Raw genomic sequence first — 57,671 nt, 5'->3', positions numbered from 1 at the left:
TATGTGTATAAAGTTGGTTTTCATCAAACGAAACATTCCTTGCTATGACACAAGCATTAAAGATCATCAGTAATACCTGGAAAACAGCTGTATTGTTGTCGGTTCTTTTATCGCTGGTCATCCTCAACAGTGAAAATGCTAACGCGAAGGATGGCAAGGAGCTTCATTTCGCCTCCGAAGAAGTACGGAAAACCGTTTCCTGGGTTAAAAAGAACAAGGATAACCGGAAACTGCCCTACGCAATCATCGATAAGAAAAACGCCCATATCTTTGTTTTTGATGCAAAAAGCAAGATTGTGGACCATGGACCCGTTCTGCTTGGCATTGCAAAATCAGACAGAATCGACCCTAAAACCCTCAATGCCCGGCTTTCATCCATAGGCAAAAACGACCGCGTTACTCCTTCCGGACGTTACGTATCGGTGTTTGGACCCGACCATCGGGGTAAGGATGTTTTATGGGTCGACACAAAATACGCTGTCGGACTGCACCCGGTCGCCAACGTCCCTGGTCAGAGAAGGAAAACCCGCCTCAATTCCACCACATCAGCGGACAACAGAATCACATGGGGCTGCATCAATGTTTCCAAACCGTTATTCACAAACGTACTCACCCCTCTCTTCAAGCCTAAAGCAGGCATAGTCTATATCCTTCCCGAAGCTGCTCCGATTGAACAGCTTCTCGCAAACAAGGATAAGGACTGAGGCTTCTCCGGAAAAATCTGGTCTTGCCGAAAATACCTCAGCGAATTATCCCTTGATGCTAACACCATAGAGGTTTCTTCATAGGAAACCTCTTCTTCTCTTTCTTTCAAACTGTCAACCTGTGTTGACATGAAGAGCCCCAAAACTCAGTGAAGATCAAAAAACCAGGTCGCCTTGCCGCTTCATATCGTTGAGGAAGCCGATTTAAAACCGAATGACATACGAAATCACCTGTATGAGCGAAGTGGTAACGTTAGCCCCCGACGTTTTCGACATTGTCAGGCCGTTCATTCAGGCAATCGATTCCGGGCGAATCTTCAGCATCATAGGAAATACCGCTATCGCAGAAACGGAGCATACTTATCCCGTAGCACTCCACCTTTCTGAACCTGCTTTTTCAAAGTTTTTTACAGGACTAATATCGGAGTATCCCCCATTTTCAGGAAGTAATTATTTCAAGGCAACTTTTTATCTTAACAAACAACGCCCCCTTTTTAAAAACAAAAAAGCTTACAGATTTCCACCTGTAAGCCTCTATTTTTGGTGCGTTCGGAAGGAGTCGAACCCTCAACCCACTGATTAAGAGTCAGTTGCTCTACCACTTGAGCTACGAACGCATACCATAAATTCTTTTGCCGTTGACTTATTCAGCCGTTTTTTCCGGAACTGCTTCAGGCACGGCATTTTCTGCCGGAGCCGGGGCCGGAATTGCTGGCAGCTCTTTCTGCAAGATGCTTTCCCTGGTATCTATAGATGCTTGCCTGGAAGGCAGTGTGAACTGAACGACAAAGCTGAGCACCATAACCGTACCGGCAAGAATTGCCGTTGTCTTGCTCAGAAAATCGCCTGTCCTCCTGACCCCGAGATTCTGGACAGTACCCAGGCTCGCCATTCCACTGGTTAAACCACTTCCCCCTTTAGGGTTTTGCAAAAGGACAACCCCAATGAGCAGGATGGACGATAACAGAATCAGAACAACAAGAAAAACGTGCATAATCCCTCAGGATGTTGTTAATTTAAAAAGGTATTCACCCAAAAATGTACCTTCTTTTTAAATCACGAAGGGCTTAATTTAGCAACTTTCGGAAAAAATCCAAGCCGTGTTTACCGAACTCGGAAAACTACTTGTCGTCATCGGAATCATTGCTGTTGTTTTCGGAGTACTTCTCATGACATTTCAAAAGACCGGAACTCCGGATTACATGCGCTGGTTTGGCAATCTCCCTCTTGACTTCAAAATAGTCAGGGACAATTTCAAACTTTATTTCCCTATCGGCACATCAATCGTTCTTTCGGTTATTTTAAGCTTTTTACTTTATCTTGCCAATAAAATTTTCAGATAGCCCATTTTATGTCCGAAAACGCAAACGAGAACATCCGCTCTGCAAAAGTTAAGCGTAAAACATTCGAAACCGATATCCAGGTTGAACTGAACCTTGACGGCTCAGGACAGCACTCCATTGATTCAGGCGTGGTTTTCCTCGATCACATGCTGGCAAACTTCAGCAAACACTCCGGCATCGATCTCACACTGCACTGCAAAGGAGATACGGAAGTCGACGACCATCACTCAGTTGAGGACATCGCCCTCGTCATGGGCTCGGCAATGCTGGAAGCGTTGGGAGACAAAAAAGGCGTTCAACGATACGGCTGGTCGATGATACCGATGGATGAAGCTCTTGCGCGTTGTGCCCTGGATCTTGGAGGAAGAAGTTACTGTGTTTTCAAATGCGACTTCAACCGACCCGATATCAACGGCTTTTCAACCGAAATGATCGAGCATTTTTTCCTTTCACTTTCCCGAACGCTACAGGCAAACATTCACCTGACCGTTCTCGAAGGGAGCAATACGCACCACAAGATCGAAGCTCTTTTCAAGGCGTTCGCATACGCACTCAAGCAGGCCGTTTCAATTACAGGGACATCTGTCCCCTCCACAAAAGGAACACTGTAAATGAATGCTGAGTGCTTCAACTAAGAACTTAGAACTAAAAAGGGCCGGCACGCCGGCCAGCCCTTTGTCGATTTTTCTGAACTTGTTACTCGCCTCTCGTCACTATTCCCTCACTTTGCGAATGCAACCGAGCGTTTCTCCCTGATGATGGAAATCTTGATCTGACCGGGATAATCGGCCTCTTCCTCTATCTTGTGAGCTATATCGTGAGCGAGGACATCTGCCTGTGAGTCGTTGACATTTTCTCCCTCGACAATAACCCGGATCTCTCTTCCGGCCTGGAGAGCATAGGTCTTGATGACTCCCGGAAAACCTTTAGCAATTTCTTCCAGATTTTCGAGACGCTTCACGTGACCTTCAGGCGTCACAGCACCCCTGCCACCCGGCCGTGAAGAAGAGATTATATTGGCAGCTTCGATAAGAGCTGCAATAGGGCTCTCTTTTTCGATGTCCCCATGATGAGCGGCAATGGCATTGAGTACAATCTTTGATTCCCTGAATTTCTGAAGATATTTCATTCCTGCAATAGCATGAGGCTCTTCGCTCTCCGGAAGAACAAGCCCGATATCATGCAGTAATCCTGCACGTTTGGCCTGTTTTGCATCGAGCTTGATTTCAGCGGCCATGAGACCTGCAAGCATGGCCACTTCACGTGAATGCTGCAAGAGATTCTGACCGTAAACCGTATGGAATTTCATTTTTCCTATGTGAGAAACAAGCTCGGAAGGCATATCGGGAATTTGCAGTGATGACAGAGTTTCCTCTCCCGTGCTCATGATAACGTCATCGATCTCTTTTTTCGCATCCTCATAGGCCTTCTCGATCGCGACCGGATGAATAACTCCATCGATGAGTAGTTTTTGAAGAGTCAGTTTGGCAAGCTCACGGCGTAAAGGATCGAAACAGGAAAGGATAACGACTTCAGGAGTATCGTCAACAATGATATCGACCCCGGTTGCATTTTCGAAGGCTTTGATGTTTCTGCCTTCACGTCCAATAATACGGCCCTTGAGTTCGTCACTCTGAATGTGAACAACCGAGAGAGCACTTTCAGTCGCCTGTTCGAAAGAAACACGCTGTATCGCAGTCAGCAATGTTTTTTCAGCGATCTTGTTCGCCTCCTGCTCCGCTTCTTCATGAATTTTGTGTATCGTTTCCGTCGCTTCTTCCCTTGCAACCGCAACCATATTCTCTATCAGCTTCTGCTTCGCCTCTTCAGCCTGAAGGTTACCAATCGCTTCAAGTTTCTGGTTCTGCTCGGCAATAATCCGCTCCAGATCACTGTTTTTACTTGCAACCATCTCCCTGTCATGCTCAAGCCCCTTGAGTTTTTCGGAAACCTTTTTTTCGCTTTCCTTAAGGTCCTGACTCTGCCGCTTCACATTATTTTCTTTCTGGCGGATCTGTTTCTGAAGCTGATTGAACTTGTTGTTCTTTACCGTAACATCTGCATCGAATTCTCGTCTTCGTTTTTTCCATTCCTGATTCACTTCGGCGACTTTCAGATCTTTGTATTCATTCGCTTCTTTCTGGGCCTCCTGTACGATCTGAACTGCCCGCTCTTCTGCTTCAAGCACTTTTGTCGTTCCGATCTTCTCAAGCAGAAAACGACCGATAAAAAACCCTACGCAAAAAAACAGAAGTGACGCAATAACTATTAAAACAAGATTAACGACAATCCCCATTAAATTCTACCTCCTTTGTGCGCCCGTTGTCCGATAAAAAGGGCACTTTTTAATGCAAAAAAAAATCCGCACCTGCAGGGATGTGTAAGATTTAAGAACCCGTATTCAGTACGGTGGGCGCCTCCTTCAGATTTTTTGCTTCCTATGGGATCCCGTCTCCGGAATCCTCTGAACCCTTGAGTTCAGCAAGGCCTGCAATCCAAAAGAAGAGTACAGCTCCCAGTTCTTAAGTGTTGGTTCTTTTACTTACAAAACACCCCTGTAATCGGTGCGGATATTTCTTCTACTTCTAATGTAAACGATTAGAACGAATTTTGCTCAAGAAAAAGATTAAGCTGGTCGATTTTTTTTTCCATCGATGACAGCTTCGCCATAAGTTCGTTTTTCTTCTCTGCAAAATGAATTGCAGCGAGTACCGCAAACTTTTTAACCTCCAGGTCCGGAGCTTTCCCGGCGAACTGTTGCATAACCTCATCAACCTCAAATGCAGCCTGTTCCGTCGATTCGCGACTCTCGACCCTTAACGGATAGTTATCACCAAAGATGTTGACATTTATTTTTTCCATCAACCTCTTAACCCGGCATCTCGTTTCTTAGCTCAATTTCTATTCTTTGCAGGATCATAACCAGTTTCTGTCTCACCTGTACTTTTTCCTCGTAGGAAAAACCATCGACCGCTCCTCCTTGCCCGCTTCCCGAAACAGAAAGCTTGCATGATCGCAATATCGACTGAAGACTCGTAATTTCAGCCTGCAACATTTCATTTTGTTTCCGGCAATCAGTCAGCTGTTCAACAATCTGCTCAACCCGTCGTTCAAGCAGATCAAGACCAGAACTTTCGCTGCCTTCTATGCGTTTCTCCATACCTTTACGCATCAAACTTGCCGAATTACCGCACCAAGCCTGCTTTCTGCATTTTCCATGACTTTCTGGAGAATCTTTTTGACTTTTTCTTCTTTAAGAGTTCCAGAGTGATCTGTAATATTCAGAGATAACGCAATACTTCTTTCTACCTTCCCGCCACTGTTTTCCAGCTCCCTTTCGAAAAGATCGAATACCCGAACGCTACTGATCAGAACGTCACTGGTTTTCACACAATCGACCAGCTTCTGAACCTCCAACCCTTCAGGAAGTATAAATGAAAGATCTCTTTCAACAACCGGGTACCTGGAAGGGGGCTCGTAACAAACATTCAAGGTAAAACTGCGCTCGAGAACCTCCGTATCGATTTCAGCAACGAAAACCGGCTGATCTATATCAAATGCCTCAAGCAACTCAGGCGCTATCTGCTGAACTTTCCCGGCATGCAATTTCAGGGTTTTATCTTCTCCCTTCCAGTCACATGTAATGGAAAGCGTGCTTTCATTATAAATATTCAATGATGATTTATCAAGCAAATTCAATTTACCCAACAGCATCTCCACTGAACCTTTCATATCGAAAAAATCAACCTGTTCTTTTTTCCGAGCCCAGTTTACCGGATAACGACTTCCGGTGATGGCAAAAACAAGCTGTTCTTTTTCTGTCATGCTTTTCGCGGCATCGTCCTCTTCATTCAAAGTGAAAAACGAGTGAGCCACCTCGAAAAGCCGCATATTCCTTATCCCATGTTTGATATTATGGGATATTACCTTAAGCATTGTCGGTACGAGAGAAGGACGGAGAACTTCAAGACCTTCGCTGATGGGATTCAACACCGGAACCGCCTGCTGTTCGAACTGCAAAGCATCACGCTTTGTAATCAAAGGATTTGTAAGAATTTCCCTGAACTGCAGGCCGATCATAACAGAGCGAAGATAGTCAGGGAAATATTCGGGATTTTCCCTTGACTGGGGATAGCTTGCCACCATCCTTTCTGAAGCGGCAATATTGTTATACCCTTCCAATCTGGCAATCTCCTCGATAAGATCGATTTCCTGCTCAACGTCGACTCTAAAGGATGGAACCGTAAATATCAGGTTTTCGTCTTTTTCATTGGCTGTCATGAAAAAGCCGATATACTCCAGCATGGAAACCATTTTTTCCATGGGTATCGAACAACCAAGAATTTCATTGGCTCTTTCAGGACGTAATGCAACCGTTATGCTGCCGGGAGGAACCGAACCGGCCTCTTCCGCTTCGGTGATCTCTCCCCCTGCAAGCTCAAGAATGAGCTTGACCGCACATTGCGCCGCAAAACGTACATTTCCCGGGTCGATCCCCCGCTCAAAGCGATAAGCCGAGTCACTTGTCAATCCAAGAATTTTCGAGGCTTTTCTTACCACGCCTGGAGAAAAATATGCCGATTCAAGCAATATATCGGTTGTTGCTTCGCTCACAGCCGAGTCATAACCACCCATGATACCTGCTATGGCTACCGGCTTTTCCTGGTCACAGATAACCGGCATACCCGGTTGCAGTTCATAGGCTTCCTGATTGATAGCAACGATTGATCCGCTCACATCGGTTCTCACCTGTACGCTTTCTCCTTGCAGTTTCAACAGGTCAAAAGCATGAAGAGGCTGACCGAGAGCATGCAAAACGTAGTTGGTAATATCGACAATATTGTTTTTGGGGCGAAGCCCTATACTTTCAATTTTCTGTTTTAACCATGAAGGAGACTCCTTCACCGCTGCATTGCGGATAACGATACCGGTATAATAGGGACAGGCGTCGGAGTTTTTTATCGTTACAAGATTTTCTGAACCTGAAAAGTCTACATTACAGGCTTCCGGCAATGCCACCTGCGCAGTTCCTACCATCTCTCTGGCAACCCCAAGATGTGAAAGGACATCCGGACGATTCGGCGTAACCGCAATATCAAGTATGGTATCGGCATCGAGATACGACGCGACAGGCCGGCCTATTTCGCAATGCTCCTCGAGCACCATAATCCCGGAGTGGTCGTCAGACAAACCAAGCTCATCTGCGGCGCATATCATTCCGAACGAACGTTCACCGCGTATCTTGGATTTTTTTATGGTAAAGCTGTCGCCTTCGGGTGTTTCAAGCTTTGCGCCGATCATTGCGACCGGAACAAGTTGACCTTCGGCTACGTTGGATGCTCCGCAAACAATTTGCAGCGGCTCGACCTCGCCTGCATCGACCTGGCATATCTTCAGACGATCGGCATTCGGATGCGGTTTGACCTCTTGAACCTTTCCAACAACAACAAGAGAATCGGGCAATTTCTTCGTAATGACATCCTCGACTTCAAGTCCGAGAAAGGTAAGTTGATCGACAAGGGAAGAAATATCTGAAGTTATGGAGGGAACGAAATCCTTGAGCCAGTTTACGGAGATTTTCATGAGAAACCCGTTTCTGTATTAATAACAAAAAAGCTCTGATCGAAAATCGAACAGAGCTGTACAGAAAAAAAGCTATCGTCTCCGATAATCCGGCAAACCGAAATCATACAACACCGATCCTTTCTCATAAAATCAAGCCGGATCTCGTGAGAGATAGTATGTGACCCCAACGGGATTTGAACCCGTGCTACCACCTTGAAAGGGTGGTGACCTAACCACTAGTCCATGGGGCCATCAAGGAGACACCTCTATTTATTTGTTGCGCACCATGATTACTTCGTTGGTCGGTGCTCGAACTCCTCATGTACTCTGTGTACACTCCGGATTCTGCGCTCCGTCCGCCTTGTACTCAAGGCGCTCACGACAATAAATAAATAGAGGCACCCAAGAGGGTGAATGAGGGGACTCGAACCCCCGACCTCCAGGGCCACAACCTGGCGCTCTAACCAACTGAGCTACAATCACCATTAAAAATGGTATACATCATTGCATGCCCGACTGGACTCGAACCAGTAACCCTCAGCTTAGAAGGCTGATGCTCTATCCAATTGAGCTACGGGCACAACTAAGCTCTTACCAATGAACACTCCATATCTGTCGGGGCACCGAGACTCGAACTCGGGACCTCCTGCTCCCAAAGCAGGCACGCTACCAGCTGCGCCATGCCCCGCTCTGCTGGAAGGCTCTTAATATAGCACTCTGACGTTTAGAAACAAACTCTTTTTGCTCTCCCGGGCAAAAAACTTTCAGCTTTTCCAACGCCACAGGCAATTCAAGAATTCCACAATGTAACAAAAACAAAAAATCCCAAAACAGCACAACAATCAGGGCTCGTCTTAACGCAACCGCTCAACGCGAATCGCTCCCGACTGCATCTTCTTCGGTAACCAGCTTTCCTGCAAAGCGTTTCAGCCTCAGTTCAAGTATTTTGGCATCATACCCTGCCGAAGCGATGCTTTTTCTTGCATCGATAAGGTTGAGTTGGGCTTCCCTGAACGCTGTTGTCGTCAACTGTCCGAGAACATACAACTCTTTCGAACGCCGGAAATTCAGTTCAGCCGTTTCAAGGTTTTTTTTCTGAAATTCCAGAATATCGAGGTTGTTCAAGTACTCCTGCCAGGTATCTGCAACCTGCTTTTCAAGCTCACTGAGAGCTTTCTGCTCGAGCAACTTCTTGTTTTGCAGTTCTATACGGGCATTTTGACTATTGATACTCGATTGAAAACCGTTGAACAAATTGAAGTCCAGTGTCAAAGCCGCCGAAAAGTCCCCTGACAGATCATCCGTTCCCGCATCGAATCCTGTTTCGGTATTGCTGAAACCGTAACCAACCTGAACACCCACCTCAGGAAAAAAGTCGGCCCTTTTTATACCAAGCTCATATTCCGCCTGTTTTACCGACTCCCGAGCGATCAGATATGCTGAAAAAGACTGTTTTGCACCCTGCAATACCTCTTCTCTCCTGAGGTTCTTATCGAAAGAAACATCTTTCTTGACACTCAAGGATGTATCAACGGGACGATTCAGTAAAAGATTCAATGCGCGATTAGCATTGTGCATGTCAAGCATCGCATCTTTCCACGACACACTGTCTGCATTGACATCTACCGATGCCGACAGCACTTCAAGAGTGTTTGCCTGTCCATACTCCGCCCTGAGACGTGCGCGTTCAAGACGGTCCCTGGATATGGCAAGAGCTTCTTCAGCAACAACAACCTGCTCGGTTGCGTTTGCAAACTTATAAAATGCCTCACTCACTTCCAGAATAACACCTTCAATGGTATTGCGCGCCTGAAACCTGCCAATTTTTCCTGCACTTTTGAGCTTTCTGAACGTATAAATGTTACCCAACCCGTCAAACAAGGTATAGTTTGCCTGCAAGGTTACACTTGTCGTGGTAAACTCATTGAACCCGGGTGATGAGGTCTTCTCATTATCCTGGTAGTTCATCGATCCGACAAGATCGATTTTCGGCAGCAAGCCTGCATTTCCGATGTTGACATTGTTGCTGCTGATCTCTCGCTCTCCCCTGGCCACCTGGATATCCTGATTGTTGGCAAGAGCCTCGACAACGGCATCCTCAAGGCTCAACCGTTCCGTAGCCGACAATGATGAAACCAGAAAAACACCGAGAAACAACAACACCCCGGCAAACACCAGACTTACACAGGAAATAGCACGTCCGATTCTTCTTGCCATAGCCTCTTCTTTTTTTACTTCCTGAAACCCTCTTTTCCTGTTACGATCATTATTCTTCTTTTTCCGTCCCTCTTTCCCCGGCATGCTTTGTTCCAACTACAGTGACAATTCATTATCGCCATGCATCTACCGCTGTATGCTGTGCCTGACAGTCTACTTTTCCGACTCTTCATTATCGAACGGTTCCCGATGCATTATTGCAGGTTCAACTGCTTCGGGCAATGGCTTTTCTCCTTGTAAAAGTCCTATGACCAGCACTTTCGCGCGATTGAGCAAAACCAGGAGGGCTGGCAGCATTACAAGCGTCAAGAGTGTACCGAACAACAACCCGTATGCAACCGAAATAGCCATTGGACTCAGGAACTGTGCCTGACGGCTTTTTTCGAAAATCAGCGGGCCGAGACCAGCTATGGTCGTCAGTGATGTAAGAACAATCGGCCTGAAGCGGCTGAGCCCCACTTCATAAATCGCGTCGGAAAACTTCTTCCCTTCCTGCAAACGGCTGTTGAACGTGTTGACAAAAACCAGGGAATCGTTGATAACGATACCGATCAAAGCGATAACGCCGAAAAGTGAAAGAATGCTCATCAGATACCCTTGTATGAAATGCCCCCATACAACCCCGACAAGACTGAATGGAATCATGAGAAAAACAACAAAGGCCTGTAGAAAAGAACGGAAAGAAAACACCACCACAAGAAACATCATCCCGAGAACAACCGGAAAAACACTCTTCATTGAATTGGTTGTCTTGTCACTTTCCCGGCTTTGTCCCTCAAAGTCATAGCTTACATCCGGAAACGCTTCCAGGAGACCAGGCATGATCTGTAAATCGATGCGTTCGAGCAGGTTGGGAACCGACTCTTTCGAACTGACAATATCCGCTTCGATTTTCACCACTCTCTGAGCGTCGATATGGTTTACCGAAGATACCCCCCGCTGTATCCTGACATCAGCAAGTGCACCGAGAGGAAACGCTCTGCCGTCATGTAGCCGAATGTCCATCCGTTCCATATTCGCGACCGATTCGCGATCGGTCTCGGAAAACCTCACCCAGACTTTCACCTCATCGATCCCCCGCAAGATTCTCTGAACCTCGTAACCGAAAAAACCGCTCCTGACCTGATTCATAACGTCAGACTCACTGAGACCGAGCGACCTTGCCCTATCGTTAAGCGTGATGCGAACTTCTCGCAAACCGGGCGGATCGTCATCGATGATATCCTTCAGTTCCGGCATTTTTCTCAGTTCTCCTTCAAGATACTCCTTGGCACCTCTCAACTGTGACAAGTTATCGCTTTTAAGCGCTATCGAAACCGGCATTCCCCAAAAGCCACCTGTTCCGACCTGCAGTTTTTCAGCACCGGGAATTATGCCTATTTTTTCCCGTATGGCATTGGATACCTGCATGCTCGACCACTCACGGTACCGCCCCTCGAGCAATGTAATCCTGAGGCCTCCCTTATGTGCATCCGGTCCGACGCTGCGCCCTATGGCTTCGACGAGATCAAGCCCGTACTCTTGCTTGTATTCCTCACTTACCTCCCGCACATTCATTTCCATACGAGCAAGCAGGCTGTCGGTTACTGTTTGGCGTGTTCCCGCAGGCATTTCAAACGTCAGTTCCACATTATCGAACTCGAGATTTGGGAAAAAAGTCAGCTTGACAATCCCCCCCTGCAGTGCACCGATAGTGACAAGCATCAGAGCAACGGGTATGACAGCTGTAACGATGGGATTATTGATACTGAAACGCAGGACAGGCGCATAAAACCTGTCCCGTTGAAAGCGTATGAATGCTTCCGATTTTCGTAAAAGCCATGTCTTTTTTTCAGCTCCCCCCCGCAGAGCCTTGGAATGGGCAATATGGCCGGGCAGAATGAAAATCCCCTCGACAAGGGAGATAAGAAGTGTGGCTATAACGACAAACCCAATGTCCCTGAAACGTTCTCCGAAAGCTCCTTCAAGGAACAGAAAGAGCATAAAAAACACAATGGTAGTCAGCACCGCCGCTATAACCGATGGAAGCACATCCATGGTACCCTTAACTGCTGCATCGAGCGGTTTCAAACCTTTTTCATGCTGCTGATAAATGCTTTCCGCAATAACGATACCGTCATCGACCAGAATACCGACAACGAGGATCATGGCAAGCAGGGACACAACATTGATGGTCAGCCCGTAAAAGGTACCGAGCATGAACATGCCTGCAAATGAAAGGGGAATTGAAAGTGCAACCCAGAAAGCCATTCTCGGGTTCAGTGAAAAAGAAAGGAACAGAATAACGAGAATACTACCGATCAATCCGTTGTTCGTCAGAATATTTGCACGTTCCTGAACAATGCCCGACCCATCTCGCAACAGGCTGACCGATATATCATCATGTTCCCTGTCGAACGTTTCCATGTAAGCCGCAACCCGACCGGCAATACTGAACATGTCCTCGTCGCTGGTCTTTTCAATATCGATTGTCACCGATGGCTTCCCATCGAAGTAGGTCCTGTTCGGATCTTCCGACCAGCGATCTTTGATCACAGCAATATCTCTCAAAAGAACGACACCCCCTGCAGCTGTAGTCCGGACCACTATATTTTCAACATCGATGGCATAATAACCCTGATTATCCAAGCGGATCAGGAGCTCTTCCTCCAACCCCTTGATAGTCCCGCCGGTAATCCTCAAATTGGCCTCACCTACAGCAGAAGCCACTTCATCGAATGTCAAACCATAGGATTTCAGCACATCCTCGCGGACACTTACCTCAATTTCTTCTTCAGGAAACCCGCTTAACGTAATCTTCGAAATACCTTCATTGTTGCGCAACTCGCGCTCAATCCTTCGGGCGTAGGTTTTCAGGACCTGCAGTTCCACATCACCGTGAATGGAATATGCCACGACGAAGTCGGTCATCTCCCTTTTGTATATCCTGATTTTTTCCAGTCCTACAGGAAAGGAGCTGATCTGGTCGACGGCATTACTCACCTCTTGAAGCAACACATTCGCATCGTAGTTCTGAAGCAGCTCAACGGTAATCGTAGCGGTGTTTTCAGCGGAAACGGAAGTCACCCTTTCTATTCCGGTTACGCCTTTGAGTTCATCTTCTATTTTGAGAGTGATGCCTTCTTCAATCTCTTCGGGTGAAGCACCAGGGAAAGAAGCAACGACAAAGATGGTGTGAGACGGGACTTGAGGGAAAAACGTCGTTTTCATCCCATTGAAAGCAAGAAACCCGAAAAGGAAAATCGCCAGAAAAACCGCATTGCCGAGAACCGGATACCTGATAAATTGCCTGATAATTCCTTTCACAATCCAGAATCAGCTTTGAGGCACCTTGCAAAAACAGCTTTCCCAGACGAACCGGAATGCGTGGCAACATGCCCTTTTGTTATAGAATATAATATCATATCCCTTTTCACTTCGAACCGGACGGGTCCTCTTCCTGCACTGTCGCTATCGACCCAGATATAACCATACCACTGAACAGCCCTTCCACAGGTTCAGCAACGATCTCAGTGCCATCCGGAATACCGCGGACAATCGCCATTCGTCCGTCAACCGAAACAACGTCCACCGGAAGCAACAGTACAACAGAATCTCTCAATGCAAACACACGGTTCTCATTATCGAGCAGTTCACGGGCTATAACCGATGCATCCTCTACCGGCACGTTCAGAGATGCGGAAAGATACATACCATCTTTCAAACGGGAATCATCGAGAAGCACATAAACCCCAACGCTCTGCGTATTTGGATCGATCGCATCGTTAACGCGGGCAACCCTTGCCTCTATCGAGCCGTTAAAGTCATCGGATGAAAGTGTTATGCGGTCCCCCTTCCGAATGAACGCCGCCTCTCGAACCGGTGCTGACAGTTCCAGCTCGTATGCAGTTGTAGCCGCAAACTCCCCAAGCTTTTGCCCATTGCGAACCAGAATACCAGGATTTGCTTCCGAAACAGTAACGACACCATCAAACGGCGCAAGGATGCTGTACTTGGCCAGAGTCTCTTCCATGCTGCGGACAGCATAAAATTTAGTGTAGATATTCCTTGCCGCCACATAATTTCTCAACCTGTCATTTGGTGCCGGAGGCAAAGGACGCAGGGGCTTGACGATACTGAAATTATCCAGGTATTTTTTCCATGGCCCGGCATACCCTGGAAAATCAATCAAAAGATCCGGCATGAGTAACGTAAGCTCATTGAGCAATGAACTTTTTTCTGCCAGAACCGTATTGCGGTAAACACTATCCTCGATCCTGAGCAAGACGTCTCCCTTTGCAAACCTGCGTCCTTCTCTGAACGGTTTTGCCCCATCGACAAACACACCGGTCACTTCGGCGTATATCTCGATTTTTTTAAGAGCGTCAACCTTTCCGTTCATTTTGATGACCCTCTGCACCTGTTGGTTCGTTATCTCTACAACAGGAACCTGACTGTCCCTTTTTGGAACAATCCGTTCCGTTTGCTGTTGTTTTCCGGATCCGAGCAACCGCCCTATAAGGATACCGGCCACAACGATAATCGCAGCATAAGCGTAGGGCTTGAACTTCAAAAGAATCGGGTGTTTTTGTTTCATAACTGACTGCTGTAGCTTCTGCGGATTACCTTTTTAGATTTTCACAGCGTTTTCCCTCAGCTTCGCAAGAACCTCAAAGACAACCCTGATATGCTCTTTTTCGATCCCTTCAAGCAGATGCTCGTTGAGAAGCTTAGCTTTTGGAAAAACTTTTTTTACGAGTGTTTTTCCTTGAGGCGTAAGATATGCAAGATTTGAACGACGGTCATGCTCGGCTTTTTTTCTAACCGCAAGTTTCTTTTTTTCAAGACTGTCGAGAATGCGTGTTATCGTTGCATCATCCTTCAGAACACTCTCGGCAATAACACTTTGACTCAATCCGTTTTTGGAATGCAGACGAGCAAGCACGGCAAACTGTTCAGGCGAAATGTTTTCTGCATATTTTGTAATCCTGGCAGCAAAAACCCTCCGAAGAATATTTGAAGTAATCCCTACCTGATAGCCGATAAGTTTTTTAATTGCATCTTTTTCTTCAACCATATCAATTTATTTGATACTTAAATATTTGAGATTGCAATTATAAAATAACCCGGCAATTAAAAAATCAAACACCTATAGAGTTCTGACGAAGGTTTTTCAACATGCGGATCCTCCCTACTCTTTTTCCAGACGGTTGAAAAAAGTTTGTAGTATCTCTGCGAGCGCATCGTTATCAATCATCTCAATGGCTTTGCTCAGAGAGACAATTCTGCGTTTCCTGACATGCATCTCTTCCCACCTGTCAAGCAATTCCTCAACATAGAATGGATAAACACGAACGGTACAAGTTCCTCCCCATTTTGGATAATCATAACGGCCAAGCTCTTTTTTCCTGACATTGCCGACAACACCAGCCTCTTCGTAAGCCTCTTTTGCAGCCGAATCATGAGGAGACATATCTTTTTCGACAATTCCTTTCGGGATGGTCCACCGCTTGGATTTCCTGGCGGTAATCAGTACCACCCTTCCATTCAGAACAGGCACGACCCCCGATTGGTTATAAAACCACTCCGGCTTTGACGACATGACATTATGCTCTTTTACGTTCATATTATTCCCTTTTCTCAAGAACCGGGTAAACCGGATAAGCACGAGCAACAATACAAAAAAACCTTATTAGAGTCGACCCTTAGGGTGAAAAGAGATTTTATTTTTTTATCCTTTAGTAAACTGGTATTTGTACAACGTCCAACAACCCCTTTTAACAAACCCGTTACATGCCATGAAAGCGATAATACCTGTTGCAGGAGTCGGTTCGAGATTACGTCCGCATACCCTTTCTCAGCCAAAAGTTCTTCTGAATGTTGCCGGAAAACCGATCATCGGCCATATCATGGATAAACTCATCGCTTCAGGTATCGATGAAGCAATTGTCATCGTCGGCTACCTCGGCGAGATGATAGAGTCCTATCTCAGTGAAAACTACAATATTCGTTTAACGTTTGTCAATCAGCAGAAACGCCTGGGGCTCGCTCATGCGATCGGAATGTGCAAGGAGCATGTCAATAATGACGAACCGGTGTTCATAATTCTCGGAGACACCATTTTTGATGTTGAGCTCTCGGGAATACTGAACAGTCCCTCTTCCAGCCTGGGAGTCAGGGAGGTGGAAGACCCCAGCAGGTTCGGCATAGCCATAACCAATAACGGCCGCATTGTAAAGCTTGTTGAAAAACCGAATGAACCGGTAGGCAACCTCGCAATCGTGGGACTCTACTATATCAGGAACTCGGATTCGCTTTTTGCCTGTATCGACAGTCTGATCAGGGAAAACATAAAAACAAAGGGAGAGTATCAACTGACCGATGCCTTACAGATGATGCTGGAAAAAGGTGAGTCTTTGACGACATTTCCGGTCAACAACTGGTATGATTGTGGTAAACCCGAAACGCTTCTCTCGACAAACGAAATTCTTCTGAAAAGCCATAGTACCGAATCGTCTTTTCCCGGCTGCATTATCAACAAGCCGGTGTTCATCGCGAAAAGTGCGCAAATCGACAATGCCATCATCGGCCCGAATGCGACAATAGGAGAAAACACCGTTATCAAGGATGCCTTCATTAAAAACTCTATCGTTGGTAACGACTCGAATGTACAGCACGTTTTTCTCGACAAATCAATCATCGGCAACAATGCATCTCTGTCCGGCCACGCTCATGAGGCAAACATAGGAGATTTTTCAGACATCAAACTCCGATGAGTCGACGATCGAAACAACATATCGCATTTATACCCTCGTCTTCCGTTTGGAATACAAACCTGACAGTGTGAACGACACCTTTCGCACCGCCAGAGGATATCGCGAGGGACACAATAAATTAACGGAGGCCCCCTTGCATGAGTAGTTCCGAATGATTACATTGTGCACTTATCCGGCATCCCCATTACCTATGGACACGGTGCCGAAAGCTTCCGCCAAGATTTTGCCGGAATGCTTGTACCCAGGGTTTTCCGTGTCCAGTCTGCTTCTTAAATCCAACGTACACGCCAAACCCCTTGTAAGACAAGCAAGAGCTTTTCTTGTAGTTCTTGTTGTTACGGTAAACAATAAATATCAACGAAAATGACACAGTCAAGATACTTCTTTACTTCAGAGTCTGTATCAGAAGGGCATCCGGATAAGGTTTCAGACCAGATCTCCGATGCAGTATTGGATGAATTTCTTCGTCAAGACCCGAATTCCCGTGTCGCATGCGAAACATTTGTAACCACCGGTCAGGTCATTGTCGGTGGAGAAGTAACGACAAAAGGTATTGTAGATATACAGAAGCTTTCAAGAAAAGTCGTCGAACAAATCGGGTACAACAAAGGCGAATACATGTTTGAAGCCAATTCCTGCGGTGTACTCTCAGCGCTTCACAGTCAGTCACCCGATATTAACAGAGGAGTTGACCGCAAAGAAGAAATTGAAGACGAACTCGACAGAGTCGGTGCCGGCGACCAGGGAATGATGTTCGGTTACGCTTGTACCGAAACCCCGGAACTGATGCCTGCCGCCATACAGTACGCTCATGCACTGGTTAAAAAGCTTGCCGATATCCGCAAAGCCGGCGAAACAATGACATACCTTCGTCCGGACTCGAAAAGCCAGGTAACTCTTGAATATATTGACGGAGTCGCAAAAAGAGTCGATGCAGTTGTTGTTTCGACCCAGCATGACCCTGAACCGGAAGGCTGCAGCGAACAGGAATGGCAGGACATCATCAAAAAGGATATTATCGAAAACGTTGTCAAAGAAGTCATTCCTGCAGAAATGCTCGACGAGAACACCAAATTTCATATCAATCCGACAGGGCGCTTCGAAATCGGCGGACCTCATGGTGATACCGGTCTGACAGGACGCAAAATCATTGTCGATACTTACGGTGGTGCCGCTCCTCACGGTGGTGGCGCATTCAGCGGCAAAGATCCATCAAAAGTAGACCGTAGTGCAGCCTATGCATCACGCCATGTTGCCAAGAATATCGTAGCGGCAGGCCTTGCTGAAAAGTGTACCGTTCAGGTTTCCTATGCAATTGGTGTTGCCCGTCCCGTTTCAGTATACATCGATACACACGGTACAGCGGTAAACGGCCTCGGTGATGCTGAAATCCAGGAAAAAGCCGAACAGATTTTCGATCTCAGACCCGCCGCAATCATTAGCCACTTCAGCCTGGACAACCCTCAAGGTTGGTGTTACCAGGATACGGCTGCTTACGGTCATTTCGGTCGTTCTGTTTTCCCATGGGAAAAAACCGATAAGGTTGAAGAATTGAAGCAAGCATTTAGTCTGTGATTCTATATTTCAAAGCAAAAAACACACTATCACTATGATGACAACTGACACTGAAGTACTCAACTACAAAGTGGCAGACATCTCTTTAGCCGACTGGGGGCGAAAAGAAATTGAAATCGCAGAAAAAGAGATGCCGGGCCTGATGGCTACCCGTCGGAAATACGCGGGCAAAAAGCCATTGAAAGGAGCCCGTATTATGGGTTCATTGCACATGACGATCCAGACCGCGGTCCTGATCGAGACCCTGGTTGATCTTGGTGCCGAAGTTCGCTGGGCAAGCTGTAACATCTTTTCGACTCAGGACCATGCCGCAGCTGCAATCGCGGCTGCAGGAATTCCGGTTTTTGCCTGGAAAGGGGAAACGCTCGAAGACTACTGGTGGTGCACCCGTCAGGCATTGTCTTTCGCAGACGGAAAAGGCCCGAATGTCATAGTCGACGACGGAGGCGATGCAACCTTGATGATACATCTCGGTTACAAGATCGAGAATGAACCCGCGATGCTTGATAAAACACCTGGCAATGCCGAAGAACAAGCATTGTACGGTCAGCTCAGAGAAGTTTTCGAGGCCGATAACCAGCATTGGCACAAGATTGCTCCTGAAGTCAGGGGCGTCTCCGAAGAAACGACAACAGGTGTCAACAGGCTCTACCAGATGATGGAGAAAGGGGAGCTCCTCTTCCCCGCCATCAACGTCAACGACTCGGTCACCAAATCAAAGTTCGACAACCTTTACGGATGCCGTGAATCACTTGCCGACGGCATCAAACGCGCCACGGATGTTATGCTTGCCGGCAAGGTAGTTGTCGTTCTCGGTTACGGGGATGTCGGTAAAGGCTGTGCCCATTCAATGCGCTCTTACGGAGCAAGAGTTGTTGTTACCGAAATCGACCCTATCTGCGCTCTTCAGGCAGCCATGGAAGGCTTTCAAGTTTCCACCATGGAAGACGCCATCAAGGAAGGCAACGTTTTTGTTACCACAACCGGCAATAAAGACGTTATCACGCTCGAACATATGACGCAGATGAAAGATGAAGCCATTGTCTGCAACATCGGGCATTTCGATAACGAAATTCAGGTAGACAAGCTCAACAGCTATGCCGGTGCGAAAAAAACAAACATCAAGCCGCAGTTCGACAAGTATACCTTTGACGACGGACACTCGATCTATCTGCTTGCTGAAGGTCGCCTGGTCAATCTCGGCTGTGCAACCGGCCACCCATCGTTTGTTATGAGTAACTCTTTTACCAATCAGACCCTGGCACAGATCGAGCTCTGGACGAAAGAGTACGCGACAGGGGTATATTGTCTTCCGAAAAAACTCGATGAAGAGGTTGCACGACTACACCTCGAACAGCTGGGAGTCAATCTTACCCGACTTTCACAGGAACAGGCCGATTACATCGGAGTTCCCGTAGACGGACCATACAAGCCCGAGCACTATCGATACTGATTCAGGCTCTTGCTTTTACCGTAAAAAAAGCTGTACCGGCAGAACCGGTACAGCTTTTTTATTTAGCGTCGCAACACATTCATGCAAACGTCCAGGTCTACCGTTTCGTAACGAACCTGATCCGGCACCCATACGAAATCACGAAATACCAGGCTTGCCTATCGTTTACCTTGTAAGCAAGGAGATACAGGACAACGAAGAGACTCCCAGGGTCGAGCTTCGCTTGCCCGAGGATGACAGGTTGAGAGAAGTTACCGTTGTATTGCACCTTACAAGGAAGCCTAAAAGGACGATAACATTGGAAAAAGCGGAATGATGAATGACTGCTTGTTATAAAATACGAGAGGCTGCCTTTTCGAGGCAGCCTCTTTTTTGCTGGGGCGGCAGGATTCGAACCTGCGAATGTCGCCTCCAAAGGGCGATGCCTTACCACTTGGCCACACCCCAGTATTGTATCACTAATGTCACTGACGCCAAGCGGAGGAAAGTATAAAAAGAATAAGTTAAAACTAAAAATCCCTTTTGTTCAAAGCTACCTATTTTTGCGCTTTTGCTATACTTTTTTAATTTAATTTTTTGCTGTTTTTACATTTCATCTTTGACCACCTCCTACCCGGCCGCTCTATGACAAGAATTAAGATTTGCGGAATAACGAACCTCGATGATGCCCTTGCCGCAAGTATGGCAGGAATCCATGCTCTCGGGTTCAATTTCAGCAAATCAAGCCCGCGCTATATTCACCCAAAAGACGCACGAAAAATCATCGATGGACTCCCTCCCTTTGTTTCCTGTGTCGGAGTATTCGTCGAGCAGGAACCGGCTGAAATCAATGCCATATGCAAAAACTGTAACCTCGACCTGGCTCAGCTCCACTCCGAACGCTATACTCCGGAAACAGCCCTCGCGATTACAAGCGCAAAGGTCATACGGGTATTTCGAGCCGGGCCGGACTTCTCGATGAAAGAAGTCATAATGTTTGCCGAAAAAACCGGATTCAGGTCATTTCTTTTCGACGCCTATCGTCCAGATCAGGCTGGAGGAACAGGAACCACTATAGCAAAACAGACAGCGCAAAAGATCTTCACGAAGATGGAAAGTATCGGCCATGGTATACTCGCCGGCGGGCTCAACCCTCTGAATGTTACAGAAGCAATTCGGACAGTCAAACCTTATGCAGTCGATACCGCAAGCGGAGTGGAAGAATCACCTGGGAAAAAAGATCATCAAAAAATCATTGATTTCGTCCACGCTGTCAAAAAAGCCGAAAAAGCACCCTCGATATCCTAAAAAGATACATTTTCAGGCATACAATGTTTGATGTGCTCGAAAATCAAACCACCTGCAGTCTCAGGAAGTTCAAGCGTGATAAGATGTCCGCAAGCCGGCACATTGACAAAAATGCCTTTCCGGCAATACCCAGCAAGTTTTTTGGTGTTCTCAGGGGTCATGATGCTGTCTCCGTCACCGGCCGCAAACAGTACCGGAACCTGCAAAGCCTCGACAAAACCAACGAGACTTTCCGTAACCTCCATGGAGGTTATCTGGCTTGTTGACTGTTCAATGGCTTCAGGAGCACAAAGAGCGAGACTTTCAAAACCAATCTGAACATCATGGAACAAGACGGTATTGCGGGAAAGTACGAGACGGGCAAATACATACGCAGGCAACCACCAAGTGATTTTCCGTAAAAGATTATTGAATGTGAAATTCAATGTTGCCGGCGCCATCTTTTCTACAAAGCGGTTGTTCTCAAGATAACCGAAATTGAAAAACGCCATCGAAAGAATCTTTTCAGGGCGTTGCTTTGCGTAATGAAGCGCGATAAAAGGGCCGAATGAAAATGCCGCAATATGAAATTTTTCAAGCTTGAGCTTGTCTACAAGTGCCTCAAGGTTTTCGGCAAAAGAATCTATCGAATAATCATTTCGGGGATCATTATCCGACCAGCCATGCCCTTTGAGATCATACGCAATGGTTCTTATACCTCTTTCATTAAGAAAGCGGATAATATGATGCCACCACATCCACCAGCAATCCCAACCATGAACAAGAAGAACAGTCTCACCGGTAGAGCCCGGTCCCGAATCATGATAGTGGTGAACGACTCCGTTCAACTCGATAAAACAGCTTTTTGCGATTAAACCCTTCTCGTACTCTACATTCAGGGAATCTTCCCGTTTCCCGGCAGCCTCACGTTTGTTGAGCTTTTCACGATAAGCCAGAAATTTCTCCGTAGGCTGCGTTATTTGTTCTTCTGTCACAATTACCACGTTACTTACAAAATGTTTAAGAGTGAAATATATGGTCTTTATCGTAAAACCGAGCCTTTTTTATACGCCTTAAATTTGTTACGGAGTTGAAAACTTTACTATTACCATGCAACACCCGCACCATTCTTTTGTATCATGTTAGGCGGCATTTTCTCGTCATAACAGCTTTTTCATCGACTTATGCATAAAATCAGGATTCTTTTTCTTTGCACCGGCAATTCCTGCAGAAGTCAAATGGCCGAAGGCTGGGCACGATATTTGCATGGGGATATTTTCGAGCCCTATTCTGCGGGAACCGAAATACACGGCATGAATCAGAATGCAATCCGTGTCATGACCGAAGCAGGGATAGACATATCCTCACACCACTCAAAAAACGTTGAAGAAGTGCAGAATATTCCGTTCGATGTGATCATTACGGTATGTGACCATGCACATGAAAATTGCCCGTTTTTCCCCGGATCGGCAAAGCGCATCCATGCCGGATTCGACGATCCGCCACGTCTTGCCCAATCGATAAACGATCCGGAGAAAAAACTCGACTGCTACCGGAAAGTTCGTGATGAAATCCGGGATTTCATCGCACAGCTACCCGATGCCCTCCAAACCGTTTTTCAAACCCAGGGCTAAATTCTTGACATTATCGCAAATGCAGCCTCAGAGTAAAAGCCATACCTTTCATCATATCATTCCTTGGGAAGAATGATGCCGAATCCGGACAATACCGTTTACTTATCGATATAACCTTATTACGTTCTATCAATTGAAGTATGTTCAGTTCAAGAAAAAATACCTGCATAGCCGAAACGATCGGTACTTTTGCGCTGGTCTTTGCCGGTTGTGGCGCGATCATCGTCAATGACCTGTTTGGAGCACAGCTTGGCCATACTGGAATCAGCATGGTTTTCGGTCTCACTGTCATGGCAATGATCTACTCGATCGGAAACATTTCCGGAGCCCATATCAACCCTGCTGTCACTTTGGGTTTCTATTTTGCCGGGAGAATACAAAAGCAGGAGATTCTACCCTATATCACCTGCCAGTTTATCGGCGCTCTTCTTGCTGCAGGGTTGTTAAAACTGCTTTTCAGCTCCCATGAATCACTGGGGGCGACACTTCCTTCAGGGGGACTAATCAATGCCTTCGTTCTTGAGGTTGTTCTCTCGTTTTTTTTGATGTTCGTCATTCTGAACGTGTCAACCGGTCATATGGAAAAAGGTATTATGGCTGGCGTGGCTATCGGCGGCACTGTTGCCTTTGAAGCCCTTATGGGTGGTCCTGTGAGCGGTGCTTCGATGAACCCAGCCCGCTCTCTCGGACCAGCGCTTGTTTCAGGAAACCTCTCCACCCTCTGGATATACCTCACTGCACCGATCATAGGTACCTGGCTTGCACGTCCGACTTGCCGCATGATACAAGGCAATGAATGCTGCCACGTAAAAGACGAAACAACAGGTAAGGAATAACGATAGCCTGTATTTTTTTGTTTTTATTTTTTTCATATATTTGATGTATCAAATATTGATATATCAAACAAAGAGCCCGGTTCATTAAGTTTATTCAGCTAACATGCTTGTGAGCAATACATGGATATGAACACCTCGCTTGAAAACGACAGACAAATAAAGCGCTCGATGAAAAAAATGACAGCGTCCCAGCAAAAGCTTCTGAAAGTTTTTCACTTGATAACAGCATCCATTTGGTTATCAAGTGTCATTGCTCTTGCACTTTTACCGATTATTTCATCCCCAACAGCTACCGGTGATGAAGTTTATATGTACAATCTCGCCTACCATTTTATCGACATGTTTATCCTCACACCAGCTGCTGTTTTGACACTGATAACAGGGCTGATTTACTCGCTGTTCACAAAGTGGGGTTTTTTTCAACACGGGTGGCTTATATACAAATGGATCGTTTCATTGCTCATCGTTATCACCGGAACATTGTATTTCGGCCCTCTGGTGACAGAGCTTCTGGAAATTGCAGATCTAAAAAGAGTCGCCGCGCTAGAAGACCGTTACTATATGCAGGGCCACACCATCGGGCTCTTTGCCGCGATAGTAAACTCATCGCTGCTTATTGTCGCAGTAGTTGTATCCGTGTATAAACCCTGGAAAAACGTGAGGAAATGAGAGAGAGCTGTCTAGCAGCCAGCGATACGTAAATCATGAGCAACAGACTTGATCTGAAAGACCTGGGAGAAGCTGAACATGCGTCAACAACAAAGACATCTGGAAAGCAAGATATACTTTCCAGTCATCATTGGTTTTCCTTTGGCTATATGGGCTATTGCCCTGTTTTTTTATTCCGGCCCACTAATCCTGAGTTTCGAAGAAGTTCCTGTTCAGCGGGTCCTTGGAGAAGTAACAGCATCACTGGTTCTAACCCTTCTTGGTTTCAATCTCCTGATGACCACACGAGCACGCTGGATAGAAAAGATCGTAGGCGGTCTCGACAAAATGTATCTTATTCACCGCCAAAGCGCACTGCTTGCCTTGGTGCTGCTCTTTCTGCATGTTGTAGTTTCCCCCCGGTATCCTGAAATCAATCCCGGGAAACCGTTAGGAGTCCTTACCCTCTTGCTGATATTCACTGGCATAGCGGTCTCTGCTATCCCTTTTCTAAAACGGCACCTTCCTTATCACAAATGGTTGACGATACACCGTTTCATGGGGGCGTTTTTCCTTCTCGGGGTCTTCCATGCACTTCTGGTTCCGACACTGTTCAGCAAGCTCCCGCTCGTGCGAAGCTATATTCTCGGAATAGCTTTCTTGGGTACTGGATCCTGGGTCTATCGTGCCCTTCTTTACCGATGGATCCGTCCACACCGCTCTTATAGAGTGACAGACGTAAAGCGCTTGGGCAACGCAGTGCTTGCTCTCGAAATGGCTCCAACAGGAGCACCGTTATTATCGCTACCCGGACAGTTCGCGTTTTTCAAGTTTCCGGGCATCGATCCCGGTGAATCTCACCCTTTCACCATAGCAAGCGCTCCGGACCAGAACCGCCTGCGCATTGCGATCAAAAATCTAGGCGATTTCACCAGGTCTCTTCAAAAACAGATCAAGGTCGGCTGCACGGTAAAAGTCGAGGGTCCTTTCGGGGTTTTCACGCAAAACAGAAGTTCTGCAAAACACCAGATATGGATTGCCGGAGGAATTGGCGTTACTCCCTTTCTCGCCATGGCAAATAACTTTGACAATTCAGAAATGAATGTAACGCTGTACTGGTCTGTATGTAGAAAAGAAGATGCTTTCTTCGACAATGAATTACAGGATCTGGCTGAACACAATGCCGGTCTCAGTTACAAGCTCTGGGTATCGGATGAAAATGGCCCCCTGACGGCAGAAAAAATGCCGGAAACAAGGAATCCCGAAAAAATTGACGTGTTCATTTGTGGCCCGGAAACATTACGCAGGTCGATGAAAGCCCAACTTCTGGCAGCCGGAATTCCTAAACGGAACATTCATAGTGAAGAATTCTCATTTCGGTAAAAAAACCATACGACAACCAGGGAGGTTCACCATGAAAAAGAAAGTACATTCGATAGCAAGTATGCTTGCGACAATGACCATCGCCACTTTTTTTCTTTCTACAATTTTTGTCGAATTGTTTGGAACACATGAGGCCGTGGCGTATGTGAAAAATCTTATTGTCATTCCGGGATTGTTCATCCTTGTACCCGCAATAGCTGCAGCAGGAGGAAGCGGCCAGGCTCTCTCGAAATCCCGTCAGGGTAAACTTGTCGATGCGAAGAAAAAGCGTATGCCTTTCATTGCCGCCAACGGCCTTCTGATCCTTATCCCGTGCGCTATCGTGCTAGACGGCTGGGCATCCGAAGGAAAATTCGACGAGATGTTTTATCTGGTACAGAGCATTGAGCTACTGGCAGGAGCCACAAATTTAACGCTTATGAGTTTGAATATCCGTGACGGACTGAAGCTCAACGGGAAGTTGCGCACATCAAACGCAAGGGTGTCATGAAAGCATTGTAAAACACAAGGCACATGGCTGAAAAAAACCCTTAAAACCGTTCATCGATCACAATGCTTTAGCTCCAACAAAGTCATGCCGCCCCGTGAAGTAGATGTTCAGATTTCACAGGGATACGGCATCCAATCCTCCCGAGGTCATGCCGCACTTGATGCGGCATCCCTTGGAGTTTTCACAAAAGGATGAATCCCAGGGTCGAGCCGAAGGATGGCAAAAGTGAGAGGGCGATTGGGTGGCAGGTAATGGGAAATAGGGAATGGAGGCTGGCCGTTGGAGGGAAATCATGCCGTTGCGTGAAACAGTCGTTTTGGATTTCACGGGTCAGGCCCGAGGATGACCGCCTTGAGTGAAACTGAACCAGAAACGGACGGACTGCTCAAAATACGAGAAGCTGCCTTTTTACGGCAGCCTCTTTAGAAAAAAAGCGATTTTCTTCATGAAAAATCAGGCTATCTGAACATACACTGATGCTTTGGCACTACAGATAGGACAGTTTTCAGGAGGTGTTCCCAGCTCGATATGGCCGCAGATCGGACAAAGCCAGATTTCAGTTTCGCCAAGATCTTCTCCATTGTTCACAGCTTCAAGAGCTTTCCTGTACAAAGCTGCATGGACTTTTTCGGCCTCAACTGCATAACCGAACATGCGTTTGGCTTTGTGCCCCTCGGCAACAGCCTGCTCGTACATTGGCGGATACATCTCATTGTGCTCGTAGGTTTCACCCGCTATAGCTGTTTTGAGATTATCAGCCGTCGATTCAATACCATCTGATGCTCCCAAATGCCCCTCAGCGTGAATACGCTCTGCTTCAGCCGTTGTTCTGAACAGCTTTGCAACATTTTTGAATCCATCTTTTTCAGCTTTTTTCGCGAAAGCCGAATATTTCTGGAACGCCAGGCTCTCCCCTGCAAATGCGTTTTTCAAATTCTCCTGTGTTGTCGGCATTGTACTGAATTCTCCTTTGTTTTACTGTTACCATAACCGTTATTTCCTCTTGAGCCAAGGCCTTAACTATCACCCTTCCCTGCCTCAACTCTTTCTGTAAAACCACAATTACCCTGACTTAGTTTCCCGTCGAGCACTCCCCCTTTAATGCAATACATTCCCTTCAAAACCAGGTACAGCAGCCATCCTTTCTGTTTTCCAACCCATTACCAATCGCAGTTGTTTTGAAAAAGAAACGTCAAGAAACTTTCGATATCTACCTGTATAGACCAATCAGTAACGCTTCATCGAGCACATGCCCTTCCATTGCACGCAGGAGTTCAGCTTTGGAGAAACCTCGTTTTACATCAGGCACCGCATCAAGCGCGAAAAGTCTGAACACATATCGGTGTGTTCCGTCAGGAGGACAAGGACCGCCGTACTCAGACCGCCCCCAACTGTTTTTCCCCAAAACAGCATTTGCAGGCATCCCGTTTTCCACAATCCCCTGGCCTACAGGCATCACAAGCAGCCAGTGATCCCATGTGCCCAGGGGGGCATCGGGATCATCCATAATCAGAGCAAGGCATTTTGCATCCTCGGGAATCGCATGAAAAGCCAAAGGAGGACTAACATTCCCCCCGTCACAGGTGAACATCGAAGGTATTTTCTCATTATGACCGAATTCAGGAGATGTCATACTAAAATCATCGCCTGCACCAGCCCCCGAAAAAGAGTTTTCTGCAAAAACCGACTCAGAGAAAAAAGACCCCATTCCAACACAAAGCGCAATGAAAACCCCTATAGAAAAGGCTATTCTCCACCACATGGTATACCTTGTTTTTTTCGAGCGTCAATTATCAAAAACAGAATCAATGAAAAAGAGTTCCGCTTTTTCCCGTAAAAGAAATGTGTGAGAAGTCTTTTTTACGTAGATTTTCAGAAACCATCGAAAACCACCATCGTTTCCGAAGAACTGGTATGAATCCTGCAGAATTCCTTCTTACCCTTGGAGCGATCCTTTTAGCAGGACTTGCGATAGATCTTCTGGGAAAAAAGACTTTTCTGCCCAGGGTAACCCTCTTGCTTATTTTCGGGATGATTATTGGCCGTGAAATGCTCGACGTCATACCGGATTTTTTAACGGAGCGGTTCGAACTGATATCGAACATGGCACTCCTGATGATCGGCTTTCTTCTCGGCGGAAAACTCACGAAGGATACGCTTAAAAAATCCGGAAAAACGATAGTTATCGTTTCGATTTTCGCAGCGGTCGTAACCACACTCATAGTAACGGCAGGTTTGCTGGTTGCCGGAACAGCCCTTGCAATTGCCATTATAATCGGTTGTATTGCGTCAGCTACCGCCCCGGCCGCAACGGCAGACACTGTTTTGTCATCCGGCAAGGAAACTCCGTTTACCCGGGTTCTGATTTCAATTGTAGCCCTTGACGACGCCTGGGCTCTGATACTTTTCAGCACAGGAATCGCCATAGTTAGCGCGATAACAACCGGAAATTCAGCTGAAATGCCACTGATTATTGCCGCAAAGGATATTGGTGGAGCAATCCTGCTCGGCCTGCTCCTCGGCTTTCCCGCCTCGTTGTTGACAGGAAGGATAAAACCAGGCCAGCCAATGCTGACAGAGGCTCTTGGCCTTGTCTTTCTTTGTGGTGGTCTTGCCCTGCATTTCGGTGTGTCGTTTCTGATAGCATCGATGGTTATGGGGGCAGTCATCGCCAATTTCGCATCACATCATGAATATCCGTTCGATGCAATCGAAGGTATTGAATGGCCGTTCATCGTTGTATTCTTCATTTTGGCAGGGGCTTCGCTTGAATTCAATTCACTGCAGCACATCGGGCTTATAGGCAGCATATATATTGTGACCAGAATAGCGGGTAAAATAATCGGCTCGGCTCTCGGCGGCTTCCTCGCAAAAGCAGATGCGAAAGAAAAAAAATGGCTGGGCATAGCACTTCTCCCGCAGGCAGGAGCGGCAATGGGCATGGCTCTCGCGGCAGCAAATCACTTTCCCGAATATCGCCAGACCATCCTCTCCATCACCATCAGCACAACCGTTTTTTTCGAACTTATCGGGCCACTCTTTACACGTATCGCCGTCAGGAAAGCGAGCGATTAATCATCAGTAAACAACGTGTACTGCTTGTCATGCCTTACACTAACCGTACCGGATCTGAAGAAAAAATTCCAGGTAATCATGGACATTGTGTAAGCATAAACAGCTATCGTCACTTCAAAAGTGCCGCTTATATTTGCACCTTTTTCATATCCGATACGCCGTATAACTTTACGTTTGGCGGATCAAGCGCAATATTACTATATTAATACAGTGGCTTTTACAAAAAGCAAAACAAAGGGAGGCCCTCATGCCAGCAAAAAAATCCCGTGCATATCAGAATCGGCAAAAAGCGTTGATCCTTCAAGCTCTAACCGATGCAAAATTCAGAAAACTGCTTCAGGAAAATCCCAAAAAAGCTCTTGGCACTGCGAAGCTGACCGTTGAAATGAAAAAAGAAGTGCAGCTTGTTCTTGCTGCCGTCAAGGGCATCAATTCCCAGATATCTGCCCTCGCCGACGAGTTACTCTGTGCAAATGGTGGCGGATGCGGTATTGCAGCAGGCTGATACCAGAGGTGGACATGCAGAGGTTCTGGTAGCAACGACATGGCAGTGTAACTTGCGTTGTTCCTATTGTTTTGTTGAAAACAGGACAGCACCTGCTGCCGCCCAACAGCCAATGTCTTCCCTTCTTGCTCAGCAAACGGTGGATGCGTTGCACGACGGATTCTCCGATGTGGAACAAGTTAGCATCCATCTTTATGGCGGTGAACCTCTGACAAATCTTTCGGCATTGAATGCGATGGTCCGTCGTGCAGCCACCTACCCTTCAGGTCGCTTCAGCTTTGCGATCACAACCAATGGAACCCTTTGCTCCTCTGAAGCAGTTGAACTGCTGCACGAAGGCAGGTTTCAGGTGATCCTCAGCATTGACGGCCCTGCAAGAATTCACGATGCTGTACGCCGGACCGCCACGAATACCCCGACGCACAACAAAGTCATGGAGTTTCTCAGAACCCTTCGTCGAGACACCTGCTGTTCGGTAAGAGGATCATCTGTCGTAAGATCCGGCTGGAGTCTTTCCGAAGCATCTGCATATCTGAGAACTCTTCCGGTCGACACCATCAAAGCACAGGCTGTACGGTCTTCGGCAAATGCCGCCCATACGCTTTCTGAAACTGAATTCCGAGCCTATCTGAACGATCTCGACAAGATCGGCGACCAGGTCATCGAAGATATTGCATCGGGCACCATGCCCCTTGACGACCGGTTTTCCGCAAGAGTGTTGCAGCTTCTTGCCGGTATCGAACGAGAATCATTTTGCGGTGCGGGTCACACCATGCTTGGCGTCAACCCTGACGGAACAATTGTTCCCTGTGTTTTGATGGGAAAGAATGCCCCGGTTCTCGGTCATGTCCAGGATGATCCGTCAACATGGCGACGCAATGGTCTGGAGTGGTGCAACACAGCAGCCCTGCCCGCAACATGCGAGGAGTGCAGCGCACGGTCCCTTTGCAAAGGGGGATGTCCTGCCGTCATGGCGGTATGTGCCGAAAGCGAGTGTGAAATAACACGTAAAAACTGCGATATCGCCCTGCGGATTTTCCGGCACTTTCGAAATGACCCGTTAAAACTGCTCATACTTGCAGGCATATCATGAGTGCAAAAAATACAGACTATATACATGATATCCTCCGTGCCGTTTCCGTTCCTCCTGAAGGGTACGAGCGAACATACCTGATGCCCCAACCATTACCGGAAAGTCTCTTCAGGATACATTCTTTCGCTCTCGATATTTCAGGCCGCTGTAATCTCGCATGCCGTTACTGCGCCGAATCTGCAACGCAACCGAACAAGAGAATGCCAATGTCTTCAAATACTTTGCTGGACATCTGGTCGTTCGTGCGGAAACAGGGCAAAGGACCGGTATCCTTCAGGTTAGGCAGCGGCGAACCCATGCTCAACAAACCCCGCCTTCATGAGCTTCAGGATTTGATCGAAAATACGTTTTCCGAAACGGACAGGTTTCGGCCTGAAGTCTTTATCACAACAAACGGCACACTGTTCGATAATGACGACATCGATTGGTTCGCCGATTCCGGTTGGCATGTAAAAATCAGCATCGACGGCCCACCGCAGATACATGACCGCTGGCGAGTCACACCGGATGAATATGGCACCTATAACATGGTTTCAACCCATGTCAGGGATCTGGCCCGAAGAATACCTGAAAAGTTCAGCGTAACCGCAGTGCTTGCTGTGGATAGTGACCCGGAAACCGTATTCAACACCCTCGCTTCACTTGGAGTACGCAGGATCGAACTGGTACCGGCTGTTCACAAAACCTTGGATATCGTTCCGAACCGTCAAGACATCCTGCGCTACCAGTCATTTATCGAGAACCTTGTCGACCGGCTGATCGCATGTGAAAGCGGCCATCCTCAACTGGTTCGTTTTTCAAACCGGGTGGCGAGAGTTATGGGCTACGATATCAACTATGTACAATGCGGAGCCGGGAGAAATTTTGTTGGAATTGATTCTTCGGGAAACCTCTATCCCTGTTTCCGGTTTATCGGAGTGGATAGCTACAAGATGGGGAATGTCCGCAATGGTGTGGCTCACACATCGGGGAAATCATTCAGAAACGGTCCCGGGCGGCCATGGAATGAACGCAGTGCCTGCAAACAATGTTGGGCAGCACCTTTGTGCGGAGGCCCCTGTTTTGCTGTATCCGAAATGTTCGGTTCGGGTAATGGCGCACCATTGCCGCTGCAGTGCGCCTATACCCTTATCGAGTCTCACGGAGCGTGGAGACTGGTCGATACCTTGCGCAAAAACGATCCCGAAAGACTGCTCGCTTATCTGCCGTCAACCATTCAAGGCTATGAAAAAACGCTTAGTGCTGATAAAACCACCTGAAATATCGCGATTCAATTTCGGTACATTCAGCCTTGCAGTACTGGCCGCTGCTGTCAGGCACATTGCGGACGTTACACTTATCGATGCAACGAGCCTGACTTGCGATGAGGCCATTAAGAAGGTGCTTGACGAAAGCCCTGACATCGTCGGAATAACCGTTATGAGTCAGGAGTCCGTTAAATCGGCCTGCAGTTTTGTCAGCTCTTTAAAAACAGACACTGAAAACACGCCCGCTCAACCAACCATCATCGCCGGAGGCCACGGAGCATCGATGAATCCAGAACCCCTTCTTGCTGCTGGTGCAAGCGCAATTGTTTACGGCGAAGGGGAAAAAACACTGCTCCAAGTAATTGAGAATGGTATTGTGCCCGGAACAAAAGGCATTATCTGTTACGGCAACAGCGGTACAATCAAGGGGAAACCCCAGCAACCTGTTCTCCCACTCGATTGCCTTGAAAAACCGGCAAGAGACTTGATGCCGGATCCGGAGGGGGTTTTTCTCCTGGAAACAAGCCGAGGCTGTCCACACTCCTGCAAATTTTGTGAAACAACAAGGTTCAGCGGAAAAAGATGGAGGCCTTTTTCTCCATCGAGAGTTGTCGGGGAAATACGTGAACTGGTAGAAGAATATGGAGCATGGATCATTCACCTTGCCGACGACAATTTCGCTGCAGACCCGGAAAGAGTTTTAAACATCTGTAAAGAGCTGCAGAAAGGTCCGCTCCCGGCAATCATCCTTGCTTCGGCCAGAGCTGACGATCTTCTTGCCCATCCTTCACTTCTGAAAGAGATGTCCGATGCTCGTATCAGAAGAATCACGGTCGGTATCGAAACTTTGGATCCATCTGCCGCAAAAAAAGCAGGCAAGGCCATTTCTTTGGACACTTACAGGGAAGTTTTCAGAAAAATGAGAGCATATGACATCTTTTCGATTGCCTCTTTTATCGTAGGACTTCCCGGTGAAACACCTGTAGCCAGACAAAAAAACATAGCTTTCGCACTTTTCGCCGCGCCCGATACAGCGCATTTTCTTCCGTTCCTCCCCCTGCCGGGCACTCCATATGCCAAGGGACGCACAATAGGGTTACCCGATCCGGAAGATGTCAGGGACAGTGCCGTTTTCAACAACACTTTCAGAAAACATCACACGACCGTTACCCGGTTGAAAAGAGCGGTTGGCAAAGGAGGAATACGGGGACTTTTTGCAGAAAAAGTTCTTCAAAAAAGTAAGGAGCATATACCTTATCCATGAAAATTCCACATCGCGCGCTCGGCATTGTCCGCGAAATAGTCACAGAACTCCGCCATGACATCACCTATGCCTACGAAGATCTGGTATTCATCGATCATAACGCGTACCTTCTGCAGTTCACCGACTCTCCTGATATGGTGCACCTTTATTTCAACATCGAGTTTCCGGAGGAGGATGCCGAAGTCATGACCCGCAATCTGGTCGAGTCTGCTGAAAAACGAAATATAGGCGTTTTACGCAAGGGACATTATGAGCTTACCCAAACGACCGATGACACCATCGAGGTGAAGTTTTACAACCGCAAGGAAGGCATAGACTAAAATAAACCAGCTATAATGCTTCACGAACAACCTTTTCAGGTCTCATGAACGAGAAGAAAAAGAGCACAAGCAAAAAGGTTATAAACTCGGCAATGGAAAAAGAGACGAATATCCCGTTATCACCGAAAAAGATCGGCAAAACCGCCACAAAGAGAAGAGGAAAAACAAGAGTTCTTGAAAAAGCGACAAAAGCCGAGGGAAGCGGTTTGTGAATTGCAGTAAAATAGGCACTGAACACCACATTGAAGCCATTCCATAAAAACGCCGGCCAGCTTAGGGAAATGAATGCAAGAGTAATGCTCAACGTAGCTTTCGTACCGTTATCGAGAAACAAACCAGCCAACTGTTCCGGTATGAGGAGAAGTAACGCTATGAGTGAGACCCCGACGACCATCACACAAATCGATGCGAGCCACAGAAAACCTTTGATCCTTTCTGGCTTTCTCGCGCCATAGTTCGTGCTGACAATCGGTTGAAGAGCATCCGAAAAACCATACACGATGATTTGCTCCGAAAAGAAGAGATAGTGCATGATGGTAAATGCCGCAACACCCTCGACACCGAAGCGGCTTATCATTACCCAGTTGAAGACAAGAATGACAATAGCTGCCGACAACTGGTTGGCAAACTCCGATATACCATTGTAAGCTACCTTTGTCATTTCCCCCCAATCTTTCTGCTTCAGGGAAAACTTCAATGCCGATTTACCGGAGAAAAAGTGCAACAGAAGCACGAGAAAACTGGCAATGTTTGCAAGACCGGTCGCGAGTGCTGCTCCTTGCAATCCCATACCCCATTCCGCAACGAACAACCAATCGAAAAACACATTGACAAATGCTGCAGATACAATGGCAACCGCTGCAAGGAGGGGCTGGCCGTCGACACGAACAAAAAATGAAAGAGTGAGACTGACAGGCAAAAAAAACAGCAACAGTAACAAAACAAAGAGATACTCGCTCACCAGAGGAGCGAGAGTCTTGTCGGCCCCCAGCAGAGCGACAACCTGATCAAGCGCCAAAATCCCCAGAGCGGACAGCACAAGAGTCAAAAGAGACACCGTTATCAGAGTTTTGGAAAAAACAGCATTCGCCGCTTCCCTTTTCGACTCTCCAATATATTTACCACAACGAACCGTTCCTCCAACGGCAAACATTATGGCAACCCCCATAAGAAGGCTGAAAACCGGCATAATTATATTTATTGAGGCAAGTGCGTTATCCCCAATATAGTTTCCAACGAAAATCCCATCGACGATACCGGCTGACGAAATAGCGAGCATTCCCAGAACATTGGGAATCGCATGATAAAAAAACACTGCTACAATATTGCCTTGCAGCATATCGGCAAACCGATCATTACCCATTCAATCGCTCCTTTACGGGTATTGCAAACTTCCTGTCAATATTTTGAAAAATAACAGGGTCAGAATATAGCGCAATCGGGCGCATTAAACAATTCTTGTGCTTTTCAAATTTAATCACTTGACATATTTTAATCATTTGATTAAATTATCGCCACGAAACACAACGTCAATTGCAAGTCTGTTTTTCCTTGCTTCCTTCGACAAACAGAAAAAAAAGAGTATGAAAAAGTATGCGAGCAGTGAGCAAACAAGACTGACCCTCATTAACGCAGCAGGAGAACTTGCAGCCGAAATGGGTTTTCCGAATGTATCAACGAGGGCAATTGCAGTGCGGGCAAATGAAAATATCGGCAGCATTCATTACCACTTTGGCGGCAAAGAACAGTTGTTTGAAGCTGTGGTACAAGAAGTGGTCAAACGGTGCAACGCATGCCCTGTAAGTCAGGCAGTTGAACCGTTCTACAACGTTCTCGATACTCCTGCAGGCCAATCGGGAGCTTTACGAGCGATTGTAAAAAGGGAAATAACGCTGCTTTTCGATCCGGATTTCCCGCCTTGGCATAGCAGGGTTGTCTATCAGCTTATGCAGCAGAAAGGACGGTTGCAAGATATCATGACCAGGGATCTTTTCACCCCTATTGTCGAAACCATTGAATCGCTGCTCAAGCGCATCGATTCGAGTTTGGACAGAGAGGAAACCTTCCTTATCATTACCCAGATGATTTCCCCAATCGCCTCCCATGCCGATTATATGTCATATTGCCTGGATCATCTGGGAACGGATCATTACAGCGCTGGATATCTACAGAAAATGGAGGATATGATTGTACGCAAGATAGAACTCCTTCTGGGCTTGACTTCCCAAAAATTCAAATCAACTCTCGAAGAGTAGCATTCATGAGAAGAAATCCTTGCAAAGTTCTTGCCTGGTGCCTCGGCACCTTCATAACCATGGCTCTGCTGAGCTGCGGCGGAGGGGAAAACACCTCCGATTCGGATGTCGAGAAACGGCGCAAAGTCCCTGTAGAATATCCTCAGGTGATCGACGCTCAAACGGCATACAACTATCCCGGAGAAATAAAGGCTTGGAAAGAAACCAGCCTTTCCTTCAGAGTGGATGGGCCGCTTGTTGATATTGCGAAAAAACCTGGTGAAAGAGTTTTTCAGGAAGAACTCCTCATGCAGCTTGATCCAAGAGACTACCGCGACCGGATAAGAATTCTCGAGGCCGAACTCGACGGTGCCCTTGCCAGAGCAAACAAGGCATCCCAGGATTTCGCGAGAGCAAAGCAGCTTTTTGCCAAAAATGTTATCGCAAAGGCGGACTATGACCTGGCCCGGAGCAACGCTGCGTCCCAGAATGCCTCGGTAAAAAACATTCAAGCTCAGCTTTCGGTTGCACAACACCAACTCAAAGACACCTCACTACGCGCTCCCTATGATGGGATCGTCACAGCTCAACTGGTAGAAAATCACGAAATGATACGTGCCGGGCAGATTGTAATGCGGATGCACGACATCTCGACACTTGAAATCAATACCAATATCCCCGAAAACGATATCGGGCACCTGCTGCTACAGAAAGGAAGTAAAGCGGTTCTGACAGTTCCATCCCTCAGTGGCCGCCTGTTCACTGCAGCACTGAAAGAATGGAGCACAGAAGCGGATAAAACAACCAGAACATACAAAGTCACATTTTCCCTGCCAGCTCCTCAAGACAGAAGCCTTCTTCCGGGTATGACGGCGGAAATAACTCTCAGGAACCTCAAGGCTCGTAAACCGGTCATGACCGTACCGCTCGATGCCGTTACAGCTGATAGCGAAGGAAACTCCATAATCTGGATCTATGATGAAAAGTCCGGTATGGTAGGCTCGAAAACGATCGCCACTGCGGAAATGCATGATGACAGCAGAATTATCGTCAACGGAGGACTTGATGGAAATGAGCTCATCATCACCGGCGGCGTTCATTTCCTTGTTGAAGGAATGCAGGTCGAACCATTGAAACCCTCAACAGTGGACACACTGAACCCCGAACATCGGAAAGGACAGGAAAGCACATTATGAACCCTGCAATTTTTGCTCTGGAAAAAAGAACGATCATGATCATGCTGACCACACTTGTGGTCGGAGCAGGTATTCTTTCCTATCAAAAACTCGGTCGCCTTGAAGATCCGGGGTTCACGATCAAAACAGCATTGATCGTAACAAAGTATCCCGGAGCTAGCCCTGCTGAAGTGGAAGAGGAAGTAACGGACGTTATTGAAGAGCATATCCAGTCGATGGGAGAAGTAAAGGAGATCTATTCGACGTCCGAAGAAGGTATCTCCTACGTCTACGTCGACATGAAGGATCATTATACTTCAGGAAAATTGCCGCAGATCTGGGATGAACTCCGGAAAAAAGTCAGCCAGGCGGAATTATCACTGCCTGAAGGAGCGATGAAACCTTTTGTGAATGATGATTTCGGCGATGTTTACGGCGTCTACTTCGCCATCACCGGCAAAGGATATTCTTACGCAGATCTTAAAGAATACGCAGACTTCTTGAAAAAAGAGCTGCTACTGTGCCATGATGTTGCGAAAATAGACTTCTGGGGAACACGCCAGGAGATAATCTTTGTCGAAACAGACCGGGCGAAGATGGCTGAACTGGGTATAACTCCTGATTCGATCACTCGAACGCTTCAGACACAGCTCTTTGTCCGGCAAAGCGGCAAAGTCGAAGCAGGCAACAACTACCTCCGTATTACACCCACCGGTGAAATTTCCAGCGAAAAAGCGATCGCGTCCCTGCTTGTCGGTCCTCCGGAAAAAACCATCCGTCTTGGGGATATTGGCCGGATTTACCGCGGCTACGAAGACCCTCCGCGTAACGGTCTCTGGTTCAACGGAGAACCTGGTATTGCACTGGGTATCTCGACAATCGAAGGAGGTAATGTTATTTCGATGGGTGAATCTGTCAGCGAAAAACTTCACCAACTCGAATCACGCAAGCCCGAAGGAATCAACCTACATAAAATTTATTACCAAAGCGATCTCGTCGAGAGCTCCGTCAACACTTTCGTCAACAATCTCGTCCAGGCAGTTGTCATTGTCGTTGTCCTGCTGATGCTGTTCATGGGTTGGCAAAGCGGCCTCATGATCGGCAGCATCCTGCTCCTGACCATACTGGGAACGTTCATCACCATGGCACTGTTCGACATCGACCTCCAGAAAATGTCGCTCGGTGCCCTGATCCTGGCTCTCGGCATGCTTGTCGACAACGCGATTGTCATTGCCGACGGTATTCTAGTCCGGGTTGAGCGAGGGGACAAGCGTGAACACGCTGCTGTCGAGGTAGTAAAGGAAAACATATGGCCGCTTTTCGGGGCGACCCTTATTGCGATCCTTGCTTTTGCAGCTATCGGTTTTGCGCCCGGGGAGGTAGGAGAATACTGCCGATCTCTGTTCGATGTTCTGGCTCTGTCTCTTTTCATAAGCTGGATTCTTGCCGTAACCATCACTCCCCTTTTCTGTGTCTGGTTCTTGAAAATTCCCGACCTGCATAACAAGGATCCTTTCGACAAACCGTTCTACAACCTCTACCGCCGAATGCTTCATCTGGGCCTCACCCATCGATGGAGCACAATTGGGATAACCAGCGTCTTGCTGATTCTGGCAATCATTGGTTTTGGAACTCTGCCACAGGCTTTCTTTCCTGATTCAACCCAGCCATATTTCTTCGTCAACTACTGGAAACCACAGGGCACACACCTCGATAAAACACGTCAGGACATGGCCATTGCCGAAGAACAGATCAGACAGATAGATGGCGTCAAAAACGTCTCTGCATTTCTCGGGGAAGGTGGTATGCGATTCATTCTGCCATATAAATATGTTACTCCAAACTCAAGTTTTTTTCAGCTTCTCATCGAGACCGACAACCACGCTTCCATTGGACGTATCAGCAGTGAGGTAGACAGGTATCTGTCAGAAAACTTCAGGGATGCCGAACCTTATCTGACAAGAATCACCAACGGCCCGCCTGTGGACTTCAAAGTCGAGGCCCGGTTCAGGGGGCCGGACACAGCCGTACTGCATCGCCTTGCAGCCCAAGCAACAGAAATCATGCAGAGCACCCCCAATACCCGCGACATTCGAACAGACTGGCGTCAGCAAGTCAGAGTGGTTCGGCCGGTATACAATGAAAGTCAGGGCAGAAATGCAGGGATCACAAAACTCGACCTCGAAGCATCGTTGCAACGTAACTTCAACGGAGTTACTGCCGGAACCGTCAGAGAAGGCGACGAACTGGTGCCCATCATTTTCAGGATGCCTCGCAAAGAACGTGCAACTGTTAACGAGTTAAAAAACGTTCAGGTATGGAGTTCAGGACGCCAGAGCTTTCTACCCCTCGGCCAGGTTGTTTCTGCCATAGAAACCGAGTGGGAATGGCCGATCGTCCAGCGGAGAGACAGAATGCAAGCCGTTACCGTACAGTGCAATGCTGTTTCAGGCCTTGCTGAACCTTTACGCCAAGCGATGGTTAAAGAAATGGAATCAATAGAACTGCCGGATGGATATACGATGCAATGGGCTGGAGAGTACCTGGAATCGAACAAGGGAACCGGGCCACTTGCCCAGATATTTCCGCTCTGTGTTCTCGGAATGTTTTTCATACTTGTCTGGCAGTTCAATTCCGTGAAAAAAGCAACGGCGATATTTCTTACCGTTCCGCTATCCCTTATCGGAGTCACAGCTGGCTTGCTCATAACCGGTCAGGCATTCGGCTTCATGGCGATCCTCGGCTTTCTCGGACTATCGGGAATGTTGATTAAAAATGCCATTGTGCTTATAGAACAATTGGAACTCGACCTGAGGAAAGGCAAGGAACCCTACAGGGCGGTTCTCGATTCTGCAGTCAGCAGACTCAGGCCGGTAGTCATGGCTGCATCAACAACCATTCTCGGTATGTTGCCGCTGATTACCGACCCTCTCTATGCCGCCATGGCCACAACCATCATGGGAGGCCTGTTTGCAGCGACTTTTCTTACCCTTGGAATAGTACCGGTACTCTATACTCTTTTTTACAGGATACAACCCGATGACAAATATGTATAACTACAGCAACCAGGCAAGGAAAATTGTCACCTTGCTCTTTTTACTGCTTGTTCCGGCACAAGCTCTGAAAGCTTCGGAACCCTCACAGACGGCTTTTGAAAAGAACCTGACCATAGAAACAGCGAAGCAGACCGCTCTTGAAAACAATCCCGGAATTCGACAAACTCTTGCGAGGATACGTTCTGCAAAGGCAATTCTCGGACAGGCATACGCCTCCTGGCTCCCCACCATTTCCGCTAACGGTGGCTATATTTATCGTCATATCGACATACAGCCCGACTACGATCCTTTCAACCGTGTCAAAGGGGATATCACAGAAACAACGGGTAGCCTCCAACTCAACTGGCTCCTTTTCAACGGATTGGCAAGAAGAGCCGAAACACTTGCAGCGAAGTATGGCGTCGAGCAGGCAAAACAAACATATGCCGATACACAAAGACTTCTTATGGAATCGGTAGCAACAGCGTACTACCAGGCTCAGCTTGCAAGAGAAAACATACGTATAGCCGAAAAAAATGCGGCTTTCAACCGGGAACTTGAAAAAAACGCACAGATACAGCGCAAAGTTGGAACTGCTCCCCGGTCGGAAATGCTCAACTTTTCCATCAGGGCCATTCAGGCTGAAAGTGACTCCATTCGTGCTGACAGAGATTATACCGTTGCACGTACGGTTCTCGCTGAACTCATGGGAATCGATAAAACCGAGCTTTCCGCTGAGCTTGGACCTGCACCAGAAAACACTGAAATCACCGATGTAATCCCTTCATATGAGCAAATTATTACCCTTGCATTGGAAAACCGGCCCGACCTCTCGGCTGTAGAGGCCGGGATCAACGCGGCGGTTCAGCGCAAAGATGCCGCAAAAGGCTCCTGGCTGCCGACAGTCAACCTCACTGCCGGTTTGAATTATGACAAACAAACAGGGATCGACCCTGACCAGGAAGAACGTAACCGTTATGCAGGTATAACGGCACGTTGGGATCTGTTCACAGGAGGCAAAAGAAGCTCGGTTTTTCAGCAGAAAAAAGCGGAGGTTTTCGCTCTTGAAGCAGAAAAACAACAGACGATACTTTCGATTCAGTCGGGCATACGACAAGCTATTGCCAACGCCGAAGCTGCAAGAAAACAGTGGAAGCGCCAAGAAAGTGCTCTAAAGATGACACAACAGGTACGCGACGATATCGAATTGCTTTATAAAACAGGGTCCGCTACCCTGACAAGACTCAACGAAGCCCAAACAGATCTTGTACGAGCGCAGGTGCTTGCTGCAAGCAGTAAAGTAGAATATCTTCTTGCCCTTGAGGAATTATCGTCTGAAACCGGGAACATTCCAACGTTATCGACGCCGGAAGAAAACATTGCTCCCGTAGAGTAGAATCGGAAGAATCAAGCCTATGAAAAACAAATCTCGAAGAATCGTTGAAAAACTTATTTCTTCCTGAAATCCAAGCCATCCGTCGAGCAGCTCAAAGCATCCGCAATCATGAATAATACCCCTGAGGAGATTGTTTGTAACACCAATGGTAAAGATGACAAGCACAACCATCATTATTAAAGCATTGCTTTGAGCAAACACATTCAGAATAAGCATCACTCCGCACATCAATTCTATCCAGGGTAAAATTATTGCTGCAAACGGGATAAGACTTTCAGGCAACAGCTGATACTCAGCCACAACTGCACTGAAATGGACCGGGTTGATGATTTTGGGATAACTGGCAAGAATAAACAATGCCCCTGTGACAAATCTCAACACAGTTATGGTTATCGAACTCGACATTATTTTACCGATACTCATGAGTCAACTTTAAAACCTTGAACGGGATATCTTGCTTGCAACCACTCGACCCACCCTCCAGCAAAAACTTTGATGTTCGTATACCCAAGCCCTCTTAGCTTCCTGGCAACAATATCGCTGTAAGGACAGGTAATGCTGTGACAGTAAATGATAAGCAACGCATCTTTTGCAATAACATCACTGAAATCTTCATACCGGGAGTCGAATTTACTTGCCGACAATGACAATGCACCTGATATATGCAGCTCATAATACTTGTACTCAGATCTCGCATCGACAAAAAAACCCTCACCCCTCTCGAAGAAAGCCTTGGCTTCCAACAAAGTAATCACCTCTATTTCTCTTGCTGCAGGCACGTCACCTGACGAACCTTCCCGGACTTTATCTTGTTTGGCCTCGGCAATCTCTACAAGGGGCGGACTTGAAGAATTCACAAGTGTAATTCCATTGGGGTTTATCATATTGAACACCAAACCAATCCCACTCACGGCGAGCGTGATTATTATGCTTGTAAGGACTATACTTCCTGCCGCTTGTTTTTCCTTCATTGTTACCAGCTTTTTTTCAAGGCCCGACAGATTGTTTGTCCACCGACACTTACTCTTCCAGGTCCCGATCGGATATCAAGCTTGTTCTAACTTTCAAAGTTATATAACCTCCCGAAACAGCACAACTAAACATGACTGATTTTCACAAGATAGTTTACAGAAGATGGCTGAAGCATTATTTTTTCTTAAAATCTTTATCTTTAATCAACGAAGTCAATGTAAACCGTAGAATAATTCAATGCTGTATTCCGAGGCAAAGCAGGGAAGAACATTCATCATACGACTGGAAGATGAAGAAATCGTTCATCAAACACTTGAAAAATTCGCGGTGGACCATGACATCAAATCCGCAGCTCTTATTATACTCGGAGGAGCGGATAAGGGAAGTAATTTGGTAGTAGGCCCGCAGCAAGGGCGCACATTACCTGTCATGCCTATGCAGCACGAGCTTTATGAAGCTCACGAGGTCACCGGTACCGGAACGATCTTCCCGGATGAAAAAAATAATCCGGTGCTCCACCTTCATATGGCATGCGGCCGTGAAGAAAATACCGTTACAGGCTGTATTCGTGAAGGTGTAAAAGTATGGCACGTCATGGAGGTCGTCATGTTCGAAATAACTGCAACAACGGCAACTCGCAAGCCTGATCCCGAGATCGGCTTCAAGCTGCTTGTCCCGTGAGTGACAAATAATGGGTGATTAGTAACAAGCTTTCAAGACATCAAGCATTTTTACCTTTTAACTTTTGCCTTTTGACTTGGACTTCAAATGGAGTTTTTCTTGGATTTGACATGGTGGGGACTGCTTTTCTGCGCACTCGCCACAGCGATTGTCCCTGCATTTTTTCAAAAGATCCGTATCGGGATTCTGGCAGCCTCAGCCCTTTTTTGTCTTGCAATGATTACAACCATGTACTTCATCACAGGCATGGTATCGGCAATCGCCGGCTCAGCCCTGACATTGTTTGCAGGCCTGACGACCCTGCTTGTCACACTTGTCATTTCCGGCATAAATACTATGCTCAAAAAACGGTACCGATAAAACCAACCGTCTCCGCTGTTAATCATCCATATCCAAAGAGCTTCCGCCATATTCAATACCCAGTGAGGCGGAAACCGCTTTATTGGTTATTCGATTTTTATGAACATTCAGACCTCCACGCAAGCCGGAAACCGAACGCACCGCTTCTTCGACCCCCGTATCTGCAATTGCTCTGACATACGGCAGGGTGTTGCCGGTAAGCGCCTCGGTAGAAGTTCTGGCATAAGCTCCTGGCATGTTGGTCACACAATAATGCAAAACACCCTCCTCGACAAAGACAGGGTTTTCATGTGAGGTTGGTTTCGAAGTTATCGAACATCCCCCTTGATCGATCGATATGTCAACAAAAACCGAACCTTTTTTCATGGAGCGCAGCATGTCACGATCGAGTAGTTTAGGAGCGGTTGCCCCGGGAATAAGCACCGCCCCGACAAGAAGATCGGTATCTTTGAGTTCTTCAATAATGTGCTGGCCTGTTGAAAAAATCGTCTGGACCTGCGCACCGAGCACGTTGCTTAGATAACGCATTCTTTCCTGATTCAGATCCAGTACAGTAACCCTTGCGCCCATCCCTTTTGCAATGATAGCGGCATTCATTCCCGCCGTACCACCTCCCAGAATGGTAACCTTGCCGGGTAAAACTCCCGGAACACCGCCCAATAACATGCCGTTGCCGCCAAAATGATTTGCAAGGTAAACCCCCCCTGCCATAACACTCATTTTACCGGCAATTTCACTCATCGGAGCCAAAAGAGGCAAGCGCCCGTTTGTATAAACTGTTTCATAAGCTACAGCACTCACTCCTTTCTCGACAAGACAACAAGCCAGTTTAGGATTTGCCGCAAGATGCAGAAAAGCAAACAAGACCTGACCGTTGCGGAGAAAACCATATTCAGCTTCAACAGGCTCTTTTACCTTGACAACCATATCGGCCAACCAGACTTCCGCAGGATCGTCCAATATTTCCGCACCTGATTTCCTGAACGCAGCATCGCTGAAACCACTCCCTTCCCCTGCTTCGCTCTGAACCAGAACCGTGTGCCCTGCGTCCGAAAGATACCGTATACCTGCGGGAGTACAGGCTACGCGATTTTCCCTTACTTTAACCTCTTTCGGTATACCTATGATCATGAAACCTCCTCTTTCCATGCTTCGAACAACATTACCATGGCAAGCGTATCGAGCTCGCAATACTGAAGCAATGCACGCATCATGGCATTTCGTTCAACATCTTTCATCTCCTCATATTGCAGCCTTGCATACGCAGTCATTGCCGCCCCGCCGTGACGAATCGCATTTTCCTCTTCTCCGCTCATCAAATGTTCCATCTCCTCCGGCGCAATGTCAATAAACATCTTCGGCAAAAGCAGATATGGATCTTTGACTCTACCGTTTTCCTTTTCAATCCACCGCTTGTCCTTGAAGTTCAAACTGGAAATTTCTCCTTCGGCACCGTAAACATTCCCTGCGTATTTACGTTGCAAAAAAGCTGAACTTTCCAGTATGGCCGGTAGAACATACTTGATGGAGTTCGATCCCCTCGTCAGTGGATGATAGTAGTAACGCTTTACCATATCGAGCAGATCGACCATATCTCTCGATCCCTGCCAAGAACATTCGTTTCCGGACGAAGAGTGAGAAATACTCTCGATGAAAGCAAGAAGCTCTTCACTGTCTCCCGGAGGGTTTTCTTCTTCCCTGAGCTGGCGGTGAATGACGTTCAGAACAGTGTTTTCGTAATGGCTGTAGCGAAAAACCGAACCTCGATCCTTTTCCAGCTCGGTTTTGAGAGCCCGGAGAAATGCATAGTTTGGAAACACACCCGGTTCTGTCAGCAAAAACTGACCTGCATGACGCACAGAGCCATTTTCTTCGGCTATGTGATGCGAAAACTGAAAAGCAATCATCTCGTAAGGATACCGCCCCTTGGTAAACGGAATGGGAGCCGTCGCCGTCTCAAAATCGATAAAATGCAGTGGAAAATTCCATCCATTCATTTCCCGCTTGAGATTATCCCTGTCAATATAAGGCTCCTGGTCATGCAGCCGTTCCTTTTCGATTTGCAGAAACTGGCGACTTGTTCTGGAAAGCCCATGTTGCCCGTCACCACCATCATCCCTCATTCCAAGGTCTTCTTTTTCAAGATCGACAATCTTTAATTTTCCGGTAGATATTGCAGAATCTTTTTTTCTGTAGTCCCAGAGATCGAGCACCAGCTGCTCCCTGAAATCTTCATCCTGCCACCCGAAAGCCTCTTTCCAACATTCTTTGAAACCACTTTTCCTTTGCCCGCTTTCTTCGGAAGATATAAACTGGCATTTTCCACACTTCCCTCCGGGCTCCGGCAAAATCTTCCGGTCCACTGCATAGCAATCCGCTAAGTACCGCAACGTTCCCTCGAAACCCCTCGGCTCGAAATCATCCGTTCCGTCACCGCTTATAATCATGGAAACATATGCACCAACCGGAACCGAAGTCAACAGTTGAACAGAAAGGTCCTGCAAAGTCAGCTCACCGGTCAATACTTCTGCCTTGTTGCCGGATAGCTTCTTACGAATGCGGAACTTCTGATTCAATCCGTCAGTCGGACACTTTGCAGTCTTGTCGGCAAACATGAGAAACGCTTCCGCACCGAACCCCGGCATCGCTTTCCCTACAACATAAGCCTGAAATGCAATATCATAGAGATAAGGTTTCCATGCTGCGGAAAAATTGCCCTTTTTCCCGATAAAAGCCTTTTCCTCAGAAGGATTCCAGGATTTGGATTTAACCTCGTAAAGACGCAGTCGCTTACCTTCCTTGACCAGAACATCCACCCTTACAAAAAGATTCTCATAACGAAAAGCCGGCTCATACAACACGACATTTTCCTGCTCAAAAAGCCGGGCGGTTTCAACCAACGCCGTCCGATCGTCAAGCTGTCCGATCATGTGTCCACCGGGAAAATAACAGCGGGCAAGCGCACCAACCTGGAACCCTCCTTCAGCAAGAGCAGCAAGAAAAGGATCTTCACTCGACTGATCGGCATATTCTTCCTTCCCTGCGTAGTAGAGTTTTGTCGGACACTGCATTGCAAGCAGAAATCTCGATTTCGTCAGATATCTATGGGTCATTTCATTTGACAAATAACGGATTGGGCTTCTTCCGCCGCTCGCTCACCATTGCAGAAACTGCGGGATATAACGGGACGCTTCTCTCATGGCACGGTCATAAACAATGTAATCCGGCATTTTTTGCTCAACAAGAGCCCAGAAACGTTGTGAATGGTTCATGTAAACGGTATGACAAAGCTCGTGCAGCATGATATACTCAACAAGGCCGGGCGGAAGAAACAGCAGCTTCATGTTGAGGCTTATCGTTCTTTTGGTCGAACAACTTCCCCACCTGGTTTTTTGACATCGTACAGCTCCTTTGTCATACAAAAATCCATACTGTTTCGAAACCTCATCGAGCTTTTTCAGCAGTTCGGTCACTGCTTTTCTTTTAACCCATTCACGCAGAAGATCAAGCTGTGTATTCAGCCCACCCGGCAACGAATGGATCTCGAGTATTCTGCCGGGTTTTTCAACAAAACAACATTCCGGTTTCCTGCTGACCTCAAAAAAAACGCACCATTCTTCACCGATACTTCGCAGGGAAAGGGTTTGAGGCAACAAGCCTTCCGGGGATCGAACCACGGGCATCTTTCCAAAAGCTTTGCGTATCCAGGACAGTCGTTTTGCGACAATACCAGCCACCTGAGACCTGTCGAACCCCTGCGGAACGACAACAACGAGCCCTTCACGAGGAGAAACACGTAACCGGACATGTTTGGCGCGAAGGCTTGTTTGAACAGTATAGATGATATCCCCATCGGGACACTCGAAACGGAATTGGCGCTGTGCAGGCATGAATACCGTGTAGCAAAAAATTTCAGGGGAGCAAAAGATCGGAATAAAAAGATCGTACCGCCCGAAGAGCAAAACCGACCCTTTCCCGGCAAAAACCTTGCATTACGGGTAACGCTCCTAAAACGCCTGGCGCAACACTTTCTTTCCCTCCTGCAACCCGGACCTGCTGGTGGAGGTGGTCCCGTAAACACCATTTATGCATAAAATATACGGATGTATAAGCCTACTGGCAAGGTCCCGGCTCAACGAACGTTGTTCTTATCGAGACTACCTGATAATCGAGAGGAAACAATTCGGCTCATCGGAAGCATTGCGATGCTGATTGCAACAGTAGCGAGAAACAGAGCCGACACCAGAAATGCTCCGTTAAGCGAAAAGAGCGATACAAAAGGGGCCATGAGAATCGGAGAAAGAAACTGCCCAAGAAATATCATTCCCGTAAAACCGCCCACAGCTTTTCCTCTTATATGCTCGGGAGCCACTTCCATAAGCCAGAAACTACCGTTCGGCATCAGCATGCCGTTGCCGAATCCGGCAAGTGCGAGTCCTGTAAGTATGACTACAAAACCGAAAGAGTTGCCTATCAGAACATATCCTGCAGACACAAAAATAAATCCAAGAACATAGATCAGTTTATACGACAATCTCCGTTTGATCAAAGGATAGGAAAGCGAAGAAAGGGAACCGGCAAACGCTGAAACAGAAATAGCAAGGCCGGTAACGGCACTACCGACCCCAAAGCGATCCTGCAAAATAAACGGCAACTGAACGAGTACCATATAGTAAAAGATCATCAGCAGGAAAACCAACAGATAGATCAAGCCAACCGCAAGATACGGCACACGCAATGACTTTTCCAGGTCAACCATCTCGGAACTGTTCGAACCGTGATTCGGTTTACTGAGCCCGATTATCGCCAAGATGAACACGGCAAAAGCCGAAAGGTATGCAAGAAAAGGGGCTTTCCAGCTTATTTCTGCCAGAAATCCACCCAGCAGAACAAGTACAATCCCCCCGATATACATGAACCCCGACTGTAGTCCGATAAACTCAGCACGCTCGTTGCCGGAGAACAAATCTCCAACCAGTGCGGTTGCAGCACTCATGATTCCCCCAACACTAATGCCGAGAACTGCACGACTCGCAAGCAGGAGAAAAAGATCGTCCAGAAAAAAACCGCTGAATCCGGACAAACCATACAAAAACAGTGAATAAACAAGAAGTTTTTTACGCCCGAAAAGATCCGAAAGATGACCGGCAAGAGGAGCACACAAGGCAATCGTCAGTGCAGGCATCGTCAAGATGAGTTTCGTCAGAACATTCGCGTTGTCTGCGGAAAAATGACGGCTTATCTCGGGAAGAGCGGGGGAAATAACAGCCCCTGCCATTACTGTCATAGCACTTGACAGCAGGAGCACCGCTTTTATAAGCCGCATGTGTACACCATCACTACCTGGCAGCTACATTTCCTCACCGAAACAACTCCCTTTATTGTATTGACCCTTCAGGTACCTCTATAGGACAGTAATCCGACGCCTGCATAGCAGGGATCCCATCATAGTCCAGTTCCTCGAGCGTCGGCAGGTCATATCGAACAATGTCCATGTCATTGAGCAAACGCCCCATTCCCGCAAGCGTTCGCGCATCGGCCACCACTAAATCGTACACTCCGTTAGTATACGCACGCTCTGCCTGATAATATTCGTTCTCCGTATCCAGAAGGTCGAGCAACGTTCGCCTCCCTATCGTAAACTGGTCAAGATAGGCGACTCGTACCTCGGCAAGCTGCATGCGATGCTGATCGAGATAACTTACCTGGGAAGTCAGCGCCTCGCGGTCATTATACGCAATTTCAACCGTTTGACGCAAATCACGGCATGCTTTATCTTTCAAATCAATCGACCGGTACAGCTTTTGTTTATACTGGCGTACTGCAGCAAAATCCGAACCGCCATTGAAAATATTGTAACTCATCACAACCTCTACCGCAGCTTCTCGCTGGTAACCGTCAATACCATCCTCATCCCAGCTCCAATCCTGGTAGGCTCGCAAATCGAAACGAGGATAAAACTTCGATCTCTGCACATCGAGCGCATGCCTGGATGCCTTGATTTCAAGCATCGAGGCAAGAAACCCTGGATTCTTCCGATAAGACTCTTCAAGGGCTCTCTCGACACGCAAAGGAATCGCCGATACCGGCACTTCGAATTCCGGTAATACTTCCGGAGGTAATTCTCCAACAATCCGCTGGTAACGTGCTGTCACGTCATGCAAGTTCGCCTTTTCGTTAATAAGATTGGACTTCGCCAATGCAAGGCGCCCTTCTATCTGCTCCATGTCCACACTGGTACTCACACCTGATCGTACACGACGACTGATCTGATCGTAGATTTTCTGGTGGTAGGCATAGTTTTTTTCAGCAAGCGTGACAAGGTTCCGGTAACGTTGCACATCGGCATAAGCCCTGACAGCTTCTAGACCAGCCTGCTCGATGGAATCGAGAAACTCGAAATAAAGCGCCTTACCCTCACACTTCAGTCGGCACACCTGGTGATGGGTATAAAAACCATCAAACAGCATTTGTGTTACTTCCAGACGGACGCCCCTGCGAGTATAAACATCTTTCGTCAGATTGTCACCGTCCACCCACTCCCGGCCGATGCCTGCAGTAGCGTCGAGTTTCGGCAGATAACCGCCATAGGCTACCGCTTCTTCATGGTAAGCCGCTCTGAACTCATGCCATTTCGCTTGCACTACAGGATTACTGTTGATCGTATGTTCAACAGCCGATTTCACCGTTACCGTATTATCACGCGCCACCAAAGTCGACGGCACGATCATTCCTGTCAGCACTGCGAACAGCAGTAGTGCTTTCAGCGCCCGCTTTCTGTACCTGTTTTTCATATCTCTTAGATGGTTAAATGTTAGCGGCAAATCATATCATAGTTATGTCATTCTCTACTCTAAGCACAGCATCCCCGCTGGTGTAAACAGTAAAACCACCATCAACCGAAGATGCCCAGCTCCCCGCAAGCTGTACACTGTCACCTGCATCACCCAGAACTGTCAATACATTATTTTCATCGGTACTCTGCAGAACATCTGTTTCCGAAAGGTGAAGCAGTTGATGATCACCGTTTCGATCGAGATCGATGATTTCAATATTTGCAAGCGTTGAAGTATCTGCATTGAAATCAAGATCTTGGTTAAGCTGTAGTGTTATCGTATCCTCACCACCAAAACCATCATACGTTCGACCGGAGTCACCGTCATAGAACAACGTGTCGTCACCACCCGTAGGCTTAATCTGTGAAATATCGAGTGTAAAAGTCTTCGTTACGGCTTCATCGGATGAATCGTCACTACCATCGACAGTGTAAGCCGTCACAGTCACCGTGCCGTTTTGAGCCGACTGGACAAGTGTCAGATGGTTCACATCATAAATTTCTGCAGGATCATAGCCAGGAACACCTGTCAAAGTATAGGTATCGGTACCTGCATCATAAACTGCGTCGATCAAATTGCCTGCACTGTCAAAAAAGGCGGCCCCCACACCGACACCCTGAAACGTCAACGTCAGGGTTTCTGACCCATCCTGATCTTCCAAAGCCATATTGAGGTTGATCGGAATCGCTTCACCCTCTACACCAAAAGATGTGGTAGGAATGAACAGGTTCGGATCGACAGGATCGGCAACCGATTCTACTTCGAGATCAAATGTCACCATATCAACCGTTGGCTCGAGGTCCTGCTCGCCGCTGTAAACCATGAGGACACAATCTTGAACCGTCCCACTGTAATTTTCCGGCGGCTGGACAGCAATGTAATCCGGCAGTGAACCGTCCGGATCAAGCGGAATACTCCAGGTGTTGTTGCCAGTTCCGTCATCACCAACATTGATTGCCAGAACGGCTGTCGCCTGGGAAGATCCGGTGAAAACAAGAAAACCGTCCGGCACATTTTCGATGAAAGCGCTGACAATCTCTTCAGAACCATCGGTATCCCTAAGGCCGGTTCCATCGAGCTCAATCTCGATCATGGTATCTTCATCACCGCTGGCACTGGCAATCTCGGTATCATAACCGTCATTGACAGGGTTGATATAAAAGCTGGTCGTGGCCGTATTGGTAAGAATATTGGAAGCACTCTCTTCTTGTGTCCTCAGATACGCTGTAACCCCCACACTGCCGGAAGCATTTCCTTCAGGCTCATAGGTAAACTGAACAGTGTCGGTAAATTCAACAGGATCAATAACATAGTAATCTCCGTCAGGAACGCCCGGAACTCCGGTAATGGACTGCAAGGAAACAGGCGAACCATTATGATAGAGGGTTCCTCCTTCTGCAGGGTGCATTCCCGAATCATCAACCTTCAGGTACAATGGGCCCTGAACGGTCGTAAACCCCCCATCCGCCCCGTTGCTGAACGAAACCGTAAAATCTGCGTCGTTGTCCTCATCGACGTCAGGAGCATTAATGACTATGGTTGTGTTATCTGTTACAGGCACTACTTCCCGGTTGTTAACCTCGATCACCTGATCGTTACGTTCCCCGCCTGGAGCCCGGGTTGTAAGCGTAACTTTAAAATCAAAGTCGTCCCCATGGTTGTTGTCATTCCAGTTGGCTGGCGGAGTAATGGTAATGCTGTCCAATACGGTCTGTAGCGCAGCATTGCCTCCACTGCCGGAAACCGTGTAGACCGTTTCACCGCTAGGAAGAACCGTTGCTGTCATACCGGTAATGACCGTACCCGGAGGAAAGTCGGTCAGCGTAATATCGAAAGTACTGTTGGTTCCACCGCTTATCTGTGCGTTGACCATTTCTCCAAGAGATATCGGAGTATCTTCAATAACGTCAGAGTCAGTATTTTCAGACCACAGATCAATGGTTGAAGGTTCATTGATAAGAACCGGACTCTCCGAGTCATCAAATTCATCTGCATCTGCAACCGTTAACGTGAAACTCTGCATCGCCTGTTGTGTCCCAGACCCTTCATCCCTGCTAACAGCCGTAATGGTTATGGTCTGGCTCAGACCGCCAAGCTGTTCTGCCGTTCCGTCGACTGCAAACTCAATATCTGTTGTAATAGTGCCGCTATCAGACGTTGTAAATGCCTTGTCCGGGTCAATATCGATAATCCAGCGCCCCGAATTGACATTATTGCCGGCCCCGGAATCATACACATTACCGATATAGGTGCCTCCGACAACCGTGACTCCCTGCGGTACATTGTCTATAATGAACTGTTCAAGCTTTTCGCTCCCGTCATCGTCCTGACCGTTCAACCCCTCTGCCGGATCATCGACCTGGGCTACTGCCACGGGAATGGTAATGATGGTATTTTCGGTCACCGATACAAGGTTTCCCTCAACGGTGCCATCCCCTGGATCTTCCAGTGTTATAGTACCAAGTGTTTGTGAAATCGGATCGGTCACTGCAGCAAAAGACAGGTTGTAAACGGCATCCGACTGCGTGGTTACCGGACTGTCCGGAGGATCGAGGGTTCCGTCAGAGGAGTTATCGGTTATCTCATACTTGATGTCAAAGGTGTAGTCTCCATGAAGATCTGCTTCATTCTGCACATAAATATTGTCAATAGCCGAACCTGTAAGTTTGTAATACCCGCCATCAAGCACCACATCCGTCACGGCAGGATCGGCTGCTGCATCGGCAAGAGTCGTCACTCCGTCACTTCCCAGATACAGCATATAGTCCGCACCGTCTACATCTGCAGCCTTTATCCAGACCGATGTCAGCGTCTCGTCGGTATCGCCGTTCCGGTGCTGGATAGAGAAATCGACCTGCATCGTCGCATCTTCAGGAATCATCGCCGAAGAATTGATCTCGGCTTCAGGGGATGGCGTAATCTCAACCGACAGATCAATCGGGTCTTCGGTATGACTATCACCTTCTCGCTCGGTCGTAATCGCTACCATCGTCAGATTTATCGTGCCGCTGAAATTAGCGGGAACACGTATCTTCGCCGCCGCAAGATCTTCCTCCGTCAGAACCCAGACTCTGTCAGTTCCTGTGCCGCCGAGGAAGGTGCCACAGTCGATGGAAAACTGCGGGTCGAGATCTGTTATTCTAAAGGTCAGCGTCTCAGAACCATCATCATCCTGCATGGTATAACCGGTAACAACCTGGTTCAGGGCAACCTCACCTGTTGTGTCGACATCGGCTTCCGCGAACTTTGGCGTGGTTGTTGTCAGATCAACCGGATCGGCGACACCACGCACATCTATGTTTAAAGGCAACGCTGTTGAAGGAGAGGCGTCTACGCCATCTACACTGACTGCCTTGACATCGAGTTCGATCAAGTCCACATCGCTGTTTAAAGGCGGCTGGATGGTCAGCGGTGCGTTTTCGTCAAAGTCGGGAATGGTATACTTCAATGTACCACCGATTGTTCCTGCTGTTCCGGTCAATACACTGCCATTGTAACGCAGCACAGCCCCGCTTGGCACATTGTCAATTGTAACCGTAAAGGTTTCCGAACCATCTTTGTCGTCGCTCTGCGGCCTGATGTTGATCGGAATCTGGGTATCCTCATCTCCTCCGGGACTTGAAACAGCAAGACTTACCTGATCGGCCACAGGCAAATAATCAATCGTCAAAACCACCTCTCCCGAGATATGCTCGCTTTTCGACCCATCATCAGGATCGGTGTCGACGGTCTTTGCATTGACAATAATCTCGATCCCTTCTTCTGCAAAGTTCGCCGGCGGCATAAACTCGAGACTGTCCAAGTGCTGAACCGGAATTTCGACAGGACTTCCGGTATACGTCAGAACCCTGCCCTCAGGGGTACCGTCATCGTACCTGAACTGTGAACCCAGCAAGTCATTGCCCTGACTATCTTTCGGCGTAAATAGAGCAAATGTCTCTTCGGAGTTATCCTGATGTGATGACGTCTCTGTATCCTCGTTGAACCATGGAGTTTCCAGGTCGAATCCGTCAGGATCACCGCTGATATCGGCTCTGTGCAAAGAAAACCATTCATCCTCGGTACCGTTGACCGTGTATTCATGCGACGGATTCATCTGCAGGTCGGCAGTACCGTTATCATCACTATCAGCCTGACCCGGCAGCGGCGTATCAGTCTGTCCATCTTTATCTGCATCGGGCCCCATCTTTTCCGCAACCGGAGTAACCTCGATCTTGACCGGAAGAGTAACGGTCTGTGTATCAGAAACTGCGCTGCCGTTGACGGTCTGCGTATCGGTAGTCGTTACGTCGATACTGACAGTCTCATCGACACTGCTGTGGCCCGGAGGAAGCAGTGTGTAATCCGCATAGTCTCCGCTTGTCACATCGGCACTATCGACCGTCCAGTCATCGGAACCGTTACCGGTTATCAAGAGAGTACCGTCACCATCATACAGCTCCCATCCATCGGGGATGTCTTTGATGACTATACCGATGATGCTCTCACTCCCGTCGGTATCGGTAAGACCGAGTTCCTCCATGAACTTGACTGCAGTATCTTCCTCTGTTGAAACATCTTGTGCTTCGACATCTCCTGCAACAGGGTTGACATACAGGTTGAAGTAAACCGTATCAGACTCCTCAACGGGATTAGCCCCTGAAGAATCACTGTCGCTGTCCAGCGAAACAACCGTAACCGGAATATCTTCCAGAATATCCCCGCTGAAATGTTCCGGAGGCTGAATCGTGATCGGCGGGATAGTCTGATCATTGATGAGCGCAATGATGTAAGTCCCGTCACTTTCAGGATCAATCGCCACACCGTCAACCTTCACGATCGTTCCGGAGGGCAGTACGGTTCCCCCGGATTCCCCGATCACCAGCTCACGGGATTCGCTGCCGTCGAAATCAGGCGTCGTATTGTTACCGTCGGCTATCGGTGGAGTTTGCATCGTCGTTTCATCCGGCTCTCCAGCAAAGGAGTAGTTCAGCATCGAAGTCAGATCAAGAACCGCTTCTTCATTGATGACCTTGTTGATCGTATCGGGATCGTCAGGTGTTTCATCCGTATCAGGAAAATCTCCACCCTCGTTCCACGAAATCTCCACCTTGTCAGTAACTGCAAGCACCCTTACATTCACCTTGATGTCCGAGACCGCTCCATCAACGCCCGACAAAGGGTTTCCGCTGTCGTCGACTTCGTATTCGGTCACCCGCATTCTTACCGAAAAGTTGTTGTGAGTGTCAGCAGGAGGCAACACACGAAGTCCTTCGAATTCAGCTGTCGTCATCGTCACATCCCCTGTCACCCCTGTGATGTGATCACCGTCGCTCAGCACGATATTGACTGTACTCCCGTCTGACTCCAGTACTGTTGTTCCGTCGGCATACAGAAGTTTTGCTCCGGCAGGAATATTTCTGAGTTGTATTGCACCGAGAAGCTCAGGGTTGTCACCTGCCTGACCACCATTCTGATCTGTGCCGTCACTTACAATCGGCGCATTGAAACCAAGCGCAACTGATACATCTTCATCCGTCGTGACATTCAAGGCATCTCTGCTCAGTTCAGGAGCATCTGAAACCGGGGTCACCGTTATGGTCACGGTTGTCGTATAATCGTTACCGTCCTCATCAGTATGGGTATACGTCAGCTCATCCGTTCCGCTATAGTGCTCGTCCGGTGTATAAGTAAGCGTACCGTCCGGATTTATCACTGCAGTACCATGCGATGGACCGCCCGGCTCTCCCTTATCGGGAACCGATGTGTTGTCCGATGTTGCATCGGCACTGGTATTGATAGTCTGTTCCGCGTCTTCCGCAACGGTCAGCGAATCACTTCCGGGCACGTGATCATCTAATACCGTTACCGTAAACGTACCCTCCTTCGTGTGGTCGTCACTGTCTTCGAACTCAAAGTCGAAATCAATATCAATCGTGTCGGAATCCATATGATCGAGTGGACCATACAGGGTAAACTCGTAACCCTGACCTCCGTCAGGAGCGGTCGGATCAGTCACGACCACCGTGAACACGGTTTCACCGCCGGCCATAGCCGTCAACGTATGACCGTCAGGGCTTAACGAATACTCGACCTGCACACCACCACAGGTCAAATCCGGTAAGCCATCGATATTTTTTAAACGCGTGTCAACAACAGCTGCATCTGCATCCGGCTCTATCCCCAGCGTTTCGCTTTGTGTCAATGCGATGCTATCGGGGCTCGTGCCGGCAGGAAGGTTGGGTTCACCCACCGTTACATCCACCGGAACAGGATCCGGTGTCAGTGTCACCGTAAACTGACCGTCGCTTTCATCACCGTCGCCATCTTTTACAACAACATCAAAATCCATCGAAACAGGTTCGGCCGGTGCCGCTGTACCGACACCGAAGCCGCCAATTGCAAAAGGATCGTCATCGGACGGACCTGCAGAATCATCATTAGCGACGACAACTCTGTTGAAAGCATCGTCAGTGCTGAACGATATCTTGTCGCCTCCCTCAAGGCCCGAGATGATGACATCGTTACCGGACTGTGTGATTGTTATACTTCCCGTGGAATCAACTATTACATCCGCTGCATCGATGAATACGGAAGTATCATCAGGATCACCTGTAAGTATGCCGTCATCATCGGCATGGACGGCACTGAGTATAAGTGTGGCCGTTCCGTTGGCTCGAACCTGCATGACAGTGAACTCAAAACTGTTTGCGTCATAATGCCCGTTATCTGTAAACGGCGGGGTAGGATTATCCCAGTCGTCACTCTCATCCTGTGGAGGATTTGTATTGATTCCCCTGACAAAATCAATCCGTATCCCTTCTCCCGCATTATCGCCTATCCACTGATTTGAAACGGCTATGTCATCAGAATCGTTATTGACAGAATCGGTTGGGTCAACTGCTGTTATCAATAAATCGTTACTGTTTGGATCCGGATCCGGATCACTTATCCCCACATTATCTCCGTCAATTCCTATCCACTGTTTGTTTCCGGCAGTAACGTTCGAAAAATCACTGAAGTCTATCATCGATTCTTCACTGATCATCTTGAACAACTCTACCGAATAATTATCGTTAGCCTCAGTATCTCCATCAGGATTAAGTGTGATCTGGATAACCATATTATCAGGAGTCTGCGGCTCACCTTCGAGGAATCCTGTAAGAACGGTTCCATCTGGCGATAGTTCAAGTACGATATTTTTGCCTTCAGACTGCACCGGATCACCTTCGCTATTTAAAAGCAACGCTCCATCATAACTTTGAAGGAACATCACTGTTCCTGACCTGTCAGCTCCAACGTTATCAAAGAAATCCAAAGGTTCGGAATCTGTTGCCCCTGGAACATTAGGCATATAGACATCACCTGGCTCGATATCCACCGGAATATCATCCTGTACCGTGATCACAAGACTGCCGTCACCAAGACCTACCGTATCGCCATCCTCGTCCGACGCCTCGATCGTACCCGACAAGTCCAGCGACAACAAACCCTCCACGTCATCGGCATCCGGCACCGCATGATGGTCCAGCTGACCCAACAGCGTGAACGTGTAGTCGCCTGTCGTGCTGTCCAGTACCACCTCGAACACCGTCTCACCACCAGCAACACCTCGAACCGTCGTCGCGTC

46 protein-coding genes and 6 tRNA genes are annotated in these 57,671 nt (G+C 47.6%); 24 read left to right on the top strand and 28 right to left on the bottom strand.

The features are described 5' to 3' along the window. Positions 1-44: 44 nt before the first annotated feature. Positions 45-704, top strand: coding sequence for a L,D-transpeptidase (locus CR164_RS07945; RefSeq protein WP_110023400.1), 660 nt, complete (start codon positions 45-47; stop codon positions 702-704). Between the two features lie 541 nt (positions 705-1,245). Here the strand turns inward: CR164_RS07945 and CR164_RS07940 are convergent. Both CR164_RS07940 and secG read right to left on the bottom strand, forming a co-directional pair. Next, positions 1,246-1,321: transfer RNA gene (locus CR164_RS07940), tRNA-Lys, on the bottom strand. A gap of 26 nt (positions 1,322-1,347) precedes the next feature. After that, positions 1,348-1,698 (bottom strand): preprotein translocase subunit SecG, encoded by a 351-nt coding sequence (gene secG, locus CR164_RS07935; protein ID WP_110023399.1) that lies wholly within the window; start codon positions 1,696-1,698, stop codon positions 1,348-1,350. Positions 1,699-1,804: 106 nt separating this feature from the next. Between secG and CR164_RS07930 the strand changes: the two genes are divergently transcribed. Further along, positions 1,805-2,047, top strand: coding sequence for a DUF2905 domain-containing protein (locus CR164_RS07930; RefSeq protein ID WP_110023398.1), 243 nt, complete (start codon positions 1,805-1,807; stop codon positions 2,045-2,047). An 8-nt stretch (positions 2,048-2,055) separates the two neighbouring features. Then, on the top strand, positions 2,056-2,658 hold the full coding sequence (hisB, locus tag CR164_RS07925; RefSeq protein WP_110023397.1) for an imidazoleglycerol-phosphate dehydratase HisB: 603 nt from the start codon (positions 2,056-2,058) through the stop codon (positions 2,656-2,658). Between the two features lie 110 nt (positions 2,659-2,768). Here hisB and rny read toward each other — a convergent pair whose 3' ends face one another. From rny to CR164_RS07860, 13 genes are all read right to left on the bottom strand, one after another. Further along, the gene (gene rny / locus CR164_RS07920) at positions 2,769-4,343 is read right to left on the bottom strand and encodes a ribonuclease Y (protein ID WP_110023396.1); all 1,575 of its coding nucleotides are present in this window, start codon (positions 4,341-4,343) and stop codon (positions 2,769-2,771) included. Positions 4,344-4,645: 302 nt separating this feature from the next. After that, complete coding sequence (locus tag CR164_RS07915; RefSeq protein ID WP_110023395.1) at positions 4,646-4,909, bottom strand: cell division protein ZapA; 264 nt, start codon at positions 4,907-4,909, stop codon at positions 4,646-4,648. A 7-nt stretch (positions 4,910-4,916) separates the two neighbouring features. Then, positions 4,917-5,207, bottom strand: a complete 291-nt coding sequence (locus CR164_RS07910; RefSeq protein ID WP_110023611.1) for a hypothetical protein — start codon at positions 5,205-5,207, stop codon at positions 4,917-4,919. A gap of 11 nt (positions 5,208-5,218) precedes the next feature. Then, on the bottom strand, positions 5,219-7,630 hold the full coding sequence (gene pheT / locus CR164_RS07905; RefSeq protein WP_110023394.1) for a phenylalanine--tRNA ligase subunit beta: 2,412 nt from the start codon (positions 7,628-7,630) through the stop codon (positions 5,219-5,221). 161 nt (positions 7,631-7,791) lie between these two features. After that, positions 7,792-7,863: transfer RNA gene (locus CR164_RS07900), tRNA-Glu, on the bottom strand. Positions 7,864-8,020: 157 nt separating this feature from the next. Then, a tRNA-His gene (locus CR164_RS07895) sits at positions 8,021-8,096 on the bottom strand. A 23-nt stretch (positions 8,097-8,119) separates the two neighbouring features. Then, positions 8,120-8,193: transfer RNA gene (locus CR164_RS07890), tRNA-Arg, on the bottom strand. Between the two features lie 34 nt (positions 8,194-8,227). Continuing rightward, positions 8,228-8,300 (bottom strand) — tRNA-Pro (locus tag CR164_RS07885). A gap of 179 nt (positions 8,301-8,479) precedes the next feature. Further along, positions 8,480-9,913 (bottom strand): TolC family protein, encoded by a 1,434-nt coding sequence (locus CR164_RS07880; protein WP_239994505.1) that lies wholly within the window; start codon positions 9,911-9,913, stop codon positions 8,480-8,482. A 69-nt stretch (positions 9,914-9,982) separates the two neighbouring features. Continuing rightward, positions 9,983-13,135 (bottom strand): efflux RND transporter permease subunit, encoded by a 3,153-nt coding sequence (locus tag CR164_RS07875; protein ID WP_110023393.1) that lies wholly within the window; start codon positions 13,133-13,135, stop codon positions 9,983-9,985. A 106-nt stretch (positions 13,136-13,241) separates the two neighbouring features. Continuing rightward, positions 13,242-14,405, bottom strand: coding sequence for an efflux RND transporter periplasmic adaptor subunit (locus CR164_RS07870; RefSeq protein WP_110023392.1), 1,164 nt, complete (start codon positions 14,403-14,405; stop codon positions 13,242-13,244). Between the two features lie 33 nt (positions 14,406-14,438). After that, on the bottom strand, positions 14,439-14,885 hold the full coding sequence (locus CR164_RS07865) for a MarR family winged helix-turn-helix transcriptional regulator (RefSeq protein ID WP_110023391.1): 447 nt from the start codon (positions 14,883-14,885) through the stop codon (positions 14,439-14,441). A 114-nt stretch (positions 14,886-14,999) separates the two neighbouring features. Next, positions 15,000-15,434, bottom strand: coding sequence for an NUDIX hydrolase (locus CR164_RS07860; RefSeq protein WP_239994504.1), 435 nt, complete (start codon positions 15,432-15,434; stop codon positions 15,000-15,002). 172 nt (positions 15,435-15,606) lie between these two features. Between CR164_RS07860 and CR164_RS07855 the strand changes: the two genes are divergently transcribed. From CR164_RS07855 to ahcY, 3 genes are all read left to right on the top strand, one after another. Continuing rightward, positions 15,607-16,584: a sugar phosphate nucleotidyltransferase gene (locus CR164_RS07855; RefSeq protein WP_110023390.1), complete on the top strand. Its 978-nt coding sequence runs from the start codon at positions 15,607-15,609 to the stop codon at positions 16,582-16,584. A gap of 363 nt (positions 16,585-16,947) precedes the next feature. Then, positions 16,948-18,159: a methionine adenosyltransferase gene (gene metK, locus CR164_RS07850; RefSeq protein WP_110023389.1), complete on the top strand. Its 1,212-nt coding sequence runs from the start codon at positions 16,948-16,950 to the stop codon at positions 18,157-18,159. A gap of 37 nt (positions 18,160-18,196) precedes the next feature. Continuing rightward, positions 18,197-19,612: an adenosylhomocysteinase gene (gene ahcY, locus CR164_RS07845; RefSeq protein ID WP_110023606.1), complete on the top strand. Its 1,416-nt coding sequence runs from the start codon at positions 18,197-18,199 to the stop codon at positions 19,610-19,612. 375 nt (positions 19,613-19,987) lie between these two features. On the opposite strand, the gene CR164_RS07840 is transcribed toward ahcY, so the two are convergent. Beyond that, positions 19,988-20,059: transfer RNA gene (locus tag CR164_RS07840), tRNA-Gln, on the bottom strand. 177 nt (positions 20,060-20,236) lie between these two features. On the opposite strand from CR164_RS07840, the gene CR164_RS07835 reads away from it, so the two are divergent. Then, entirely contained in the window at positions 20,237-20,899 is a 663-nt protein-coding gene (locus tag CR164_RS07835; RefSeq protein WP_110023388.1) for a phosphoribosylanthranilate isomerase, read from the top strand. On the opposite strand, the gene CR164_RS07830 is transcribed toward CR164_RS07835, so the two are convergent. Then, positions 20,896-21,873: an alpha/beta fold hydrolase gene (locus tag CR164_RS07830; RefSeq protein WP_110023605.1), complete on the bottom strand. Its 978-nt coding sequence runs from the start codon at positions 21,871-21,873 to the stop codon at positions 20,896-20,898. The two genes, CR164_RS07835 and CR164_RS07830, sit on opposite strands and share 4 nt — an antisense overlap. Positions 21,874-22,062: 189 nt before the next feature. Here CR164_RS07830 and CR164_RS07825 point away from each other — a divergent pair, with 189 nt between their 5' ends. The 5 genes from CR164_RS07825 (at position 22,063) to CR164_RS07805 (ending at position 25,869) form a co-directional block, all read left to right on the top strand. After that, positions 22,063-22,512: an arsenate reductase ArsC gene (locus CR164_RS07825; protein ID WP_110023387.1), complete on the top strand. Its 450-nt coding sequence runs from the start codon at positions 22,063-22,065 to the stop codon at positions 22,510-22,512. A 140-nt stretch (positions 22,513-22,652) separates the two neighbouring features. Next, on the top strand, positions 22,653-23,348 hold the full coding sequence (locus CR164_RS07820; RefSeq protein WP_110023386.1) for an MIP/aquaporin family protein: 696 nt from the start codon (positions 22,653-22,655) through the stop codon (positions 23,346-23,348). Between the two features lie 120 nt (positions 23,349-23,468). Then, the gene (locus CR164_RS07815) at positions 23,469-24,017 is read left to right on the top strand and encodes a hypothetical protein (RefSeq protein WP_239994503.1); all 549 of its coding nucleotides are present in this window, start codon (positions 23,469-23,471) and stop codon (positions 24,015-24,017) included. Positions 24,018-24,095: 78 nt separating this feature from the next. Then, positions 24,096-25,379, top strand: coding sequence for a ferredoxin reductase family protein (locus CR164_RS07810; RefSeq protein ID WP_110023385.1), 1,284 nt, complete (start codon positions 24,096-24,098; stop codon positions 25,377-25,379). Between the two features lie 31 nt (positions 25,380-25,410). After that, on the top strand, positions 25,411-25,869 hold the full coding sequence (locus tag CR164_RS07805; protein WP_110023384.1) for a hypothetical protein: 459 nt from the start codon (positions 25,411-25,413) through the stop codon (positions 25,867-25,869). A gap of 453 nt (positions 25,870-26,322) precedes the next feature. Here the strand turns inward: CR164_RS07805 and CR164_RS07800 are convergent, their stop codons facing one another. Both CR164_RS07800 and CR164_RS07795 read right to left on the bottom strand, forming a co-directional pair. Then, a complete protein-coding gene (locus CR164_RS07800; RefSeq protein ID WP_110023383.1) occupies positions 26,323-26,823 on the bottom strand; it encodes a rubrerythrin family protein in 501 nt (166 codons plus the stop codon). Between the two features lie 256 nt (positions 26,824-27,079). Beyond that, positions 27,080-27,631 (bottom strand): YbhB/YbcL family Raf kinase inhibitor-like protein, encoded by a 552-nt coding sequence (locus tag CR164_RS07795; protein WP_239994502.1) that lies wholly within the window; start codon positions 27,629-27,631, stop codon positions 27,080-27,082. 152 nt (positions 27,632-27,783) lie between these two features. Here CR164_RS07795 and CR164_RS07790 point away from each other — a divergent pair, with 152 nt between their 5' ends. The 6 genes from CR164_RS07790 (at position 27,784) to CR164_RS07765 (ending at position 33,373) form a co-directional block, all read left to right on the top strand. Beyond that, a complete protein-coding gene (locus CR164_RS07790) occupies positions 27,784-28,944 on the top strand; it encodes a cation:proton antiporter (protein WP_110023600.1) in 1,161 nt (386 codons plus the stop codon). A 247-nt stretch (positions 28,945-29,191) separates the two neighbouring features. Then, the gene (locus tag CR164_RS07785; protein ID WP_110023382.1) at positions 29,192-29,449 is read left to right on the top strand and encodes a hypothetical protein; all 258 of its coding nucleotides are present in this window, start codon (positions 29,192-29,194) and stop codon (positions 29,447-29,449) included. Next, a complete protein-coding gene (locus tag CR164_RS07780) occupies positions 29,418-30,542 on the top strand; it encodes a radical SAM/SPASM domain-containing protein (RefSeq protein WP_110023381.1) in 1,125 nt (374 codons plus the stop codon). Before CR164_RS07785 ends, CR164_RS07780 begins: the two co-directional genes overlap by 32 nt. Then, a complete protein-coding gene (locus CR164_RS07775) occupies positions 30,539-31,801 on the top strand; it encodes a radical SAM/SPASM domain-containing protein (protein WP_110023380.1) in 1,263 nt (420 codons plus the stop codon). The genes CR164_RS07780 and CR164_RS07775 overlap by 4 nt, the downstream gene beginning before the upstream one ends. Next, the gene (locus tag CR164_RS07770) at positions 31,767-33,053 is read left to right on the top strand and encodes a B12-binding domain-containing radical SAM protein (RefSeq protein ID WP_161953505.1); all 1,287 of its coding nucleotides are present in this window, start codon (positions 31,767-31,769) and stop codon (positions 33,051-33,053) included. The genes CR164_RS07775 and CR164_RS07770 overlap by 35 nt, the downstream gene beginning before the upstream one ends. Further along, positions 33,050-33,373 carry a hypothetical protein gene (locus tag CR164_RS07765; RefSeq protein WP_110023378.1) on the top strand — a complete coding sequence of 108 codons (324 nt, stop codon included), beginning with the start codon at positions 33,050-33,052 and terminating at the stop codon, positions 33,371-33,373. The genes CR164_RS07770 and CR164_RS07765 overlap by 4 nt, the downstream gene beginning before the upstream one ends. 10 nt (positions 33,374-33,383) lie before the next feature. On the opposite strand, the gene CR164_RS07760 is transcribed toward CR164_RS07765, so the two are convergent. Further along, on the bottom strand, positions 33,384-34,736 hold the full coding sequence (locus tag CR164_RS07760; RefSeq protein WP_110023377.1) for an MATE family efflux transporter: 1,353 nt from the start codon (positions 34,734-34,736) through the stop codon (positions 33,384-33,386). A 220-nt stretch (positions 34,737-34,956) separates the two neighbouring features. On the opposite strand from CR164_RS07760, the gene CR164_RS07755 reads away from it, so the two are divergent. From CR164_RS07755 to CR164_RS07740, 4 genes are read left to right on the top strand one after another with little or no spacing between them, the layout of a single operon-like run. Then, positions 34,957-35,628: a TetR/AcrR family transcriptional regulator gene (locus CR164_RS07755; RefSeq protein WP_110023376.1), complete on the top strand. Its 672-nt coding sequence runs from the start codon at positions 34,957-34,959 to the stop codon at positions 35,626-35,628. Between the two features lie 5 nt (positions 35,629-35,633). Next, the gene (locus CR164_RS07750) at positions 35,634-36,803 is read left to right on the top strand and encodes an efflux RND transporter periplasmic adaptor subunit (protein WP_110023375.1); all 1,170 of its coding nucleotides are present in this window, start codon (positions 35,634-35,636) and stop codon (positions 36,801-36,803) included. Further along, a complete protein-coding gene (locus tag CR164_RS07745; RefSeq protein ID WP_239994501.1) occupies positions 36,800-39,838 on the top strand; it encodes an efflux RND transporter permease subunit in 3,039 nt (1,012 codons plus the stop codon). Before CR164_RS07750 ends, CR164_RS07745 begins: the two co-directional genes overlap by 4 nt. Then, on the top strand, positions 39,822-41,213 hold the full coding sequence (locus CR164_RS07740; protein WP_110023373.1) for a TolC family protein: 1,392 nt from the start codon (positions 39,822-39,824) through the stop codon (positions 41,211-41,213). The genes CR164_RS07745 and CR164_RS07740 overlap by 17 nt, the downstream gene beginning before the upstream one ends. Here the strand turns inward: CR164_RS07740 and CR164_RS07735 are convergent. Together CR164_RS07735 and CR164_RS07730 are read right to left on the bottom strand one after the other, a co-directional pair. Next, positions 41,175-41,618 carry a MauE/DoxX family redox-associated membrane protein gene (locus tag CR164_RS07735; protein ID WP_204901802.1) on the bottom strand — a complete coding sequence of 148 codons (444 nt, stop codon included), beginning with the start codon at positions 41,616-41,618 and terminating at the stop codon, positions 41,175-41,177. The genes CR164_RS07740 and CR164_RS07735 overlap by 39 nt on opposite strands. A 14-nt stretch (positions 41,619-41,632) precedes the next feature. Continuing rightward, a complete protein-coding gene (locus CR164_RS07730) occupies positions 41,633-42,184 on the bottom strand; it encodes a rhodanese-like domain-containing protein (protein WP_110023371.1) in 552 nt (183 codons plus the stop codon). 238 nt (positions 42,185-42,422) lie between these two features. Here CR164_RS07730 and CR164_RS07725 point away from each other — a divergent pair, with 238 nt between their 5' ends. Together CR164_RS07725 and CR164_RS12940 are read left to right on the top strand one after the other, a co-directional pair. After that, on the top strand, positions 42,423-42,866 hold the full coding sequence (locus tag CR164_RS07725; RefSeq protein WP_110023370.1) for a PPC domain-containing DNA-binding protein: 444 nt from the start codon (positions 42,423-42,425) through the stop codon (positions 42,864-42,866). Between the two features lie 99 nt (positions 42,867-42,965). Continuing rightward, positions 42,966-43,226, top strand: a complete 261-nt coding sequence (locus CR164_RS12940; protein WP_146204149.1) for a hypothetical protein — start codon at positions 42,966-42,968, stop codon at positions 43,224-43,226. Positions 43,227-43,244: 18 nt separating this feature from the next. Here the strand turns inward: CR164_RS12940 and ald are convergent, their stop codons facing one another. The 6 genes from ald to CR164_RS13080 all read right to left on the bottom strand — a co-directional run bounded on the left by ald (position 43,245) and on the right by CR164_RS13080 (position 57,632). After that, positions 43,245-44,357 carry an alanine dehydrogenase gene (gene ald / locus CR164_RS07715; protein ID WP_110023368.1) on the bottom strand — a complete coding sequence of 371 codons (1,113 nt, stop codon included), beginning with the start codon at positions 44,355-44,357 and terminating at the stop codon, positions 43,245-43,247. Further along, positions 44,354-46,339 (bottom strand): DUF2779 domain-containing protein, encoded by a 1,986-nt coding sequence (locus tag CR164_RS07710; protein WP_110023367.1) that lies wholly within the window; start codon positions 46,337-46,339, stop codon positions 44,354-44,356. Before CR164_RS07710 ends, ald begins: the two co-directional genes overlap by 4 nt. A gap of 42 nt (positions 46,340-46,381) precedes the next feature. Further along, on the bottom strand, positions 46,382-47,116 hold the full coding sequence (locus tag CR164_RS07705; RefSeq protein ID WP_146204148.1) for a M48 family metallopeptidase: 735 nt from the start codon (positions 47,114-47,116) through the stop codon (positions 46,382-46,384). 242 nt (positions 47,117-47,358) lie between these two features. After that, a complete protein-coding gene (locus tag CR164_RS07700; protein ID WP_110023365.1) occupies positions 47,359-48,552 on the bottom strand; it encodes an MFS transporter in 1,194 nt (397 codons plus the stop codon). A 52-nt stretch (positions 48,553-48,604) separates the two neighbouring features. Continuing rightward, positions 48,605-50,020: a TolC family outer membrane protein gene (locus tag CR164_RS07695; RefSeq protein ID WP_110023364.1), complete on the bottom strand. Its 1,416-nt coding sequence runs from the start codon at positions 50,018-50,020 to the stop codon at positions 48,605-48,607. Positions 50,021-50,051: 31 nt separating this feature from the next. Further along, positions 50,052-57,632, bottom strand: a complete 7,581-nt coding sequence (locus CR164_RS13080; RefSeq protein WP_204901801.1) for an Ig-like domain-containing protein — start codon at positions 57,630-57,632, stop codon at positions 50,052-50,054. Positions 57,633-57,671: the final 39 nt, after the last annotated feature.

Source organism: Prosthecochloris marina (assembly GCF_003182595.1).
Classification (GTDB): domain Bacteria; phylum Bacteroidota; class Chlorobiia; order Chlorobiales; family Chlorobiaceae; genus Prosthecochloris; species Prosthecochloris marina.
This window is presented reverse-complemented; position numbering and strand designations above follow the sequence as displayed.

What these genes read in the sequence shown, in the direction of transcription:
- CR164_RS07945 (WP_110023400.1), top strand. Translation starts at nt 45, where the DNA reads ATGACACAAGCATTAAAGATCATCAGTAATACCTGGAAAACAGCTGTA.
- secG (WP_110023399.1), bottom strand. Translation starts at nt 1,698, where the DNA reads ATGCACGTTTTTCTTGTTGTTCTGATTCTGTTATCGTCCATCCTGCTC.
- hisB (WP_110023397.1), top strand. Translation starts at nt 2,056, where the DNA reads ATGTCCGAAAACGCAAACGAGAACATCCGCTCTGCAAAAGTTAAGCGT.
- rny (WP_110023396.1), bottom strand. Translation starts at nt 4,343, where the DNA reads ATGGGGATTGTCGTTAATCTTGTTTTAATAGTTATTGCGTCACTTCTG.
- CR164_RS07915 (WP_110023395.1), bottom strand. Translation starts at nt 4,909, where the DNA reads ATGGAAAAAATAAATGTCAACATCTTTGGTGATAACTATCCGTTAAGG.
- CR164_RS07910 (WP_110023611.1), bottom strand. Translation starts at nt 5,207, where the DNA reads ATGGAGAAACGCATAGAAGGCAGCGAAAGTTCTGGTCTTGATCTGCTT.
- pheT (WP_110023394.1), bottom strand. Translation starts at nt 7,630, where the DNA reads ATGAAAATCTCCGTAAACTGGCTCAAGGATTTCGTTCCCTCCATAACT.
- CR164_RS07880 (WP_239994505.1), bottom strand. Translation starts at nt 9,913, where the DNA reads ATGCCGGGGAAAGAGGGACGGAAAAAGAAGAATAATGATCGTAACAGG.
- CR164_RS07870 (WP_110023392.1), bottom strand. Translation starts at nt 14,405, where the DNA reads ATGAAACAAAAACACCCGATTCTTTTGAAGTTCAAGCCCTACGCTTAT.
- CR164_RS07865 (WP_110023391.1), bottom strand. Translation starts at nt 14,885, where the DNA reads ATGGTTGAAGAAAAAGATGCAATTAAAAAACTTATCGGCTATCAGGTA.
- CR164_RS07860 (WP_239994504.1), bottom strand. Translation starts at nt 15,434, where the DNA reads ATGAACGTAAAAGAGCATAATGTCATGTCGTCAAAGCCGGAGTGGTTT.
- CR164_RS07855 (WP_110023390.1), top strand. Translation starts at nt 15,607, where the DNA reads ATGAAAGCGATAATACCTGTTGCAGGAGTCGGTTCGAGATTACGTCCG.
- metK (WP_110023389.1), top strand. Translation starts at nt 16,948, where the DNA reads ATGACACAGTCAAGATACTTCTTTACTTCAGAGTCTGTATCAGAAGGG.
- ahcY (WP_110023606.1), top strand. Translation starts at nt 18,197, where the DNA reads ATGACAACTGACACTGAAGTACTCAACTACAAAGTGGCAGACATCTCT.
- CR164_RS07835 (WP_110023388.1), top strand. Translation starts at nt 20,237, where the DNA reads ATGACAAGAATTAAGATTTGCGGAATAACGAACCTCGATGATGCCCTT.
- CR164_RS07825 (WP_110023387.1), top strand. Translation starts at nt 22,063, where the DNA reads ATGCATAAAATCAGGATTCTTTTTCTTTGCACCGGCAATTCCTGCAGA.
- CR164_RS07820 (WP_110023386.1), top strand. Translation starts at nt 22,653, where the DNA reads ATGTTCAGTTCAAGAAAAAATACCTGCATAGCCGAAACGATCGGTACT.
- CR164_RS07815 (WP_239994503.1), top strand. Translation starts at nt 23,469, where the DNA reads ATGGATATGAACACCTCGCTTGAAAACGACAGACAAATAAAGCGCTCG.
- CR164_RS07810 (WP_110023385.1), top strand. Translation starts at nt 24,096, where the DNA reads ATGCGTCAACAACAAAGACATCTGGAAAGCAAGATATACTTTCCAGTC.
- CR164_RS07805 (WP_110023384.1), top strand. Translation starts at nt 25,411, where the DNA reads ATGAAAAAGAAAGTACATTCGATAGCAAGTATGCTTGCGACAATGACC.
- CR164_RS07800 (WP_110023383.1), bottom strand. Translation starts at nt 26,823, where the DNA reads ATGCCGACAACACAGGAGAATTTGAAAAACGCATTTGCAGGGGAGAGC.
- CR164_RS07795 (WP_239994502.1), bottom strand. Translation starts at nt 27,631, where the DNA reads ATGTGGTGGAGAATAGCCTTTTCTATAGGGGTTTTCATTGCGCTTTGT.
- CR164_RS07790 (WP_110023600.1), top strand. Translation starts at nt 27,784, where the DNA reads ATGAATCCTGCAGAATTCCTTCTTACCCTTGGAGCGATCCTTTTAGCA.
- CR164_RS07785 (WP_110023382.1), top strand. Translation starts at nt 29,192, where the DNA reads ATGCCAGCAAAAAAATCCCGTGCATATCAGAATCGGCAAAAAGCGTTG.
- CR164_RS07780 (WP_110023381.1), top strand. Translation starts at nt 29,418, where the DNA reads ATGGTGGCGGATGCGGTATTGCAGCAGGCTGATACCAGAGGTGGACAT.
- CR164_RS07775 (WP_110023380.1), top strand. Translation starts at nt 30,539, where the DNA reads ATGAGTGCAAAAAATACAGACTATATACATGATATCCTCCGTGCCGTT.
- CR164_RS07770 (WP_161953505.1), top strand. Translation starts at nt 31,767, where the DNA reads ATGAAAAAACGCTTAGTGCTGATAAAACCACCTGAAATATCGCGATTC.
- CR164_RS07765 (WP_110023378.1), top strand. Translation starts at nt 33,050, where the DNA reads ATGAAAATTCCACATCGCGCGCTCGGCATTGTCCGCGAAATAGTCACA.
- CR164_RS07760 (WP_110023377.1), bottom strand. Translation starts at nt 34,736, where the DNA reads ATGGGTAATGATCGGTTTGCCGATATGCTGCAAGGCAATATTGTAGCA.
- CR164_RS07755 (WP_110023376.1), top strand. Translation starts at nt 34,957, where the DNA reads ATGAAAAAGTATGCGAGCAGTGAGCAAACAAGACTGACCCTCATTAAC.
- CR164_RS07750 (WP_110023375.1), top strand. Translation starts at nt 35,634, where the DNA reads ATGAGAAGAAATCCTTGCAAAGTTCTTGCCTGGTGCCTCGGCACCTTC.
- CR164_RS07745 (WP_239994501.1), top strand. Translation starts at nt 36,800, where the DNA reads ATGAACCCTGCAATTTTTGCTCTGGAAAAAAGAACGATCATGATCATG.
- CR164_RS07740 (WP_110023373.1), top strand. Translation starts at nt 39,822, where the DNA reads ATGACAAATATGTATAACTACAGCAACCAGGCAAGGAAAATTGTCACC.
- CR164_RS07735 (WP_204901802.1), bottom strand. Translation starts at nt 41,618, where the DNA reads ATGTCGAGTTCGATAACCATAACTGTGTTGAGATTTGTCACAGGGGCA.
- CR164_RS07730 (WP_110023371.1), bottom strand. Translation starts at nt 42,184, where the DNA reads ATGAAGGAAAAACAAGCGGCAGGAAGTATAGTCCTTACAAGCATAATA.
- CR164_RS07725 (WP_110023370.1), top strand. Translation starts at nt 42,423, where the DNA reads ATGCTGTATTCCGAGGCAAAGCAGGGAAGAACATTCATCATACGACTG.
- ald (WP_110023368.1), bottom strand. Translation starts at nt 44,357, where the DNA reads ATGATCATAGGTATACCGAAAGAGGTTAAAGTAAGGGAAAATCGCGTA.
- CR164_RS07710 (WP_110023367.1), bottom strand. Translation starts at nt 46,339, where the DNA reads ATGACCCATAGATATCTGACGAAATCGAGATTTCTGCTTGCAATGCAG.
- CR164_RS07705 (WP_146204148.1), bottom strand. Translation starts at nt 47,116, where the DNA reads ATGCCTGCACAGCGCCAATTCCGTTTCGAGTGTCCCGATGGGGATATC.
- CR164_RS07700 (WP_110023365.1), bottom strand. Translation starts at nt 48,552, where the DNA reads ATGCGGCTTATAAAAGCGGTGCTCCTGCTGTCAAGTGCTATGACAGTA.
- CR164_RS07695 (WP_110023364.1), bottom strand. Translation starts at nt 50,020, where the DNA reads ATGAAAAACAGGTACAGAAAGCGGGCGCTGAAAGCACTACTGCTGTTC.